Source organism: Streptomyces xanthophaeus (genome assembly GCF_000725805.1).
In the GTDB taxonomy this organism is placed as follows: domain Bacteria; phylum Actinomycetota; class Actinomycetes; order Streptomycetales; family Streptomycetaceae; genus Streptomyces; species Streptomyces xanthophaeus.
The window spans coordinates 1-56,162 of sequence record NZ_JOFT01000040.1; the positions used below are offsets into that span (position 1 = coordinate 1).

Annotated in this window: 52 protein-coding genes (1 of these 52 running past the window's edge); 24 read left to right on the forward strand and 28 right to left on the reverse strand. The window is 73.3% G+C overall.

Going from position 1 to position 56,162, the window contains the following annotated elements:
* Positions 1–122 precede the first annotated feature (122 nt).
* Positions 123–1,400, reverse strand: a complete 1,278-nt coding sequence (locus IO30_RS0124020; RefSeq protein WP_051902545.1) for a diaminobutyrate--2-oxoglutarate transaminase family protein — start codon at positions 1,398–1,400, stop codon at positions 123–125.
* A 396-nt stretch (positions 1,401–1,796) separates the two neighbouring features.
* Between IO30_RS0124020 and IO30_RS0124025 the strand changes: the two genes are divergently transcribed.
* Positions 1,797–2,969: a trypsin-like serine peptidase gene (locus IO30_RS0124025; protein ID WP_031146045.1), complete on the forward strand. Its 1,173-nt coding sequence runs from the start codon at positions 1,797–1,799 to the stop codon at positions 2,967–2,969.
* 89 nt (positions 2,970–3,058) lie between these two features.
* Here IO30_RS0124025 and hflX read toward each other — a convergent pair whose 3' ends face one another.
* From hflX to miaA, 6 genes are all read right to left on the reverse strand, one after another.
* The gene (gene hflX, locus IO30_RS0124030; protein WP_031146047.1) at positions 3,059–4,564 is read right to left on the reverse strand and encodes a GTPase HflX; all 1,506 of its coding nucleotides are present in this window, start codon (positions 4,562–4,564) and stop codon (positions 3,059–3,061) included.
* Between the two features lie 211 nt (positions 4,565–4,775).
* Complete coding sequence (locus IO30_RS0124035) at positions 4,776–6,221, reverse strand: M1 family metallopeptidase (RefSeq protein WP_031146048.1); 1,446 nt, start codon at positions 6,219–6,221, stop codon at positions 4,776–4,778.
* Positions 6,222–6,340: 119 nt separating this feature from the next.
* The gene (locus IO30_RS0124040) at positions 6,341–8,422 is read right to left on the reverse strand and encodes a RelA/SpoT family protein (RefSeq protein ID WP_031146050.1); all 2,082 of its coding nucleotides are present in this window, start codon (positions 8,420–8,422) and stop codon (positions 6,341–6,343) included.
* A 140-nt stretch (positions 8,423–8,562) separates the two neighbouring features.
* Positions 8,563–9,438 (reverse strand): diaminopimelate epimerase, encoded by an 876-nt coding sequence (dapF, locus tag IO30_RS0124045; protein WP_031146052.1) that lies wholly within the window; start codon positions 9,436–9,438, stop codon positions 8,563–8,565.
* Between the two features lie 53 nt (positions 9,439–9,491).
* A complete protein-coding gene (locus tag IO30_RS0124050) occupies positions 9,492–10,049 on the reverse strand; it encodes a hypothetical protein (RefSeq protein ID WP_031146054.1) in 558 nt (185 codons plus the stop codon).
* A 133-nt stretch (positions 10,050–10,182) separates the two neighbouring features.
* Positions 10,183–11,121 carry a tRNA (adenosine(37)-N6)-dimethylallyltransferase MiaA gene (gene miaA, locus IO30_RS0124055; protein WP_031146056.1) on the reverse strand — a complete coding sequence of 313 codons (939 nt, stop codon included), beginning with the start codon at positions 11,119–11,121 and terminating at the stop codon, positions 10,183–10,185.
* Positions 11,122–11,305: 184 nt separating this feature from the next.
* Here miaA and IO30_RS0124060 point away from each other — a divergent pair, with 184 nt between their 5' ends.
* Both IO30_RS0124060 and IO30_RS0124065 read left to right on the forward strand, forming a co-directional pair.
* Positions 11,306–11,521 (forward strand): hypothetical protein, encoded by a 216-nt coding sequence (locus tag IO30_RS0124060; RefSeq protein ID WP_031146058.1) that lies wholly within the window; start codon positions 11,306–11,308, stop codon positions 11,519–11,521.
* A 24-nt stretch (positions 11,522–11,545) separates the two neighbouring features.
* Positions 11,546–11,791 carry an antitoxin gene (locus IO30_RS0124065; protein ID WP_031146060.1) on the forward strand — a complete coding sequence of 82 codons (246 nt, stop codon included), beginning with the start codon at positions 11,546–11,548 and terminating at the stop codon, positions 11,789–11,791.
* 86 nt (positions 11,792–11,877) lie between these two features.
* Here the strand turns inward: IO30_RS0124065 and IO30_RS0124070 are convergent, their stop codons facing one another.
* Both IO30_RS0124070 and miaB read right to left on the reverse strand, forming a co-directional pair.
* A complete protein-coding gene (locus tag IO30_RS0124070; RefSeq protein WP_031146062.1) occupies positions 11,878–12,585 on the reverse strand; it encodes a class III extradiol dioxygenase subunit B-like domain-containing protein in 708 nt (235 codons plus the stop codon).
* Positions 12,586–12,619: 34 nt separating this feature from the next.
* Entirely contained in the window at positions 12,620–14,137 is a 1,518-nt protein-coding gene (gene miaB / locus IO30_RS0124075; protein ID WP_031146063.1) for a tRNA (N6-isopentenyl adenosine(37)-C2)-methylthiotransferase MiaB, read from the reverse strand.
* 82 nt (positions 14,138–14,219) lie between these two features.
* Between miaB and IO30_RS0124080 the strand changes: the two genes are divergently transcribed.
* Positions 14,220–15,215, forward strand: coding sequence for a TAXI family TRAP transporter solute-binding subunit (locus IO30_RS0124080; protein ID WP_031146065.1), 996 nt, complete (start codon positions 14,220–14,222; stop codon positions 15,213–15,215).
* Positions 15,216–15,243: 28 nt separating this feature from the next.
* Here IO30_RS0124080 and IO30_RS0124085 read toward each other — a convergent pair whose 3' ends face one another.
* Both IO30_RS0124085 and IO30_RS0124090 read right to left on the reverse strand, forming a co-directional pair.
* The gene (locus IO30_RS0124085; protein WP_373316463.1) at positions 15,244–16,230 is read right to left on the reverse strand and encodes an ROK family protein; all 987 of its coding nucleotides are present in this window, start codon (positions 16,228–16,230) and stop codon (positions 15,244–15,246) included.
* Between the two features lie 22 nt (positions 16,231–16,252).
* Entirely contained in the window at positions 16,253–17,371 is a 1,119-nt protein-coding gene (locus tag IO30_RS0124090; RefSeq protein WP_031146069.1) for a LacI family DNA-binding transcriptional regulator, read from the reverse strand.
* Between the two features lie 197 nt (positions 17,372–17,568).
* Here IO30_RS0124090 and IO30_RS0124095 point away from each other — a divergent pair, with 197 nt between their 5' ends.
* Together IO30_RS0124095 and IO30_RS0124100 are read left to right on the forward strand one after the other, a co-directional pair.
* Positions 17,569–18,855: a glycoside hydrolase 5 family protein gene (locus tag IO30_RS0124095; RefSeq protein ID WP_237403408.1), complete on the forward strand. Its 1,287-nt coding sequence runs from the start codon at positions 17,569–17,571 to the stop codon at positions 18,853–18,855.
* Positions 18,856–18,869: 14 nt separating this feature from the next.
* Positions 18,870–21,053 (forward strand): endo-beta-N-acetylglucosaminidase, encoded by a 2,184-nt coding sequence (locus IO30_RS0124100; protein ID WP_051902543.1) that lies wholly within the window; start codon positions 18,870–18,872, stop codon positions 21,051–21,053.
* Between the two features lie 19 nt (positions 21,054–21,072).
* Here IO30_RS0124100 and IO30_RS0124105 read toward each other — a convergent pair whose 3' ends face one another.
* Positions 21,073–22,485, reverse strand: coding sequence for a sensor histidine kinase (locus IO30_RS0124105; RefSeq protein WP_031146075.1), 1,413 nt, complete (start codon positions 22,483–22,485; stop codon positions 21,073–21,075).
* 12 nt (positions 22,486–22,497) lie between these two features.
* Positions 22,498–23,202, reverse strand: a complete 705-nt coding sequence (locus IO30_RS0124110) for a response regulator transcription factor (RefSeq protein WP_031146077.1) — start codon at positions 23,200–23,202, stop codon at positions 22,498–22,500.
* Between the two features lie 317 nt (positions 23,203–23,519).
* On the opposite strand from IO30_RS0124110, the gene IO30_RS0124115 reads away from it, so the two are divergent.
* The 8 genes from IO30_RS0124115 to IO30_RS0124145 all read left to right on the forward strand — a co-directional run bounded on the left by IO30_RS0124115 (position 23,520) and on the right by IO30_RS0124145 (position 29,810).
* Complete coding sequence (locus tag IO30_RS0124115; protein WP_031146079.1) at positions 23,520–24,305, forward strand: amino acid ABC transporter ATP-binding protein; 786 nt, start codon at positions 23,520–23,522, stop codon at positions 24,303–24,305.
* Positions 24,306–24,423: 118 nt separating this feature from the next.
* Entirely contained in the window at positions 24,424–25,275 is an 852-nt protein-coding gene (locus IO30_RS0124120; RefSeq protein WP_031146081.1) for a glutamate ABC transporter substrate-binding protein, read from the forward strand.
* Between the two features lie 83 nt (positions 25,276–25,358).
* Positions 25,359–26,033, forward strand: a complete 675-nt coding sequence (locus tag IO30_RS0124125; protein WP_031146082.1) for an amino acid ABC transporter permease — start codon at positions 25,359–25,361, stop codon at positions 26,031–26,033.
* Complete coding sequence (locus IO30_RS0124130) at positions 26,030–26,911, forward strand: amino acid ABC transporter permease (protein WP_031146083.1); 882 nt, start codon at positions 26,030–26,032, stop codon at positions 26,909–26,911. Before IO30_RS0124125 ends, IO30_RS0124130 begins: the two co-directional genes overlap by 4 nt.
* A 192-nt stretch (positions 26,912–27,103) precedes the next feature.
* Positions 27,104–28,684, forward strand: coding sequence for an FAD-dependent monooxygenase (locus tag IO30_RS0124135; RefSeq protein ID WP_031146085.1), 1,581 nt, complete (start codon positions 27,104–27,106; stop codon positions 28,682–28,684).
* Positions 28,685–28,716: 32 nt separating this feature from the next.
* Positions 28,717–28,803, forward strand: coding sequence for a putative leader peptide (locus IO30_RS48155; RefSeq protein WP_311318651.1), 87 nt, complete (start codon positions 28,717–28,719; stop codon positions 28,801–28,803).
* A 78-nt stretch (positions 28,804–28,881) separates the two neighbouring features.
* Positions 28,882–29,415 carry a cupin domain-containing protein gene (locus tag IO30_RS0124140; RefSeq protein WP_031146087.1) on the forward strand — a complete coding sequence of 178 codons (534 nt, stop codon included), beginning with the start codon at positions 28,882–28,884 and terminating at the stop codon, positions 29,413–29,415.
* Entirely contained in the window at positions 29,412–29,810 is a 399-nt protein-coding gene (locus IO30_RS0124145) for a rhodanese-like domain-containing protein (protein ID WP_237403409.1), read from the forward strand. Before IO30_RS0124140 ends, IO30_RS0124145 begins: the two co-directional genes overlap by 4 nt.
* Before the next feature lie 62 nt (positions 29,811–29,872).
* On the opposite strand, the gene IO30_RS0124150 is transcribed toward IO30_RS0124145, so the two are convergent.
* The 3 genes from IO30_RS0124150 to recA all read right to left on the reverse strand — a co-directional run bounded on the left by IO30_RS0124150 (position 29,873) and on the right by recA (position 34,351).
* On the reverse strand, positions 29,873–32,422 hold the full coding sequence (locus IO30_RS0124150; protein WP_031146092.1) for an ABC transporter permease: 2,550 nt from the start codon (positions 32,420–32,422) through the stop codon (positions 29,873–29,875).
* Positions 32,423–32,587: 165 nt separating this feature from the next.
* On the reverse strand, positions 32,588–33,232 hold the full coding sequence (gene recX, locus IO30_RS0124155; RefSeq protein WP_037895002.1) for a recombination regulator RecX: 645 nt from the start codon (positions 33,230–33,232) through the stop codon (positions 32,588–32,590).
* Positions 33,233–33,235: 3 nt separating this feature from the next.
* Complete coding sequence (gene recA / locus IO30_RS0124160; protein WP_031146095.1) at positions 33,236–34,351, reverse strand: recombinase RecA; 1,116 nt, start codon at positions 34,349–34,351, stop codon at positions 33,236–33,238.
* A gap of 174 nt (positions 34,352–34,525) precedes the next feature.
* Here recA and IO30_RS0124165 point away from each other — a divergent pair, with 174 nt between their 5' ends.
* The 5 genes from IO30_RS0124165 (at position 34,526) to IO30_RS0124185 (ending at position 38,265) form a co-directional block, all read left to right on the forward strand.
* Positions 34,526–34,966, forward strand: coding sequence for a helix-turn-helix transcriptional regulator (locus IO30_RS0124165; protein WP_107065100.1), 441 nt, complete (start codon positions 34,526–34,528; stop codon positions 34,964–34,966).
* Positions 34,967–34,976: 10 nt separating this feature from the next.
* Positions 34,977–35,393 (forward strand): VOC family protein, encoded by a 417-nt coding sequence (locus IO30_RS0124170; protein ID WP_031146099.1) that lies wholly within the window; start codon positions 34,977–34,979, stop codon positions 35,391–35,393.
* A 101-nt stretch (positions 35,394–35,494) separates the two neighbouring features.
* The gene (locus IO30_RS0124175) at positions 35,495–36,538 is read left to right on the forward strand and encodes a S66 family peptidase (protein WP_031146101.1); all 1,044 of its coding nucleotides are present in this window, start codon (positions 35,495–35,497) and stop codon (positions 36,536–36,538) included.
* Positions 36,539–36,645: 107 nt separating this feature from the next.
* Entirely contained in the window at positions 36,646–37,407 is a 762-nt protein-coding gene (locus IO30_RS0124180) for a hypothetical protein (protein WP_031146103.1), read from the forward strand.
* Positions 37,408–37,503: 96 nt separating this feature from the next.
* Positions 37,504–38,265, forward strand: a complete 762-nt coding sequence (locus tag IO30_RS0124185; protein WP_031146105.1) for a Clp protease N-terminal domain-containing protein — start codon at positions 37,504–37,506, stop codon at positions 38,263–38,265.
* Here the strand turns inward: IO30_RS0124185 and IO30_RS0124190 are convergent.
* Both IO30_RS0124190 and IO30_RS0124195 read right to left on the reverse strand, forming a co-directional pair.
* Entirely contained in the window at positions 38,213–39,307 is a 1,095-nt protein-coding gene (locus IO30_RS0124190; RefSeq protein ID WP_051859299.1) for an AI-2E family transporter, read from the reverse strand. The genes IO30_RS0124185 and IO30_RS0124190 overlap by 53 nt on opposite strands.
* 221 nt (positions 39,308–39,528) lie before the next feature.
* A complete protein-coding gene (locus IO30_RS0124195; protein WP_031146109.1) occupies positions 39,529–39,723 on the reverse strand; it encodes a DUF3046 domain-containing protein in 195 nt (64 codons plus the stop codon).
* A gap of 81 nt (positions 39,724–39,804) precedes the next feature.
* Between IO30_RS0124195 and IO30_RS0124200 the strand changes: the two genes are divergently transcribed.
* Positions 39,805–40,842 carry a hypothetical protein gene (locus IO30_RS0124200; RefSeq protein ID WP_234321693.1) on the forward strand — a complete coding sequence of 346 codons (1,038 nt, stop codon included), beginning with the start codon at positions 39,805–39,807 and terminating at the stop codon, positions 40,840–40,842.
* Here the strand turns inward: IO30_RS0124200 and IO30_RS0124205 are convergent.
* From IO30_RS0124205 to IO30_RS0124215, 3 genes are all read right to left on the reverse strand, one after another.
* A complete protein-coding gene (locus IO30_RS0124205) occupies positions 40,811–41,119 on the reverse strand; it encodes an AzlD domain-containing protein (RefSeq protein ID WP_031146113.1) in 309 nt (102 codons plus the stop codon). The genes IO30_RS0124200 and IO30_RS0124205 overlap by 32 nt on opposite strands.
* A complete protein-coding gene (locus IO30_RS0124210) occupies positions 41,116–41,817 on the reverse strand; it encodes an AzlC family ABC transporter permease (RefSeq protein ID WP_031146114.1) in 702 nt (233 codons plus the stop codon). Before IO30_RS0124210 ends, IO30_RS0124205 begins: the two co-directional genes overlap by 4 nt.
* A gap of 118 nt (positions 41,818–41,935) precedes the next feature.
* Entirely contained in the window at positions 41,936–42,778 is an 843-nt protein-coding gene (locus IO30_RS0124215) for an AraC family transcriptional regulator (RefSeq protein ID WP_031146116.1), read from the reverse strand.
* 79 nt (positions 42,779–42,857) lie between these two features.
* On the opposite strand from IO30_RS0124215, the gene IO30_RS0124220 reads away from it, so the two are divergent.
* From IO30_RS0124220 to IO30_RS0124235, 4 genes are all read left to right on the forward strand, one after another.
* A complete protein-coding gene (locus tag IO30_RS0124220) occupies positions 42,858–47,447 on the forward strand; it encodes an ATP-dependent helicase (RefSeq protein ID WP_031146118.1) in 4,590 nt (1,529 codons plus the stop codon).
* Positions 47,448–47,614: 167 nt separating this feature from the next.
* Positions 47,615–48,319 (forward strand): PDZ domain-containing protein, encoded by a 705-nt coding sequence (locus IO30_RS0124225; protein WP_157853368.1) that lies wholly within the window; start codon positions 47,615–47,617, stop codon positions 48,317–48,319.
* Between the two features lie 154 nt (positions 48,320–48,473).
* The gene (locus IO30_RS0124230; RefSeq protein WP_031146122.1) at positions 48,474–49,292 is read left to right on the forward strand and encodes an Fpg/Nei family DNA glycosylase; all 819 of its coding nucleotides are present in this window, start codon (positions 48,474–48,476) and stop codon (positions 49,290–49,292) included.
* A 32-nt stretch (positions 49,293–49,324) separates the two neighbouring features.
* Entirely contained in the window at positions 49,325–50,095 is a 771-nt protein-coding gene (locus IO30_RS0124235) for an SDR family NAD(P)-dependent oxidoreductase (protein WP_031146124.1), read from the forward strand.
* Here IO30_RS0124235 and IO30_RS47115 read toward each other — a convergent pair.
* The 7 genes from IO30_RS47115 to IO30_RS0124265 form a co-directional block, all read right to left on the reverse strand.
* On the reverse strand, positions 50,043–50,339 hold the full coding sequence (locus IO30_RS47115; protein ID WP_078904802.1) for a hypothetical protein: 297 nt from the start codon (positions 50,337–50,339) through the stop codon (positions 50,043–50,045). The two genes, IO30_RS0124235 and IO30_RS47115, sit on opposite strands and share 53 nt — an antisense overlap.
* A 143-nt stretch (positions 50,340–50,482) precedes the next feature.
* A complete protein-coding gene (locus IO30_RS0124240; RefSeq protein WP_031146126.1) occupies positions 50,483–50,860 on the reverse strand; it encodes a helix-turn-helix domain-containing protein in 378 nt (125 codons plus the stop codon).
* A gap of 109 nt (positions 50,861–50,969) precedes the next feature.
* Complete coding sequence (locus IO30_RS0124245) at positions 50,970–51,512, reverse strand: CinA family protein (protein WP_051859298.1); 543 nt, start codon at positions 51,510–51,512, stop codon at positions 50,970–50,972.
* Positions 51,513–51,535: 23 nt separating this feature from the next.
* Positions 51,536–52,192, reverse strand: coding sequence for a CDP-diacylglycerol--glycerol-3-phosphate 3-phosphatidyltransferase (pgsA, locus tag IO30_RS0124250; protein ID WP_031146131.1), 657 nt, complete (start codon positions 52,190–52,192; stop codon positions 51,536–51,538).
* Positions 52,189–53,694, reverse strand: a complete 1,506-nt coding sequence (gene rimO, locus IO30_RS0124255; RefSeq protein WP_031146133.1) for a 30S ribosomal protein S12 methylthiotransferase RimO — start codon at positions 53,692–53,694, stop codon at positions 52,189–52,191. The genes pgsA and rimO overlap by 4 nt, the downstream gene beginning before the upstream one ends.
* Before the next feature lie 136 nt (positions 53,695–53,830).
* Positions 53,831–54,727 carry a helix-turn-helix domain-containing protein gene (locus IO30_RS0124260; RefSeq protein ID WP_031146134.1) on the reverse strand — a complete coding sequence of 299 codons (897 nt, stop codon included), beginning with the start codon at positions 54,725–54,727 and terminating at the stop codon, positions 53,831–53,833.
* Positions 54,728–54,950: 223 nt separating this feature from the next.
* On the reverse strand, positions 54,951–56,162 hold the end of the coding sequence (locus tag IO30_RS0124265; protein ID WP_051902547.1) for an FtsK/SpoIIIE family DNA translocase. It continues 1,587 nt past the right edge of the window; 1,212 of the gene's 2,799 nt are visible here — the last part of the coding sequence; its start codon lies beyond the right edge, outside the window; the stop codon is at positions 54,951–54,953.

Consider the following 56,162-nt stretch of genomic DNA (forward strand, 5'->3'; position numbering starts at 1 on the left):
CGGTGAGGGGGCGGGGCGGGGGAGGTGGGTGTGCGCAGCGGGGGTGCGGATTCCCAGGGGCGGGATTCCGGGGCGGGGCTGGACGGGTGCGGGTCGGGCATCGCGGGTCCTCGGGGTGCGGGTCAGTGGAGCCGGCGGGCAGCGGCCGGGACGGCGTCGGCCAGGCGGTCGAGGACCGCCGCGGCCTGCTCGTCCGTCAGGGTCAGCGGGGGCAGCAGGCGGACGACGGCGGCGTGGCGGCCGCCGAGTTCGACGATCAGCCCGCGGTCCAGGCACTCCTGGCGCACAGCCGCCGCCAGGGCGGGAGAGGCGGATCCGGTGTCGGGGTCCACGAGTTCGATGCCGATCATCAGGCCGCGGCCACGGACGTCGCCGATGCAGGGGTGGGCGGAGGCCAGGCCGCGCAGGGCGGCGAGCATCCGTTCGCCCAGCACGGCTGCGCGCTCCGCCAGGCGGTTCTCCCGTACGAAGGCGAGGGTCGCGGTACCGGCTGCCATGGCCAGCTGGTTGCCGCGGAACGTTCCGGCATGGGCTCCGGGAGCCCAGACGTCCAGGCCGGACCGGTACACGATCACCGCCAGCGGCAGGCTGCCGCCGATCGCCTTGGACATGACCATCACGTCGGGCACCACCCCGGCGTGGTCGACCCCCCAGTAGGCTCCGGTCCGCCCGACCCCCGTCTGGACCTCGTCGGCGATCAGCGGGATCCCCCGGGCCTCGGTGATCTCGCGCATCCGCCGCAGCCAGGCGTCCGGGGCCGGGTTGACCCCGCCCTCGCCCTGCACGGGTTCGAGGATCATCCCGGCGGGCAGGGCCACCCCGCTCTTGGGGTCGTCCAGGAGGTTCTCGGTCCAGTGGGCGGCGAGCCGGGCGCCCTCGGCTCCGCCGACTCCGAACGGGCAGTGGTAGTCCCGCGGGTAGGGCAGCCGCGTCACCCGTACGTCCTCGGCGCCGCCCGACGCGTCCAGGGCCCCGGCGGTCATGCCGTGGTAGGCGCCGGTGAAGGCGAGCAGCCCGGGGCGTCCGGTCGCCGTGCGGACCAGTTTGAGCGCGGCCTCCACCGCATCCGTGCCGGCCGGGCCGCAGAACTGGATGCGGGCGTCGGCGGCCAGTGCGGGCGGCAGGTTGGTGAACAGCTCGGTGGTGAAGGCGTCCTTGACGGGGGTGGCGAGGTCGAGGACGTGCAGCGGGGCCCCGGAGTCGAGGACGCCGCGGATGGCTTCGAGCACCACCGGGTGGTTGTGTCCGAGGGCGAGGGTGCCGGCTCCGGAGAGGCAGTCGAGGTAGCGCCGTCCGTCGGCCCCCTCGACCGTCAGCCCGCGGGCGCGCACGGGAACGACGGGAAGGGAGCGGGCGTACGTGCGGGCCGCGGACTCGCGTTGGGACTGCCTGCGCAGGATGCCTTCGGGGGACGGCGCGGCCGGCGGTCCGACGGCCCCGGCGGCCCGGCCGCCCTGGGGCGGAACCTGAGGCCCGGTCAGCGGCGGGATCTGCGCGGCTGCTGCAGCGGCCGCGGCCCGCTCGGTCAAAGCCACGTGTGTCGGTCCTCCCGCACGATTGCTCTTCCGGATTGCGCCTCGAACATGAACGCTGTACTCGAGTCCCCCGTACGTACCAACGACGGTGACGGCGACGGATCACGGGTGGACCCAAGATCCTTGCCCGGCCGGGGCCCCGAGACCGGAACCGAAGCCCCGGCCTGTGTCGTCCTGCGGAGCAGCGGCATAGTGGGGGGCTGCACTCAGCGGGACTCCGACGCACCACCCACTACCGGAACCACCAGGGGGACTGACGACATGCGACCGAACCGACCGGTCACCGCGATCCTGTGCGCGGCCGCGCTCGCGCTGACCGCCGCGGCTTGCGGGCCCGGCGACGGGGAGGCCGGCGGCGACGCCAAGCCGACCGTGGCGGCGAGCCTCCCGTCCGGGGACGGCGGGATCAAGATCCCGGACCAGCTCAAGGAGAAGCTCAAGGAGCACGGCTTCGACCTGGAGAAGTGGAAGGGGGGTGAGTGGAAGAACTGGCAGAAGGACGACTGGCTCCGCGAGGCGGGCGACTACATCAACCCGATCATCGAGGACCTGTGGGACCCGGACCGGATGCGTGACGCCGAGCAGCCGCAGCGCCCGTCCGTCGACCCGGACGCGGGCAAGGACCAGGGCGTCACCGACCCGACCCCGGCGCCGGTGACGGCCAAGCCGGCGAGCCCTCCGTACCACCAGAGCATCCCGGAGTCCGGGAAGGTCTTCTTCGACGGGCCCGAGGGCTCGATGGTCTGCTCGGCGACCGTCGTCAAGGACCCCGCGCACCCCGGCAAGTCCAACATGGTCTGGACGGCGGGCCACTGCGTGCACGCGGGCAAGGCCGGCGGCTGGTACCGCAACATCGCCTTCGTCCCCTCCTACAACAACTCCGGCAAGCCGGCGGCGCAGCTCAAGGGCGCGCCCCGCGAGCAGGTGGCCCCGTACGGCGTGTGGTGGAGCGACTGGGCGCAGACCTCCGACCAGTGGATCTCGACCGGCGGCCCGACGGGCGGCGCGGGTGCCCCGTACGACTTCGCGGTGCTGCACGTGACCCCGGAGAAGGGCAGCGGCAAGTCCCTGGAGGAGACGGTCGGTTCGGCTCTCCCGGTGGAGTTCAACGCTCCGGCCGTGCCCAAGGTCGCGGGCATCACCGCCACCGGCTACCCGGCGGCGGCTCCCTTCGACGGTCAGAAGGCGTACCAGTGCGCGGACCGGCCGGGCCGGCTGTCGCTGGCCGCGGCCGATCCGGTGATGTACCGCATCGGCTGCACCATGACCGGCGGGTCCTCCGGCGGCGGCTGGGTCGCGGCGGGCGCCGACGGCAAGCCGGCCCTGGTGTCGAACACCTCGATCGGCCCGGCCAAGGCCGGCTGGCTGGCCGGACCGCGGCTCGGTCCGGAGGCGAAGGGGATCTTCGACGCCGTGAGCCGCAAGTTCAAGTAGCAGTCCCGCTGCGGCGGTGAACGACCGAGGGCCCCCTGCGGTGCAGGGGGCCCTCGGTTCTTTCGTTCAGCAGCCCTTCGGGCAGCCGGTCAGTGCTTCGCGAGCGCGTACGGAGCCAGGTCCGCCGCGAGCTCCTGGTGGACCCGTGCCTTGAGCAGGGTGCCCTCCGCGGTGTGCTCCTCGGAGATCACCTCGCCCTCGGCGTGGGCCTTGGCCACGAGCGAGCCGCGCGTGTACGGCACCAGGGCCTCCACCTCGACCTCGGGCCGGGGCAGCTCGGAGTCGATGAGCGCGAGGAGCTCCTCGATGCCCATGCCCGTGCGGGCCGAGACGGCGATGGAGTGCCGCTCGATCCGCAGCAGCCGCTGCAGGACGAGCGGATCCGCGGCGTCCGCCTTGTTGATCACCACGATCTCGGGCACGTTCACCGCACCGACCTCGCGGATCACCTCGCGCACCGCCGCCAGCTGCTCCTCCGGCGCCGGGTGCGAGCCGTCCACGATGTGCAGGATGAGGTCGGAGTCGCCGACCTCCTCCATCGTGGAGCGGAACGCCTCGACGAGGTGGTGGGGCAGGTGCCGGACGAAGCCGACCGTGTCGGCCAGGGTGTAGACCCGGCCGCTCGGCGTCTCGGCCCGGCGCACGGTCGGGTCGAGGGTGGCGAACAGTGCGTTCTCCACCAGCACGCCGGCGCCCGTGAGGCGGTTGAGCAGAGAGGACTTCCCGGCGTTGGTGTAGCCGGCGATGGCGACCGAGGGCACCTTGTTGCGGCGCCGTTCCTGCCGCTTGATGTCACGGCCGGTCTTCATGTCCGCGATCTCCCGGCGCATCTTCGCCATCTTCTCGCGAATCCGCCGCCGGTCGGTCTCGATCTTGGTCTCACCGGGGCCTCGGGTGGCCATGCCGCCACCGCCGCCGCCACCCATCTGACGGGACAGCGAGGCACCCCATCCGCGCAGGCGCGGCAGCATGTACTGCATCTGCGCGAGCGCGACCTGCGCCTTGCCCTCTCGGGACTTGGCGTGCTGGGCGAAGATGTCGAGGATGAGGGCGGTCCGGTCGACCACCTTCACCTTGACGACGTCTTCGAGGGCGATGAGCTGGCCGGGGCTGAGCTCGCCGTCGCAGACGACGGTGTCGGCGCCGCTCTCCATGACGATGTCGCGCAGTTCCCGGGCCTTGCCCGAGCCGATGAAGGTGGCCGGGTCGGGCTTGTCACGACGCTGGATCACGCCGTCGAGGACGAGGGCGCCGGCCGTCTCGGCGAGGGCGGCGAGCTCCGCGAGGGAGTTCTCCGCGTCGTTCACCGTGCCGGAGGTCCAGACGCCGACCAGCACGACGCGCTCCAGGCGCAGCTGCCGGTACTCGACCTCGGTGACGTCTTCGAGTTCGGTGGAGAGCCCGGCCACGCGGCGCAGGGCCGCGCGCTCGGAGCGTTCGAACTGCTCGCCGTCGCGGTCTCCGTCGATCTTGTGGCTCCAGGCGACGTCCTCTTCCATCAGGGCATCGGCCCGAAGGCTCTCGGTGAAGCTCTGCGGGTCCGGCACGTCCTGTGCGTCCCGCGCGTCCTGGGAAGGGGAAGAAGAGGAGGTCATTGGATCCTTACGTCGATTCGAATGCGTCCGCGGTGACCGGAGGACCGTGTACAGGAACCCTGCGCACCGCGAGTGACATAACACTGTCACGTCCAACGTGTCACACCGCCGGGGGATTCCCCGAACGGGCCCGTCGATGGTGACATGCCCGTTCCTCGGCCGTCACACCCTTTTCGGGCGCCGCTTCCCGTGCCGGGCGGCCCTGCGCCGCTCAGGCCTTCTTCGGACCGCCCCACTCCGGGTGCCCCGGCATCGCCGGCGTGGTCTTCCCGTACAGCCAGGGGTTCAGGAAGGCCGTCAGGTCCCGGCCCGCCTCCTGCGAGGCCAGGCGTACGAAGTCCTCCGTACCCGCGACGGAGTCCTTGTGCTCCGTCACCCAGCGCCGCTCGATCCGGTCGAAGGCCGCGGCGCCGATCTCCTGGCGCAGCGCGTACAGGATCAGCGCGGACCCGTCGTAGACCACCGGCCGGAACAGCCCGATCTTCTCGCCCGGAGGGGAGGCCTTCGGCGCGGCCGGCGGGCCGCCCGCCGCCCGCCACTGGTCGGAGCGCTGGTACGCCTCGCGCATGCGCCGCTCCAGGGAGTACTTGCCGAGTCCGTCCGCGTACAGGGCCTCGTACCAGGTGGCGTGCCCCTCGTTCAGCCACAGGTCGGACCAGGTACGGGGAGAGACGCTGTCACCGAACCACTGGTGGGCCAGCTCGTGGACCATGACGGCCTCGACGTACCACTGCGGGTAGCTCCCGTCCGAGAACAGGCTGTGCTCGAAGAGCGAGAGGGTCTGGGTCTCCAGCTCGAATCCGGTCGTCGCGCGTGCGATCAGCACCCCGTAGTTCTCGAAGGGGTAGCGGCCGACCCTCTCCTCCATCCACGCGATGTGCCCCGCGGTCTTCTTCAGCCAGGGATCCAGCCGCTGGCGGTCCGCGGCCGGCACCACGTCGCGCAGGGGCAGGCCGTGCGGGCCCGTGCCGTGGACGACGGCGGACCGGCCGATCGAGACCTGGGCCAGCTCGGTGGCCATCGGGTGCAGGGTCCGGTACGTCCAGGACGTCGTGCTGCCCGTCCTGAGCGCGGGCAGCGCGCCCGGCACCCCGTTGGCGACGACCGTGAGCCCGGCCGGGGCGGTGACGCGGAAGGTGAAGAGCGCCTTGTCGGCCGGGTGGTCGTTGCAGGGGAAGACGCGGTGGGCGGCGTCCGCCTGGTTCGCCATGGCCAGGCCGTCCTCGGTGGGTACCCAGCCTCCGTCCCCGGATCCGCGCGGATCGCTGGTGTGGCGGACCGTGATGCGCAGCGGGGCGCCCTCCCCCACGGGTCGCGCGGGGGTCAGCACCAGGTCCTCGCCCGCGCTCTCGAACTGCGCCGGCACCCCGTTGACCTCGGCGGACGCCACCGTTCCGTGGCTGAAGTCCAGATTGATCCGGTCCAGCGCCTGCAGGGTCCGGGCGTTGATCACGGTGACCGCGTCGAGCGGGGTGCGGTTGTCCTTGTACGCGAAGGAGAGGTCGTACGAGAGCACGTCGTACCCGGGGTTGCCCAGTTCAGGGAACAGGCGGTCGCCGATGCCCAGCGCCTGCGGCGGGGGCAGCACGGCGGCGACGAGGGTGAGGGAGGCCGCGGCGAGCAGGGCGGCGCGCAGGCGGGGGGAGGTGAGCTGCATCCACCACCGCTTACCAGTGCCCGTCCCCCGGCCGTGCACGACGCGCGACGGCGCCACCCGAACGGGTCCCTCCGCTGCTGCACCCCCCGGATGCCCCGCCCCTCAGGCCCTGGCACGGCCTAGGCGCGGCTGACGTCGTACACGCCTGGTACGTCGCGCATGGCCCGCATCAGGGCGGGCAGTCCGGCCGCGTCGGGCAGCAGCAGGGTGTAGGAGTGCCGGACCCGCTGCTCGACCGGCGGTTCCACGGTCGCGGAGACGACCTCGACGCCCTCGCGGGCGATGGCTTCCGTGAGATCGGCCAGCAGATGCGGGCGGCCGAACGATTCGGCGAGCAGCGTGACCCGGCAGTCGGCGGTCGCCCGCCAGTGCACGGCGACGGAGGTCCGCCCCACCGCCCGCATCTGGGCCACCGCCGCGCAGTGGATGCGGTGCACGGTGACGGCCCCGCCCCGTACGAGGAATCCGGCGACCGCGTCGGGCGGTACCGGCGTGCAGCAGCCGGCCAGCCGTACGGTGGCGTCGGGCAGATCGGCGACCGCGTTGCCGCCGCCGCCGCGGGCCCCGATCACGGACAGCGGTGCCCGTGCGGCCGAGGTGGTGGCCAGGGCCCGGTCGGGATGGGCCTCCAGCCAGCTGCTGATGGCGAACCGGGCGGCAGGGGTCCGCGCGTGGTCCAGCCATTCGGCGGCCGGCCCGGAGGAGGCGTCCTGCGCGAGCAGCAGCTGCACGGTGTCGCCGTCGGACAGCCGGGAGGCCAGGGAGGTGAGGCGCCCGTTGACCCGGGCGCCGATACAGCCGTGGGCGGCCTCGCCGTGCTGCGCGTAGGCCGCGTCGATGCAGCTGGCCCCGGCCGGCAGGCCCAGCGTCCCGCCGTCCGCCCGGAACACGGTGATCTCCCGGTCCTGTGCCAGCTCCGCGCGCAGCACGCTCCAGAAGGTGTCGGGGTCGGGCGCGGACTGCTGCCAGTCGAGCAGCCGGGAGAGCCAGCCGGGCCGGGTCGGGTCGACGCGCTCCTCGTCGGGGTCGGCCGCCGTTTCGGAGGCCCCGGTGGCGTACGGACTGCCGAGCGCGACCACGCCCGCCTCGGCGACGCGGTGCATCTGCCGGGTCCGCACGATGACCTCGGCGACGTACCCCTCGGGCACGGCGACGGCGGTGTGCAGGGATTGGTAGAGGTTGAACTTCGGGACGGCGATGAAGTCCTTGAACTCCGAGACCACCGGGGTGAAGCAGGTGTGCAGCTCGCCCAGGACCGCGTAGCAGTCGGCGTTCTCGGCGACCAGGACAAGGATGCGGCCGAAGTCGGAGCCGCGCAGTTCGCCGCGCCCCAGGGCGATCCGGTGGACGGAGACGAAGTGCCGGGGCCGGACCTGCACTTCGGCGGCGATGCCCGCGTCGCGCAGGACGGCCCGTACGGAGTCGGCGATGCCGGGCAGCGGATCGCTCTCCCCCGCGTGGGCGGCGATGAGCGCGCGGGTGCGCTCGTACTCCTCCGGGTGCAGGATCGCGAAGACGAGGTCTTCCAGCTCGGTCTTGAGGGCCTGTACGCCGAGCCGTTCGGCCAGCGGGATGAGGACGTCGCGGGTGACCTTGGCGATGCGGGCCTGTTTCTCGGGCCGCATCACGCCGAGGGTGCGCATGTTGTGCAGCCGGTCGGCGAGTTTGATGGACATCACGCGGACGTCGTTGCCGGTGGCGACGAGCATCTTGCGGAAGGTCTCGGGCTCGGCGGCGGCGCCGTAGTCGATCTTCTCCACCTTGGTGACGCCGTCGACGATGAAGCAGACCTCGTCGCCGAACTCCTCGCGGACCTGATCGAGGGTCACCTCGGTGTCCTCGACGGTGTCGTGGAGCAGCGAGGCCGTCAAGGTGACCGTTTCGGCGCCGAGTTCGGCCAGGATCAGGGTGACGGCGAGCGGATGTGTGATGTACGGCTCACCGCTTTTGCGCATCTGTCCGCGGTGGGAGGTCTCCGCGAGGAGGTACGCGCGCCGCAGGACGGACAGGTCGGCGTCCGGATGGTGGGCCCGGTGCGCCTCGGCGACATGGCCGATCGCGTCCGGGAGGCGGTCCCGGGACGTGGGCCCGAGCAGGGCCGCGCGCCCGAGCCGGCGCAGATCGAGCCTGGTCCGGCCCCGTCTGCGGCTCTCAGGGCGCGCTTCGGGGTGTGCTTCGGGGTTCGTGGCCTCTGCACTCATGGGCACCTCCGGCGGCTTCGACCGGCGGTGGCGGGCATGGGGTGAGCCCTCAGGGCCGGTGCCTGATGTTACCGACCCCACCACGTGGCGCAGTCCACCTCTCGCTCAGCGTGAAACGGATCACCCATTAGAGGGAAGCTTCAGCCGAAAGCCGTTTCGGTGAGCCAGTCCGCATCGAAGTCGCCGCGGGCCACGATGACGGCCGGTCCGGTCATCTCGATCTGCCCGTCGGGGCGCTCGGTGATGACCAGGGTGCCGCCGGGGAGGTCGACGGTGTAGGTGACGGGTTCGCCGGTGACGGCCGGGTCCGCGCCGTCGCGGCGGATGGCGGCCACGGCGACGGCGCAGGCGCCGGTGCCGCAGGAGCGGGTCTCGCCGGAGCCGCGCTCGTGGACGCGCATGGCGACGTGCCGGGGGCCGCGGTCGACGACGAACTCGACGTTGACTCCGGTCGGGTACGCGGAAGCCGGGCTGAAGGGCGGGGCGGTGAACAGGTTCCCCGCGTCGTCGAGGCTCTCGACGAAGGCGACGGCGTGCGGGTTGCCCATGTTCACGTTGCGCGCGGGCCAGCTGCGGGCCCCCACGGAGACGGTGACCTCGCCCGCGGGGAGCTCGGCGCGGCCCATGGAGACGGTGACGTTGCCGCTCTTGTCGAGGTGGACCCGCTTGACGCCGCCCCGGGTGGCGACGGCGAGGTCGCCGGGCTCGACGTGGCCCGCGTACTGGAGGTAGCGGGCGAAGACGCGCACGCCGTTGCCGCACATCTCGGCGACGGAGCCGTCGCTGTTGCGGTAGTCCATGAACCACTCGGCCTCGTCGGCCAGGTGGGCCGCCTCGGGGTGGGCGGCGGACCGGACCACGTGCAGGACCCCGTCCGCGCCGATCCCGGCGCGCCGGTCGCACAGCTTGGCGACGGCCGACGGGGGCAGCTCGACGGTGTTGTCCGGGTCCGGGACGATCACGAAGTCGTTCTCGGTGCCGTGGCCCTTGAGGAAGGAGAGGGTGCTCTGCGTCACCCGCCCATCGTACCGAGCCCCAGCTCAGCGGCGTCGCGGTGTCCGAGGCGCGGTCAGCGCAGCCGGGCGACCCGGTAGACGGCGAGGGCTACGACGGCCAGCGCGGCCACCGCGTACAGCGCGGCCATCCGCCAGTCGGGGCGCAGTCCGCTGCCGCGGGCCGGGAGCCCGGGCCAGGTGTGGCCCACGCGGCGGGCGGCCATCATGCCCCAGCCGCCCGCGCAGCAGCTGATGAGGAAGCCGAGCATGGCGACCACGGCTCCGCCGTCGCCGAACTCGAAGGCGAGGGGGAAGGCGAACATCAGGGAGCCGGAGGCGGCGAGCATCACGATGGGGGCGATCTGCCACAGGCGCAGGCGGCGCTGCGGACGCAGTTCCACCTCGAATTCCGGACCTGAGGCGGCCGCGGCCTCGGCGGGGTCCGGTGCGTCCGGTCCGTCGGGGGTCAGGCGGGCGGGGTCCGCGGGCAGCCCGAGCCCGTCGGCCGCGCCGAGCACCTCGGCTCCGGCGGGCGTGCCGGAACCACCGGCGCCGCCCGGACCGTCGTGAAGCGTCGGGTCCGTTTGCCGCCGGGTGTCGTCCTGCCCGGTGTCGCGAGGGCCGGCCTCCATCGCCACGCGCCCTCCCCACTCGGACTTAGAACGCCGCATTCCTACTGCCGGTGACCGCACCGGCCGGAGTTTGATGATGGCACGGTCGCGGACCCCGGACGGGCGCCCGGAGCTTCCCGATGCCATCACGTGATCAGGCTGTGACCGGTCGTTCGACCAACGACTGCGCGAGCCCGGGGAGTTCCCTCCGGTCGGCGGCCGCCCCGCTGAGCCAGTGGACCCGCGGGTCGCGGCGGAACCAGGAGTCCTGGCGGCGGGCGAACCGCTTGGTCGCGCGGACCGTCTCGGCCCGGGCCTCGTCCTCGGTGCACTGTCCGGCGAGGGCGGCCAGCACCTGCTGGTACCCCAGCGCCCTGGAGGCGGTGACTCCGTCGCGCAGTCCCCGGGCCTCCAGCGCGCGGACCTCGTCGACCAGCCCTTCGTCCCACATCCGGTCCACGCGCAGCGCGATCCGCTCGTCGAGCTCGGGGCGGGCCACGTCGACGCCGATCTGCACGGTGTCGTAGACGGACTCGTGGCCGGGCAGGTTGGCGGTGAAGGGGCGGCCTGTGATCTCGATGACCTCCAGCGCGCGGACGATGCGCCGGCCGTTGCTGGGCAGGATCGCCTGGGCCGCGGCCGGGTCGGCGGCGGCGAGGCGGGCGTGCAGGGCGCCGGGGCCGCGGAGCGTGACCTCCTCCTCCAGCCGCGCCCGGACCTCGGGGTCGGTGCCGGGGAACTCCATGGCGTCCAGGGCGCCGCGCACGTAGAGCCCGGACCCGCCGACGAGGACGGGGGTGCGGCCCTGCGCGAGCAGGGCGTCGATCTCGGCGCGGGCCAGGCGCTGGTACTCGGCGACGCTCGCGGTCTCGGTCACGTCCCAGATGTCGAGGAGGTGGTGCGGGACGCCGCCCCGCTCCCCCGCCGTCAGCTTGGCGGTGCCGATGTCCATCCCCCGGTACAGCTGCATGGAGTCGGCGTTGACGACTTCACCGCCGAAATGACGGGCCAGGGCGACGCCCAGATCGGACTTTCCGGCTGCCGTGGGACCGACGACGGCGATGACCCGCGGGGCGGGAGCTGCTTTCCTCACCGACCCAGTCTCTCAGCCCCCGGTCAAGACACGGGCACGTACCCGATCGGGTTACGTGACGGGTCCCGGTCGAGGTCGTTGCCCTGGCGGGGTTCCGCCGGGCGCACGCCCGGCGGGGACCCGGCGGAGGCCGGTCCGGCCAAGGCGGAACTTCACTCACACGAGTAGCGTTATGGGAGTAGACATGGGCGTTTTTGATCGGTTTTTTCGTCGTAAGGACGAGGTTGCGACCGAGGAGGTCGCCGCCGAGGACCTGACGGCGGAGTCCGCAGCGGCCGAAGCGGCCGAGGCCGAGCCGGTTGCCGCGGAAGCTGCCCCGGTGGAAGCCGTGGAGATCCCGAAGCAGCAGTCGGCCGAGGTGGCGGCGGACAGCGAGACCGGCGAGGGCGCCCGTACGTAGCTACCCGCCAAGGGAAGGTGGCCCATGGGCCTGCTGGACAATCTGAAGGCCAAGCTCGCTCCGGCGAAGGGCAAGGTCGGTGACCTCGCCCAGCAGCACGAGGGCAGGATCGGCGAGGGTCTGGACAAGGTCGCCAAGGCCGTGGATTCCAAGACCAAGGGCAAGTACAGCGGCCAGATCACGAGCGGAACGGGCAAGGCGAAGGACGCCCTGGGGAAGATCGCGCACAAGGACACTCCCGGCGGGCCGACGCCGCCGGCGGCTCCCTGACGCGGTACCGGAAGGGGCGCGGGACCAGGTGGTCCCGCGCCCCTTCCGCGTGCCCGGGCGGGGTCCTGAGAGGCCCGGCCCCGCCCTCAGGACCAGGCGGCGACGAAGTAGCCCACGCCGTACGGTGCGTCCTCGTAGAGCAGCCGGCCGTCCAGCCCGGCGCCCTCGGCCGCCCCGGCCAGCACCTGCCAGGGCGCCCGGCCGGCGGCCTGGAGCTCCGCGGCGAGCCCGGCGTCCAGCCCGGCGAGCGCGGCCGTGTCGGCCGCGCCCAGGGCGCGGGCGGCGCCCGCGTCGAAGGCGGCGGCGCGTTCGTCGAGGTAGCCGGGGGCCTTCAGCGTCCGGCAGGCACTGCCGTCGCCCATCACGAGCAGCGCCACGCGCCCGTCGCGCCCGGCGAGCTCGCGCCCGGCCGCCAGACAGCGGGGGGTGTCCAGCGACTCCCCCACGCCGAGCCCCTCGACGGGGGCGGCGCCCCAGCTTGCGTGCCGCAGCAGCCAGGCGCCGACCGCCAGCGGGGCGGGCAGCAGGCGCGGGCCCTCCTCGCCGTCCCCGAGCTGGACGTCGGCATCGACACCGAAGCCGCGGAAGGTGCCGCGGGCACCCGGCGGGTAGGCCCCCTCGTGCTCCGGGCCGGCGGAGCCGACGACCACGAGCAGGTCGGGCCGGGAGGCGGCGAGCACTGCGAGCGCGTCGGAGCACGCGGTGCGGGCGTCGCCGAGTTCGGCGGCGGCCCCCGCGGCGACCTCCGGCACGAGCAGCGGCGGGGCGGGACAGACTGCGGCGGCTACGAGCATGATCCGCAGCCTAGCCGCCCCCGGTGGACGGCGGTCAGTCGATCGCGCAGCCGGAGGTGACGGCCGGCAGGGGCGCCGGGACGCCCAGGGTCGGGATGCCCAGCATGACGCCCGCGGGTCCGGCCGGGGCGGCGTTGCGCTTCTCCCAGGCGTCTCCGGCCCGGGTGCGGCGCACGGACAGGGTCGGGCCCTCGGCCAGCAGGTGGTGGGGGGCCGCGTAGGTGATGTCCACCGTGACCACGTCGCCCGGGCGCACCTCCGCCTCCGGCTTGGTGAAGTGCACCAGGCGGTTGTCGGGGGCGCGGCCGGAGAGGCGGTGCGTGGCGCCGTCCTTGCGGCCCTCGCCCTCGGCGACCATGACCTCCAGGGTGCGGCCGACCTGCTTCTTGTTCTCCTCCCAGGAGATCTCCTCCTGGAGGGCGACCAGGCGCATGTAGCGGTCCTGCACGACCTCCTTGGGGATCTGCCCGTCCATGTCCGCGGCGGGGGTGCCGGGGCGCTTGGAGTACTGGAAGGTGAAGGCGTTCGCGAAGCGGGCCTCGCGGACGGTGTGCATCGTCTGCTGGAAGTCCTCCTCCGTCTCACCGGGGAAGCCCACGATGATGTCGGTGGAGATCGCCGCGTGCGGGATCGCGGCGCGGACCTTCTCGATGATGCCGAGGAAGCGCTCCTGGCGGTACGAGCGGCGCATCGCCTTCAGGATCGGGTCCGAGCCCGACTGGAGCGGCATGTGCAGCTGCGGCATCACGTTCGGGGTCTCGGCCATGGCCGCGATCACGTCGTCGGTGAAGTCGCGCGGGTGCGGGGAGGTGAAGCGGACCCGCTCCAGGCCCTCGATCTGGCCGCAGGCGCGCAGCAGCTTGCTGAAGGCCTCGCGGTCGCCGAGGTCGGAGCCGTAGGCGTTCACGTTCTGGCCGAGCAGGGTGATCTCCGAGACGCCCTCGGCGACCAGCGCCTCCACCTCGGCGAGGATGTCGCCGGGACGGCGGTCCTCCTCCTTGCCGCGCAGCGCGGGCACGATGCAGAAGGTGCAGGTGTTGTTGCAGCCGACGGAGATCGAGACCCAGGCGGCGTACGCGGACTCGCGGCGGGTCGGGAGCGTGGAGGGGAAGGCCTCCAGCGACTCGGCGATCTCGACCTGCGCCTCTTCCTGGATCCGGGCGCGCTCCAGCAGCACGGGGAGCTTGCCGATGTTGTGCGTGCCGAAGACGACGTCGACCCAGGGGGCCCGCTTGACGATCGTGTCGCGGTCCTTCTGGGCGAGGCAGCCGCCGACGGCGATCTGCATGCCGGGACGCTTGGTCTTCATCGGGGCGAGGCGGCCGAGGTTGCCGTACAGCTTGTTGTCGGCGTTCTCACGGACGGCGCAGGTGTTGAAGACCACGACGTCGGCGTCCCCGTCGGAGCCCTCGGGCGCGCGGACGTAGCCCGCGTCCTCCAGCAGACCGGAGAGTCGCTCGGAGTCGTGCACGTTCATCTGGCACCCGTAGGTGCGCACCTCGTAAGTTCCCTTAAGGTCCACTGCAAGGCTCCGGTCGCTGCTGCTGGTCATGCAACAAGGGTAGGTGCTGCCGTGGCGGCCTCCGGTCCCCCGGCCCGTGACAGGAGTGCGGCCGGGTGGCAGGATCGCGGACATGCCTCTCGTACCGCCCCGGATCAGCAGGCGCCGCGCCCTGCAGGGGATCGTGGCGGCGCTGACGGTCCTGGCTGCCCTGGTGTGGTGGCTGCGGCCCTTCGGGGAGCCGGAGCTCACGGGTGAGCTGACCTTCAGTACGGGCGTGCGGACCGGGGTGTACCACCGGTACGGGCAGCTGCTGGAGGAGGAGCTGGGGCAGAACATGCCCGGGGTCTCGGTCCGGCTGGAGACCAGCGAGGGCTCGCAGCAGAACCTCCAGCGGGTGGCCGCAGGTGAGGCCGACTTCACGGTGGCGACGGCCGACGCGGTCGCCAAGTACCGGCTCGACGGGAAGCCCGGGGCCCAGCAGCTGCGCGGTCTCGCGCGGCTCTACGACGACTACGTGCAGCTGGTGGTGCCCGCCGGGTCCCCGGTGCAGTCGGCCCGCGACCTGCGGGGCAAGCGGGTCGCCGTCGGCCAGCCGGGGTCCGGGGTGCGGCTCATCTCGGAGCGGCTGCTGACGGCGGCGAAGCTGGACCCGGCGAAGGACCTCACCGCGGTGTCCATAGGGATCGACACCATGCCGGCCGAGCTGGAGGCCGGGCGGATCGACGCGTTCTTCTGGTCCGGCGGCCTGCCGACCAATGCGGTCCGCGAGCTGTCGGAGCGGTTCGACATCCGGCTGGTGCAGCTCGGGGACCTGGTGGAGCAGCTCCAGGACAGCGGGAGCCCGGCACGGTACTACCGGGCCGCGGTGATGCCCCAGGACGCGTACGCGCTGGCGCGCAACACGAGCGCGGTGGCGACGGTGGCCGTTCCGAACCTGCTGGTGACCACGGAGGGCACCGACCCCGAGCTCACGGAGCAGTTCACCCGGACCGTGCTCCTCAGCCGCGACCGCATCGGGCACCAGGTGCACGCGGCGCAGCTGGTGGACCTGCGGACGGCCATCTACACGGACCCGCTTGACCTGCACGAGGGCGCGGGCCGGTACTACCGCTCGGTCAAGCCCTGACGGGCGCTTCCCGCCCGCCGCACCGGCTTCAGGACGGCAGCAGCATCAGCGCCGCCGCGGCCGCACCGATCAGTCCGGCGTGGGTGCCCAGGGCCGCCGGGACCACCTGGAGGTCCCGGACGAAGGAGAGCGTCGCGTAGGACGCGAGGTGGCTGCGGATCGGCGCGAAGAGGGTGTCGCCCGAGGCGGCGACGCCGCCGCCGATGACCGCGATGTCCGTCTCGACGAGGGTCGCCGTCGCCGCGATGGCGGCGGCCAGGGCGCGGCCCGCCCGGTCGAAGGCGGCCAGGGCGACCGGGTCCCCGGCCGCGGCCGCGGCGGCCACGCCCGCCGCCGTGGCGTCGTCGGCCGGGATCCAGCCCTGGGCCAGGGCCCAGGCCGCGATGGCGGTGCCCGAGGCGATGGACTCGACGCAGCCGTGGCCGCCGCAGACGCAGGGGTCGCCGTCGAAGGCCACGCTCATGTGACCGATGTGGCCCGCGTTGCCGGTGGGGCCGGGGTGGAGCTGGTTGTTCAGGACGAGGCCGCCGCCCACACCGGTGGAGACGACCATGCAGAGCGCGTTCGCGTGGCCCCGGGCGGCGCCGAGCCAGTGCTCGGCGGCGGTCATCGCCACCCCGTCCCCGGCCAGTACGGCGGGGACGTCGGCGCCGTGGGCCGCCAGCTGCTCCGAGACGCGGGCCAGGAGCGGGAACTCCCGCCAGGCCCCGATGTTGACGGGGCTCACGGTGCCCCGGGAGGCGTCCACCGGCCCCGCGCTGCCGATCCCGCAGCGGACCGCCGAGGACCACAGGGGCGAGCCGGACAGGTCCGCGACGACCTCGGTCACCGCCGCCATGACCGCCTCCGCGTCCCCGCCGCGGGGGGTCGGGGTGCGGGTGGTGGCCGTCATCGTCCCGTCGGGGTGCACCAGCGCCCCGGCGATCTTCGTACCGCCGATGTCGATCGCCACCGTGGGGCCGGTGGCCGAGGCCGCGGCACGCGGTGCGGGGAAGGGGGCGGTGGGGGTGATCACGGTGGCGGCTCCAGGAATGGGGTCAGGATTCAGTATGCGCCGGGGGCGGCGCCGTGCTCTCGCGGGGCTCGAGCCGGGGCCGCTCGCTCGCGCGGACCCGGGGCGGGTTCCCGGCGAGCAGCGCGAGGAGCTCCTGCGCGGCGAGCCGCCCGAATCCCGCGGTGTCGCGCACCAGGGCGGTGAGCCGGGGGTGGGTGACCCGGCAGAGCGCGGAATCGTCCCAGGCCACGATCGAGAGCCTGGCCGGTACGGGTACGCCCAGCTCGGCGGCGACCGCGCTGCCCGCGACGGCCATCACGTCGTTGTCGTAGATCAGGGCGGTGGGGGGCGCGGGCTCGGCGAGGACCCGGCGGGTGGCCGCCGCGCCCTCGGCGTCGGAGTAGTCGGTGACCACCGAGCGCACCCGGTCCGGGCCGAGCCCGCGCCGCGCCGCCTCCGTGCGCAGGGACTCCATCCGGCGGGCCGTGTGGGCCAGGTCCGGCAGCCCGGCGACATGCACGATCCGGCGGTGGCCGAGCCCGTACAGGTGGCCGAGGACCTCGGCCATGGCCCCGGCGTCGTCCGCGCCGACCGAGGAGACGGCGACGGCTGCGGCGACGGGTGCGACGCCGGCAGCGGGGCCCGTCTGCGGGGCCGTCGCCGGGGAGGCAGCAGCCGGGGGCGGCCCGGCGGGCCCGGCCTCGCCGACGGTGACCGCGGGCAGGCCCAGCTCCTCCAGAAGCGCCGGGCGGGGGTCGTGCGTACGCGGGTCGACGACGAGTACGCCGTCCACGCGCCGTTCGGCCCACCAGCGGCGGTAGAGGACGCATTCCGCCTCGACGTCGTCCACCACCTGGAACAGCAAGGCGGTCCGGGAGGCGGAGAGCACCTCCTGGATGCCCGAGACGAGCTGGAGGAAGAAGGATTCGACGCCGAGGGTGTGCGCGGGCCGGGGCAGGACCAGGCCCACCGCGCCGGAGCGTTCACCGGACAGGGCGCGGGCCGCGCTGTTGGGCTGCCAGCCGAGCTCCTCGGCGACCCGGCGGATCCGGGCGCGGGTGTCCGGGGAGACGCCCGGGCGGCCGTTGAGCGCGAAGGAGACGGCGCTCTGCGACACCCCGGCCCGGCGGGCTATGTCCTTGATGGTGGGTCTGCGGGCCATGACCTGCCTCGTCGTCCTCGGGGAGCTGCTGAACCGCATTAGCTCACCCCGGGCCGCGCCGCCGCTACCCCCCGCCATCGGGACTGAAGCGGATAAGTGGCCGGGGAAACTGCCCTGTTGACTTCCGCACCGGCGGGGCGTCAGGTTGTGGGGCACGCGGTGACTGCCCCAGGACCCCCAGGACCCCAGGACTCCCCATGCGATTCCCCATGCCCGCAACGGGCGCCCTTCCAGGGCCCGCCCGCACCCTCAGGTTCGGCGCCAACTACACCCCGTCCCGCGGCTGGTTCCACCACTGGCTGGACTTCGACCTCGACGAGGTCCGCGCCGACCTCGACTCGATCGCCTCGCTCGGGCTGGACCACGTCCGGGTGTTCCCGCTGTGGCCGGTGTTCCAGCCGAACCGGACGCTGATCCGGCCGCGCGCCGTCGAGCAGCTCGTCGCGCTCGCCGACGCGGCCGCCGAGCGCGGGCTCGACGTCAACGTGGACGGTCTGCAGGGGCACTTGTCCAGCTTCGACTTCCTGCCGGCCTGGACCCGTACCTGGCACCGGCGGAACATCTTCACCGATCCCGAGGTGGTCGCCGCGCAGCAGGAGTACCTGCGCACGCTGGCCGCGGCCCTCGCCGACCGGCCGAACTTCCTCGGCATGACCGTCGGCAACGAGATCAACCAGTTCTCCGGCGCCCCGCACCCCGACCCCGACCGGATCACCCCCGACCAGGCGGCCCGCTGGCTGGAGCGGATGCTCGCGGCCTGCGAGGCGGGCGCGGCGGGGCGGTTCCACCTGCACGCCGAGTACGACGCCGCCTGGTACCAGGACGGCCACCCCTTCACCGTCGCCCAGGCCGCCCGCCTCGGGGCGGCGACGGCCGTGCACTCCTGGGTGTTCAACGGCACGGCGCAGCGCCACGGTCCGGCTGGCACGGCCACCGAGCAGCACGCCGCGTACCTGATCGAGCTGTCCAAGGCCTGGGCGCTCGACCCGCACCGCCCGGTGTGGCTCCAGGAGGTCGGCGCCCCCGCGCCGCTGGTCCCGCCGGAGCGGGCGGCGCGGTTCACCGGGGCCACCCTCGCGAACGCGCTCGACTGCCCGGACCTGTGGGGCGTGACCTGGTGGTGCTCGCACGACGTGTCCCGGGACCTCGCCGACTTCCCGGAGCTCGAGTACGGCCTCGGCCTGCTCACCAACGACCGCCGGATCAAGCCCGCCGGGGCCGTCGTCGCCGAGGTCGCCGGGCAGTGGCGGGGCCGGGAGCACCGTCCCGCGCCCCGGACCACCGCGCTGGCCGTCGACGTCGGCGGGGCCCTGGAGGCGCCCCGGCGCTCGGTGTGCGCCCCGGGCGGCGCCTTCTTCGAGGCCTGGGCCGCTCTGGCCGCCGACGGGGTCCGTCCCGCGGTGGTGCTGGCCGAACGCGCCGGGGACCCGGCCCATCTGTCCGCGCGCGGCATCACCGAGGTGCTGCGCGTCCCCGAGGTCTGAGAGGGAGTGTCCGCATGTCCGAGAACGGCCCCCGCATCGACCCCCGCACCACTGCCCGCCCCGGTCCGCCCCCGGCCCGGCGGGGCGTGCTCGCCGCCGGGGCCGGGGCGGGGGCCCTCGCCCTGCTGGGCGTGCCCGCCCGCGCCGCTGCCGCCGGGTCCGCACCGGCGACCGCACCGGCGACCGCACCGCCCGACGGGTCCGCGGCCCCGGCCGACCTGGCCCCCTACGCCTCCTACTGGTATCCGGACTCGCTGCCGGAGGGCGTCCCCGGCCCCGGGATCGTGTGGCGCTCCCTGAAGGACTGGCGTCCCGGGGCGGATCCCGATCTGGCCCACAACACCGCGACGGTGCCGCTCGCGCCGCGCTTCACCCCCGTACCGCCCCACCCCGGCGCCCGGGCCGGCCAGGCCCGGATCTCCTCGCTCGTCTCCTTCGGTCCCACCGCCGGGAACCCGTCCCAGGGCTCCGCGACCGCCGATTCCTACGCGCTGACGCACTGGGCGTACATCGACGAGCTGGTCTTCTGGGGCGGCTCCTCCGGCGAGGGGATCGTGCTGGCCCCGAACGCGCCCGTGACCGACGCCGCGCACCGCAACGGGGTCCGGGTGATGGGCAACGTGTTCCTGCCGCCCGTCCCGTACGGCGGCGACCTGCGCTGGACCCGGGACCTGGTCCAGAAGGACGCAGCCGGCCGCTTCCCGATCGCCGACAAGCTGGTGCAGGTGGCCCGGACGTACGGGTTCGACGGCTGGTTCGTCAATGCCGAGACGGACGGCGGCGACAGCGTCCTGGCCGGCCGGATGCGGGAGTTCCTGCGGGCGCTGCGGGCGGCGGGCGAGCCGCACCGGCTGCGGACCACCTGGTACGACGCCATGAACACCACCGGCCGGGTCGGCTGGCAGGGCGCGCTCAACGCACTGAACCAGGAGTTCTTCGAGGACCGGGCCGGTCCGGTCACGGACACCATGTTCGTGGACTTCCGCTGGACCCCGCGGACCCTCGCCGACTCCGGTGCGCTCGCGGACCGCCTGGGCCGCTCCCGCCACGAGCTGTGGGCCGCCGTGGACACCGAGTCGCACGGCTGGGACTCGGTGGTCCAGTGGGACGCGATCGTCCCGCGCGGCCGGGACCACGTGGTCAGCTACGGCTTCTACCGGCCCGAGTGGACCCGCAACCACCTCACCGACCGTTCCCCGGGCGCCTTCCACCGCGCCGACGACCGGTTCTGGACGGGCGAGTCCCTCGACCCCTCGCGCCCGGCGCCCGAGGGCGCCTGGAGGGCTCCCGCCACTGTCGTCGCGGACCGTTCCACGGTCGCCTCGCTGCCCTTCGCCTGCGCCTTCAACACCGGGCACGGGGAGCGCTGGTACGAGGAGGGCCGGGTCACCTCCGGCACCCCCTGGAGCCACCTCGGGCTCCAGGACCGGCTGCCGGGCCGCCGCTGGGTCGTGGAGACCTCCGGCGAACGGCCCGGCGTCACCCTGGACTTCGCCCGCGCCTGGCGCGGCGGCTCCAGCCTGCTGGTCTCGGGTCCGCTGACCGCGCCCGCCGTGGTCGGGCTGCACGCCACGCGGCTGCCGCTGACCCGGTCCACGGTGCTGGAGCTCGTGCACGCCACCGAATCGGGCGGCCCCGTCACGGTGGAGGTCGGCGTGGCGGTCCGCGAACCGGCCGCCCCCGGCGAGCCGGTCCCGTACACCTGGAGGGCGGTGCGGACGGTGCGCACGCGGCGGGGCTGGCGCACCTCGCGGGCCGCGCTGGGACGGCTGGCCGGGCGGACGGCGTACGGGCTGGCGGTACGGATCTGCGCGCGCGGCGGCGGCCCGGTGGCCTGGCGGCTCGGCGCCCTGTCCCTCCGCGAGGCCCCGGCCGGGGGGCCGCCGGGGAGACCCGCCGGGCCCACCCGGCTCACGGTGGACGCCGCTGCGGTCGGGGACGGCACGGCCGCGGTACGGCTGTCCTGGCGCCGGGGGGCGGCCGGGGAGGCCGGAGGGCTGCGGCACCACGAGGTGTCCCGGGTCCTGCCCGACGGCACCCGCCGCTTCCTCGGCGGCACCTGCGGCACCGCGCTCTACCTGCCCGCCGTCCCCCGCGCGGGCCGGGAGCGGGCGGTCACCTTCGAGGTGCGGGCCGTGGACGAGCTGTACGCGGCCTCGGAGCCGGCCCGCGCGCGCCTCGCCTGGGGGCCTGCGTAGGGGGTCAGGAGGTACGGGGTCAGGGGTTGTGGGGTTCGGTGCGGGGCACGGCCACCGTCACCCGCAGTCCGTGCGGCGGGTTCGTCTCGTAGGAGAGGGACCCGCCGCCCGCGGCGAGCAGGATGCGGGAGATCGACAGGCCTAGCCCGGAGCCCTTGATGTTCTGGTGCCGGCCGCTGCGCCAGAACCGGTCGCCCACCCGCAGCAGCTCCTCCTCGGTGAGGCCGGGGCCGCGGTCGGCGACGACCACGTGCACGAAACGCCCGGCGGCGGAGACGGACACCTCGACCTCCTCCCCCTCGGGGGTGAACTTCAGGGCGTTGTCGATGACGGCGTCGAGGGCGCTGGACAGGGCGATGGGGTCGGCCCAGCCGGTGACGGCGCTGCGTCCCGTCCCGCCGAGCCGCACGCCCTTCTCCTCGGCGTACGGGCGCCAGGCCGCGACCCGCTCGGTGGTCAGCGCCCCGATGTCGGTGAGGCTGATCTCGGCGGAGGCGTGCTCGGCCAGCGCCAGGTCCAGCAGGTCGTCGAGGACCTGCGTCAGGCGCTTGCCCTCGGTGCGTACGGAGGCGATCTCCGCATTCCCCTCGGGCAGTTCGAGGGCGAGCAGCTCGATCCGCAGGAGCAGCGCGGCGAGCGGATTGCGCAGCTGGTGGGAGGCGTCCGCGACGAACGCCCGCTGCTGCTCCAGTACCTCTTCGACGTTGTCGGCCATCTCGTTGAACGACCTGGCCAGGCGCTGGAGTTCCGGCGGTCCGCCGGCCGCCGCTACGCGTGAGTTCATCCGGCCGGTGGCGATGCCGTGCGCTGCCGCGTCCAGGGTCCGTACGGGCTTGAGCACCCAGCTGGTGAGCCGCAGGGCGGCGCCGAAGGCGACCAGCATCGCGGCGGCGAGCCCGGCCGCGATGAGCAGCCATCCCCGCAGGATGCGGCCGCGCATCAGGTCGGTGGGCGATTCGGTGGCGACGACGGCGACCACGTCCCCGTCGAGGACGACCGGGGAGGCGACGAGCAGTTTGCCGTGCGTCTGCCAGGGCCACACCTGCGGCGGATCGTGGCTGCGCCGTCCGGCGAGCGCCTCCTCGAAGGCGCGGCGCCCCTCACCGGCCCGCGGGAGCTCCCACCAGCCGGGGGAACGGGCCATGGCGTTGTCGTCGCGCAGGAAGATGCCGACGCGGATGCCGTACAGCTCCTGGTAGCGGGTCAGCTCGGTCCGCAGGGCGTCCCGGCGTTCGTCGGCCCCGGTGGATCCGGAGCCCTCGGCGTCGATGACGAACTGGGCCAGGGCGGCGAAGCGGGCGCTGTCGTCGATCCGGTCGACCACCACGCGCTGCTGCTGTCCGGCGGCCAGGCTCACGGCGAGCGGGAAACCGAGGGCGAGGAGCACGCCGGCCATCAGGACGACGAGCAGGGGAAGGAGCCTGGCGCGCACGGCAGCGGCCCGTCAGGGGGCGGTGGGGGCGACGAGCCGGTAGCCCACCCCGCGGACGGTCTCGATGAGGGCGGGCATCGCGAGCTTGGAGCGCAGCGAGGCGACGTGCACCTCCAGGGTCCGGCCGGTCCCCTCCCAGCTGGTCCGCCAGACCTCGCTGATGATCTGTTCGCGGCGGAAGACCACCCCGGGGCGCTGCGCGAGCAGGGCCAGCAGGTCGAATTCCTTGCGGGTGAGGGGTACGTCGGTGCCGTCCACGCTGACGCGGCGGGTGGGCAGCTCGATGCTGACCGGGCCGAGCCGGACCACGGAGGGCGTACCGGTCCCGGTGGCGGAGGCCTCCTCGGAGACCCCGGTGCGCCGGGCGACGGCGTGGATGCGGGCCAGCAGCTCGCCGGTGTCGTAGGGCTTGGTGACGTAGTCGTCGGCGCCCATGTTGAGCCCGTGGATGCGCGAGCGGACGTCGGCCCGTGCGGTGACCATGATGACGGGCGTGGAGGTGCGCTTGCGGATCTTGCCGCACACCTCGTAGCCGTCCTGGTCGGGCAGGCCCAGATCGAGGAGGACGACGCCGAAGGGCGGGGCGCCGGCGGGCAGCAGTGCCTGCAGGGCCTCCTCGCCGTTGCGGGCATGGGTCACCCGGAAGCCGTGCCGGGCGAGGACCGCGGACAGGGCGGCGGCGACGTGGTCGTCGTCCTCGACGAGCAGCAGTCTCATGGCGTCCCCCTCTCCTCTTCTTCAGCTGGGAGCTTGTTCTTCGGTCGTTCTTCGGTGGTTCTTCGCTTCTTCTTCAGCCCGGGTACAGGCCACCCTGCATCCACGCCGATGCAGACTCCCACGTCAAGGGGGTTCCGGTCCGGCGCGCCTTCTGTTATCCACCCGGTACGCGTACCGGGAGCGCCTCGGGCCGAGGCGTACGGAGCGTATCCGGGCGAGGCCGGATCGTTATGCTCAATTCTCCCTCAGATGTGATGACGCTGTGCGCGAGACGTCACTACTGTCCTCCCAACCGAGGAGGACGGAGCAAGAAGCCGATGAGCGGAGTATCAGTGACCAAGGACGTACAGGACGCGGCCGGTGCCGCGGACGACCTGGTCGTACTGAGCAACGTCAACAAGCACTTCGGCGCGCTGCACGTGCTTCAGGACATCAATCTGAGCATTGCCCGCGGTGAGGTCGTCGTCGTGATCGGTCCTTCGGGATCGGGCAAGTCCACGCTGTGCCGGACCATCAACCGTCTGGAGACCATCGACTCGGGCGCCATCACGCTCGACGGCAAGGAACTGCCCTCCGAGGGCAGGGAACTGGCCCGGCTGCGTGCCGATGTCGGCATGGTCTTCCAGTCGTTCAACCTCTTCGCGCACAAGACGGTGCTGGAGAACGTCATGCTCGGCCAGGTCAAGGTCCGCAAGACCGGCCAGGCCGCGGCGCGCGAGAAGGCGCAGTCCCTGCTGGACCGGGTGGGCGTCGGCTCCCAGGCCGACAAGTACCCGGCGCAGCTCTCCGGCGGCCAGCAGCAGCGCGTGGCGATCGCCCGCGCGCTGGCCATGGAGCCGAAGGTGATGCTCTTCGACGAGCCGACGTCGGCGCTCGACCCGGAAATGATCAACGAGGTGCTGGAGGTCATGCAGCAGCTCGCCCGGGAGGGGATGACGATGGTGGTCGTCACGCACGAGATGGGCTTCGCCCGCTCCGCTGCCAACCGCGTCGTCTTCATGGCCGACGGAAAGATCGTCGAAGAAGCCACGCCCGAGGCCTTCTTCAGCAACCCGCGCAGTGACCGGGCGAAGGACTTCCTGTCGAAGATCCTGCACCACTGACGGCCGGGTCTGGTAGTCATCCGGTGGGCGGAACACCGCCGCGGCCGCTCAGGCCCGCGGCGTGTCCGCCGCACTGTCGCCCGTCGTTCAACACCGTCTCATCCGAGGGAAGTTCATCATGAACGTTTTCAAGACCGGTGCGGCCGCGGCCATCGCCGTCACCCTGGCCCTGACCGCGACCGCCTGTGGCGGCAGCAGCGACAAGAGCTCGGGCAGCACCGAGAGCGGTGGCGCCAAGAAGGACAAGGTCGTCATCGGCATCAAGTTCGACCAGCCGGGTGTGGGCCTCAAGACCCCTGACGGCAAGTACACGGGCTTCGACGTCGACGTCGCGACCTACGTCGCCAAGGAGCTCGGCTACCAGCCCGACCAGATCGAGTGGAAGCAGGCCATCAGCGCCGAGCGCGAGAACCTGATCGCCAACGGCGACGTCAAGTTCGTCGTCGCGAGCTACTCGATCAACGACAAGCGCAAGGAGAAGGTCGACTTCGCCGGCCCGTACCTCCTCGCGCACCAGGACCTGCTGGTCCGCGCCGACGACTCGTCCATCACCAAGGCCGAGGACCTGAACAAGAAGAAGCTCTGCTCGGTCACCGGCTCGACCTCGGCGCAGAACGTCAAGACCAAGCTGGCCCCCGAGGCCGACCTGCTGGAGCAGGGTGGCTACTCCGAGTGCCTCACCGGCCTGGAGAACAAGGCCGTCGACGCACTGACCACGGACAACTCGATCCTGGCGGGCTACGCGGCGCAGGACAAGAACAAGGGCAAGTTCAAGCTGGTCGGGCTGAGCCTGAGCAACGAGAACTACGGCATCGGTCTGAAGAAGGGCGACAAGGACCTTCAGACCAAGATCAACGCCGCGCTCAAGAAGATGGTCGCGGACGGCGCCTGGGACGAGGCCGTGAAGAAGAACTTCGGTCCGGCCAACTACAAGAACGAGCCGGCCCCGCAGATCACCGAAGGCAGCTGATTCACCGGTGAGGAGCGTCGCCGCCCGCCTGCCAAGGGCGGCGGCGCACCTCGCCGGCCATCCTGGGGAGAGCGCAGGGCATCGTGTTCGATTTTCTTGATTCCGGGCAGTACGACCTGCTCGGAGCCTTCTGGGTGACGGTTCAGCTCACCCTCTACTCGGCGGTCGGGTCCCTCATATGGGGAACCATGCTGGCCGGGATGCGGGTCAGCCCGGTCCCGCTGATGCGGGGCTTCGGTACCGCGTACGTCAACCTCGTGCGCAACACTCCGCTGACCGTGCTGATCATCGCCTGTTCGCTGGGTCTCAGCCAGACCCTCGGCATCTCGTTGGGCGGCGGCACGTTCAAGGAGACCGGTTTCCGGCTCGCGGTCCTCGGACTGACCGCCTACACCGGCACCTTCGTCTGCGAAGCGCTGCGGTCGGGCATCAACACGGTCCCCGTCGGCCAGGCAGAGGCGGCACGCGCCCTGGGCCTGAGCTTCGTCCAGGTGCTCACGCTGATCGTGCTCCCCCAGGCCTTCCGGGCGGTCGTCGCACCGCTCACGAACGTACTGATCGCACTCACCAAGAACACCACGGTGGCGGCGGCCATCGGCGTGGCCGAGGCGGCCCTGCTGATGAAGGAAATGGTCGAGAACGAGGCGGACGCGCTCTTCGCCGTCTTCGGGGTCTTCGCCCTGGGCTTCGTCCTCCTGACCCTGCCCACCGGCCTGCTCCTGGGCTGGGTGGCCAAACGAGTGGCGGTGAAGCGATGACCTCCGTGCTGTACGACGCCCCCGGCCCCAAGGCCAAGGCGCGCAACTGGATCTACAGCGGCATCTTCGTCGTCCTGCTCGGGCTCGCCCTGTGGTGGATCCTGTCCGTGATGGCGGACAAGAACCAGCTCGACGCCGCCAAGTGGACCCCCTTCGTCACCGAGACCGAGATCTGGACGACCTTCCTGATCCCCGGCCTGCTGGAGACCCTCAAGGCCGGCGTGATCGCCATGGTGATCGCGATCCCGCTGGGCGCCCTGCTCGGCATCGGCCGCCTCTCCGACCACGCCTGGGTCCGTGTGCCGGTCGGTGCGGTCGTCGAGTTCTTCCGCGCCATCCCGGTGCTGATGCTGATGCTGTTCGGCTTCGCCCTGTACGCGAAGTTCAGCGAGGTCTCCTCGGACATCCGCCCGCTGTACGCGGCGGTGACCGGCCTGGTCCTGTACAACGCCGCGGTCATCGCCGAGATCGTCCGGGCGGGCGTGCTCTCCCTGCCCTCCGGCCAGACCGACGCGGCCAAGGCGATCGGCATGCGCAAGGGCCAGACCATGGCCTACGTGCTGATCCCGCAGGCCGTCACGGCGATGCTGCCGGCTCTGGTCAGCCAGCTCGTGGTGATCCTGAAGGACACCGCGCTGGCCGGCGCGGTGCTCGGTTACGGCGAACTGCTGTCGATGAACCGGCAGATCTCGGCGAACTACAGCAACACCATCGCCTCCCTCGTCGTGATCGCGCTGATCTTCATCGCGGTCAATTTCGCCCTCACCACCTTCGCCTCCTGGCTCGAACGCCGACTGCGTCAGTCGAAGAAGAGCACCGGAGTCCTGGTCCCCAAGGTCGACGACATGGCGACCGGGGCGAACAGCGGTGGCGTCTAGGCCCCGTCGCCCTCCCGGTTCGGGGCCCCCGACCGCCTGACATAGAGTCAGTCATATTGCGTAGCCCGCGTGGTGCGGCGGAACTCTTCCGCCGCACCACGCGGCGTTCGCGGACAGGTGTCACTTGACGCAGGCACCTCCAGTGGGTTGCATACGTTCTGTGATCACATACCGGACATCGGGAGCCGCGCCATGGACCCGGTGATCGTCGTCGGCGCGGGGCCCGTCGGGCTGTCCCTGTCCCTCGCCCTGGCCGGCCAGGGCGTCCCTTCCGTCGTGCTCGACGAAGGCCCCGGCAAGGAGGAACCGCGCCCGGCCCGCACCGTCGTCCTGCACGCCGACACCGCCGCCATGGCGAACCGGCTGGGCTGTTCGACGCTGCGCGACGAAGGGGCGTACTTCGCCGCCTGGCGCACCATGCGGCGCAGGCAGCACGCCCAGCGGATCACCTTCGACGACGGGCCCGCGCCCCTGCATCTGCCCCAGCACGCCCTGACGCGCGGCCTGCGCGACGCCGCCGCCGCGCACCCCCTCGTCCAGCTGGTCACCGAAACCCGGCTCGACTCCCTGGAGCAGGACGCCCACGGGGTCACCGCCCACACCCGCGGCGCCGAGACCACGTGGTGGCGCGGGAGTTACCTGGTCGGCTGCGACGGCGCCCGCTCCACCGTGCGCAAGCTGCTCGGCATCCGCTTCCCGGGCCGCACCGCCGTGGAACGCCACGCCGTGGCCGCCCTGCGCACCGAACTCCCCTGGCCCGGTGAGGCCTTGCTGCACCGCGGCCACAACGACCGGCTCGCCGAGGTCACCGCGCGGCCGCTGCCCGACGGGGTGTGGCGGCTGGACTGGCTGCTCCCGGCCCGCGGCGACCTGGTCACCCCCGACACCCTGGTGACCCTCATCCGGGACACCCTCGCGGCCTGGTGCTCGGGCAAGACGCCCCCCTACGACCTGATCGACACCGGGGTCCACACGCTGCACCACCGCCTGGCCCGGCGCTGGCGCGACGGCCGCGGCTTCCTCGCCGGGGACGCCGCGCACCTGCTGGGCGCGCTCGGCACCCAGGGGGTCGAGGAGGGGCTCCGCGACGCCGAGAACCTGGCGTGGAAGCTGGCCCTCGCCTGGCACCAGGGAGCCTCCGAGGCCCTGCTCGACAGCTACGAGGGCGAGCGGCGCACCGCGGTCGCCTCCCGGCTGCGCGCCGCCGACCAGGCGATGCCGGTACTGCGCTCCGGGGGCGGCCTGCGCACCTACCTCCCGGGGGCCTCCCGGTCCGCCGAAGCACTCCTCACCGACGGCCACCTGGGCCGTGGGCCGCTGGGCGCGGAGCCGACGTACGCACCTCCGGTCGCCGTGCGCGAGGTCCCGACGGCCACGCAGCCGGGCGGTCCGGTGGCGAACGTTCCGGTGACGGCGCCCGACGGGTCCACCGTCCCGCTGCGCGACCTGCTGGGGCGGGGGCGGCTGCTGGTGCTCCTGGTCGCCCCGGGCACCGGGGTCTGGGACCGCCGCCACTGGCTCGGCGCCGGGCTGATGCCCCGGCTCGCGGCGGCGGTGAGCGCCCTGCCCGTGCGCACCGACCTGCTGGTCGCGGACGCCTACCCGGGGGCCCCGGCGCACACGGTGCTCCTGGTCCGGCCGGACGGGCACCTGGCGGCCACCTTCGCGGGGGTCCACCCGGCGGAACTGTACGAGGCGGCGGACACGGTCCGGGCGGGCGCTCCGGCGGCGCTGCCCGCGCCCTCCACGGCACCGAGCGCCGTGGCCGATTGACCGTCCCGTCGGCTCGTGATTCACTCGCGGGCATGACCGGCAACGACGTACGCCTGTGGCGGAGGGTCCATATGGACCTGCTCCGCTACGCGGGCTGCGTGTGTCGCCCTTCCTGCTGATTCGCCTCCTTCCCTGCGCGCCCCGTGCCGTCACCGGCCCGCGCGCACTTCCGCGAACCCCAGGAATGGTCCCGTTACATGTCTGCACCCGCGTACACCCCCGAGCCCGTGCTGGCCGGGGGGCCCACGGCCGCCGCCCTCCTCGACTTCGCCCTGCGCACCGCTGCCGATCCCGAGGTCGTCGCCTCCCTGCCGCTCGACCCGCAGGGCCGCACCTGGATCCGGCTGGACGGCCCCGGCGGCAGTGAGGCCTGGCTGATCGGCTGGCCACCCGGCACCGGCACCGGCTGGCACGACCACGCCGAGTCGCGGGGCGCGTTCGCCACCGCCCGGGGCGCCCTCACCGAGCACTCGCTGACCGTACGGCTGCCCTCGGAGGGCTGGCAGTCGCTGCACCTGGCCCCCGGCGTGGACCGCAGCCGCAGCCTGGGCGCGGGCACCGGGCGGGCCTTCGGCGAGCACCACGTGCACGAGGTCCTCAACGAGTCCACGGCCGAGCACGCGATCTCGGTGCACGCGTACTACCCGCCGCTGCCGCTGATCCGCCGGTTCAGCCGCACCGGGCCGCTGCTGAAGCTGGAGCAGGTCGAGCGTCCGGCGGACTGGCAGTGAGCGCCACCGATCCGGTCGGGATCGACGAGCTGCTGGAGCGGGTCCGTACCGGCTACACGCGCGTCTCGCCGCAGGAGGCCTACGAGGCCTCCCTGGAGGGGGCCCTGCTGGTGGACATCCGCTACCAGGCCCTGCGGGAGCGGGACGGCCTGATCCCGGGCGCGCTGGTGGTCGAGCGCAACGAACTGGAATGGCGCCTGGACCCCCAGGGCAGTCACCGCGCCGCCGAGGCCACGGACCACGGCCTGCAGGTCGTGGTGATCTGCAACGAGGGCTACGCCTCCAGCCTGGCCGCGGTCTCCCTGCACGCCCTCGGCCTGCACCGGGCCACGGACCTGACCGGCGGTTTCCAGGCCTGGAAGGCGGCGGGCCTCCCGGTGACGCCCGCCGCCTGACGGAGACGGCCGCCCGGGACCGCACCGCCCGGGCGGCCCTGCCGGGCGGGCCGGGCGGCGGCTCATCCCTTGGCCGTGGCCACGTCCACCGGCGCCACCCGCAGCGCGGCCCGGCCCGGCAGGGCCGTGGCCGCCAGGGCGAGCAGCCCGGCCGCTCCCACCACCCCCGCGTACACGACCGGCAGCACCGACGGCGCGGCCGCCCCGGTCATGCCCACGCTGAACGCGGTCAGCACGGCCAGCGCGATCAGCGACCCCAGCACCACCCCGATCAGGACCACCGCCAGGGCTTCGGTCCGGATCATCCGGAGCACCTGCCGCCGCTTCGCCCCGGCGAGCCGCAGCATCGCGAACTCCCGGACCCGCTCGGCGGTCGACATGGCCAGCGTGTTCACCACCGCGATGGCCGTGAAGGCGAGGACCAGCCCCATCGCCAGCAGGTTGACCTCGGCCCCGGCGTCCTGCCGTTCGGCCCTTGCCCGGTCGGCGTCCCGCGCGGACAGCACCGTCACCCCGGGGAAGTCCGCCAGCGCCGCGGCCAGTTGTTCCCAGCCGGTGCCCGGCTCCGTCGCCACCAGCACGTCCGAGGCCAGCGGGTTGTCCACGTGCGCCGCCACCAGGCCGTGCGGCAGCGTCAGGTCGCCGGAGCCGAGCCCGCGGGCGTAGACCGCGCAGACCGTGAGGGTGACCGGGGTGCCGTCGCCCAGCGTCAGTTCCAGCGGGCTCCCCGGCTTCAGCCCCAGCCGGTCCGCGGCGACCTCGCTCACCGCTGCGCTGTGCTCCCCGAACCCCTCCAGGCTCCCGCTCGTCACCGCCGGGTCCCAGGTCCCCCCGAGGCCGGCCGGGGTGACCCCCTGCGCGGCGTACTTCGCCAGGCCCACGCGTACGGAGGTCCGTACGAGCTCGGTGGCCGCCGTCACCCCGGGGGTGCTGCGGATCCGCTCGGCGGCCCCGGCCGTGACGCCGGGGCCCTGCGCGGCCAGCACCCAGCCGGCCCGGATCCCGTCACGGGCCTGCGCCCGGGCCGCGTCCCCGAGGGTGGGGGTGACGAAGAGCACGGTGCAGGTCATGCCGGTGAGCAGGGCGAGCGGGGTCACGGCGGACGCCATCCGGGTGGCGTTGCCGCGCAGGTTCGCGGTGGCCAGGTGGCCGCCCGTACCGGCGAGCCGGAGCGGGCCGGCGAGCAGCGCCGCGGCCCCGCGGACGAGCAGCGGGCCGAGCAGCGAGACCGCCCCGGCCAGCACCACCACGGCCAGGAAGGTGACCGGGGTCGAGGCCGGCTCGGTGCGCAGCGAGGCGAGTACGGCGACCAGTACCGCCCCGGCGGCCAGCAGCAGCGCTCCGGCCGCGATCCGGGCCGGGGCGGGCCGGCGCCGTTCGAGCGCGGCTTCGGCGAGCGCTTCGGCCGGGCGGATCCGGGCGGTCCGCCGCCCCGCGATCCGCGCGGCGGCCCAGGCTCCGAGCAGGCTCGCGGCGACGGCGGCGAGCATCGGCAGGATGCCGGCGGTGCGTTCCAGGGCGGCGGGGACGATCCCGGCGGCGACGAACCGGCCGTACAGCCAGGAGGCGAGCGGGAGTCCGGCGACCGCTCCGGTCAGCCCGGCGGTCAGGCCGACGAGGAGGGCTTCCCTGCCGATCATCCGCCGCAGCTGGCGGGGGGTGGCGGCGACGGCCCGCAGCAGGGCGAGTTCGCGGTGGCGCTGCTGGACGCAGAGGGCGAAGGTGCCGACGACGACGAGGACCGCCACCAGCAGGGCGGTGCCGCCCATCGCACCGCCCATGGACACCAGCTTGATCCGTGCTCCGGCGGCGCCGGGGAACTCCACCGGCCCGCGCTCGTCGCCGACGGAGACCTGCGCGGTGCTTCCCGCGAGGGCGAGGGCCTGGCGGATCCGTCCGGCCAGCTCGCGGGGGTCCACCCCGGGTTCCGGAAGTACGCCGACGGCGCTGATCCTGCTGTCGCGGGCGGCGAGCCGGCGGGCCTCGGCGTCGCTGAAGAAGAGGGCGCTCTGCTGGAGGAGGTCTCCGCGGGCGGTGTTCGCGATCCCGCTGACCCGGTAGGTCCTCGGCTCGGCGGTGGCCTGCACGGTGAGCTCGGAGCCGGGTGCCAGTGCGGCGCGGGCGGCCAGGGCCCGGTCGACCACGATCTCGTCGCCGCCCCGGGGCGCACGGCCTTCGGTGAGGGCGAAGGGGGTCAGGGCGGCGGAGGACCAGGCGTGTCCGTACGAGGCCTGCGGCCCGCCGGGCGCCTTGACCAGGGGCAGGGCCTGGAAGGTGAGTTCGGGCACCGCCTGCGCGACGCCGGGGACGGCCCGGACCGTGTCGGCGGTGGCGGCGGGGAGCCAGGCCCGTTCGGCGACGGGCTTGGCCTTGTGCTTCGTCTTGGTCTTGCCCTTCTTCTCCTTGACCGTGGTCTCGTGGACGTTCTGGTCGGCGGAGACGAGGACCGGTGCGGCCGCGTAGCGCTCGGTGGCGATCCTGCCGGTCAGGCCCGTCTCCAGGAGCGTGCCGCAGGCCGTGACGAGGGCGGCGGCGCACACGAGGGCGACGAAGGCGCCGAGGAACCCGGCTTTGCGGTCCCGGAGGGTCTGGAGGGCGTAACGCAGCATCATGCGGGCAACTCTGCCGCCGGACATGGCCGTTGACACGGGAGCGCCCCGGCGTCCGGGGCCGGGGGCTAGCCCCACCCCCGCCCGGCGAGCGGCTCCGTCAGCGGGCGCGCTCCGGCCCTGGACTGCACCCGGGGGCCACAGGGGCGCCGGAGGCGGCAGCCGCTGTCACTGCCCCGGGTAGCCCAGGTCGTCTGCCTCGTCGCCCTCCGCCTCCAGCGCACGGCGGACCACCCGCAGGGCCATGCCCTCCGGGTACCCCTTGCGGGCGAGCATCCCGGCGAGGCGCCGGATCCGCTTGTCCCGCTCCAGGCCCCGGGTGGAGCGGAGCTTGCGCTCGACGAGCTCCCGGGCGGTCTGCTCCTCCTGCTCGGAGTCCAGCTGTTCCAGGGCCTCTTCCACGAGGGTGGCGTGCACCCCCTTGGTCCTCAGCTCCTGGGCGAGCGCCCGGCGGGCCAGGCCCCGGCCGCGGTGCCGGGACTCGACCCAGGCCCCGGCGAAGGCGGCGTCGTCGATCAGGCCCACCTCCTCGTACCGGGAGAGGACCTGCTGCGACACCTCCTCGGGGATGCCCCGCTTCTCCAGCGCGTCCGCGAGCTGGCGACGGGTGCGCGGGCTCCCGGTGAGCAGGCGCAGGCAGATCGCCCGCGCCTGCTCCTCGGGACTCTGGGGCGGCAGTTCCTGGCGGTCCTCCCGCCCCTCACGGCCCTCCGCACGACGGCCTCCCCGGCTGCCGCTCTCGCGGCGGCCCCGGCGACTGCCCTCGCGGCGGTCCTCAGCGCCGTCCGCGCCGCCCCTCTCCTGCTCCCGCACGGGTCAGCTCTTGGCCACGGCGGCCTTGGCCGTCGTCTTGGCCTTCGACGCCGGGGCGGGCACTGCGGCGGCAGCGGCGTCAGCCGTGTCGGCAGCGGCCTCGGGGGTGGCCGCGGCGTCCTTGCGGATGCCCACGCCCAGCTTCTCCTTGATCTTCCGCTCGATCTCGTCGGACAGGGCGGGGTTGTCGCAGAGGAACTTCCGCGCGTTCTCCTTGCCCTGGCCGAGCTGGTCGCCCTCGTACGTGTACCAGGCGCCGGCCTTGCGCACGAAGCCGTGCTCCACGCCCATGTCGATCAGGCCGCCCTCGCGGCTGATGCCGTGGCCGTAGAGGATGTCGAACTCGGCCTGCTTGAACGGCGGCGCGACCTTGTTCTTGACGACCTTGACGCGGGTGCGGTTGCCGACCGCGTCCGTACCGTCCTTGAGGGTCTCGATACGGCGGATGTCGAGGCGGACGGAGGCGTAGAACTTCAGCGCGCGGCCACCGGTGGTGGTCTCGGGCGAGCCGAACATCACGCCGATCTTCTCGCGGAGCTGGTTGATGAAGATCGCGGTGGTCTTGGACTGGTTGAGCGCACCGGTGATCTTCCGCAGCGCCTGGCTCATCAGACGGGCCTGGAGACCCACGTGCGAGTCGCCCATCTCGCCCTCGATCTCCGCACGCGGCACCAGGGCCGCCACGGAGTCGATGACGATCAGGTCGAGGGCGCCGGAGCGGACCAGCATGTCCACGATCTCCAGCGCCTGCTCACCCGTGTCCGGCTGGGACAGGATGAGGTTGTCGGTGTCGACGCCGAGGGCCTTCGCGTACTCGGGGTCGAGCGCGTGCTCGGCGTCCACGAAGGCGACGGTGCCGCCGGCCTTCTGCGCGTTGGCCACCGCGTGCAGGGTCAGGGTCGTCTTACCGGAGGACTCCGGTCCGTACACCTCGATGACACGGCCGCGGGGCAGCCCGCCGACGCCGAGGGCGATGTCCAGCGCGGTCGACCCGGTGGGGATGACCTCGATGGGGTCGTTCGGCTTGTCGCCGAGGCGCATGACCGCACCCTTGCCGAATTGCCGTTCAATCTGTGCGAGCGCGGCGTCGAGAGCCTTCTCGCGGTCGGTGCCTGCCATGGGTTCCACCCGGTTTGCTTGAGTCGATCGCTTCACGCCATTGACGCTAATGCCTGCCACTGACAATGCGCCTCCACGACCGGTTCGGCTGTGGATAACCAATCAGAATGGATGTTCGATTTCCCTGTCAAGCGCGCCACGCCCGGCCCGGGACGCCGTGCGATGCTGGGAGGCGTGACGACACTCGAGGACCTCGCCAGGCTGCGCCGCGCGCGGGACACGATGGACCGCGACTACGCGAGCCCGTTGGACGTGCCGGCGCTGGCCGCCGTCGCCCTCATGTCGGCCGGGCACTTCTCGCGCAGCTTCCGCGCCGCCTACGGCGAGACCCCGTACAGCTACCTGATGACCCGCCGCGTCGAGCGGGCCAAGGCGCTGCTGCGGCGGGGCGACCTCAGTGTGACGGAGGTCTGCTTCGAGGTGGGCTGTACCTCGCTGGGGTCCTTCAGCTCCCGCTTCACCGAGCTGGTCGGCGAGACCCCGAGCGCGTACCGGGCCCGGCGGCACGAGGAGGGCGCCGCGATCCCGGCGTGCGTGGCCAAGGTCTTCACGCGCCCGCGCAGGAACGGCGAAGCGGTCAGGATCGGAGAAGCGGGATCCGACGCCGCCTCGTAACGTCGGGGGCATGGACATCAACCTCTCGCAGTGCTTCATCGCCGTCGACGACCACGACAAGGCGCTCGCCTTCTACCGCGACGTGCTCGGCCTCGAAGTGCGCAACGACGTCGGCTTCGAAGGGATGCGCTGGGTGACCGTCGGGTCCCCTTCGCAGCCGGACGTGGAGATCGTCCTGGAGCCCCCGCTCGCCGACCCCAACGCCTCGCCCGCCGACCGGCAGGCGATGGCGGAACTGCTGGCCAAGGGCATGCTGCGCGGTGTCATCTTCACCACCGACGACGTAGACGCCACCTTCGAGCGGATCCGGGCGGCCGGCGGCGAGGTCCTCCAGGAGCCGGTCGACCAGCCCTACGGCGTCCGCGACTGCGCCTTCCGCGACCCCGCCGGCAACATGCTCCGCTTCAACCAGCCCCGCACCCGCTGACCGGCCCGGCCCCGCCCGCGGCGCCGCCGGAGGTCCGCCGACCCGCGGGCGCCTGAAGAAACCGTTCGGCAGCGGCGCCCACCGGCTCCTACGATCACCGGATGACCGACCCCCGCCACCCCGCCAAGCCCCGCCCCGGAGACCGGATCGCGGTCCTGTCCCCCTCGTCCGGTCTGCCCGGGCTCTTCCCCCTGCCCTACGAGCTGGGGCTGCGCAGGCTCCGGGACGAGTTCGGGCTGACGGTCGTGGAGTACCCGACGACCCGGAAGATGGGCGCGACGCCCGAGGAGCGCGCCGCCGACATCCACGCGGCCTTCGCCGACCCGGAGATCAAGGCGGTCGTCGCCAGCATCGGCGGCGACGACCAGATCACCGTCCTGCCCCACCTCGACCGCGAGCTGCTCCGGGCCTGCCCCAAGCCGTTCTTCGGCTACAGCGACAACACCCCCCTCCTGCTGTTCCTGCGGGACCTCGGCATCGTCGGCTACCACGGCGGCTCGGTCATGGTCCAGCTCGGACGCCCGGGCGCGATGCACCCGGCGACCGCGGACTCCCTGCGGGCGGCCTTGTTCACCCCGGGCCCGTACGAACTGCTGCCGTCGAGCACCTACGGGGACGTGGACGGCCCCTGGGACGATCCGCGGACCTTCGACGCCGAACCGGGGGCGGAGCCCTGCGCGGGCTGGTCCTGGCACCAGGGCGACAAGGTGGTCGAAGGGATCGGCTGGGGCGGGAACCTGGAGATCCTCTCCTGGCTGCTGATGGCCGACCGGGCCGTGCAGCCGGCCGGTTCGTACGCGGGCAACGTGCTGTTCCTGGAGACCTCGGAGGAGATGCCCCGCGCCGAGGAGGTCTACCGGATCCTGCGGAACATGGGCGAGCGCGGACTGCTGCGGCAGTTCCCGGCGCTGCTGATGGGCAGGGCGAAGAGCTGGTCCTTCGACAACCGCTTCGACGCCGCGCAGAAGGCGCGCTACCGCGAGCAGCAGCGGGAGGCCGTCCTGCGGGCCCTGGGCGAGTACGCCCCCGCCACGATGGCCGTGTTCGACGTCGAACTCGGCCACACCGACCCGCAGTACGTGATCCCCGTCGGGGGCCGCATCCGGGTGGACGGCCCGGCCCGCCGGATCTTCGTCACCTACTGACCGGGCGGGCGTCCTCGCAGCGCCCGCCGAGGGCCCCCACCTGCGGCGCCCCGTCCGGCGGACCGCACAATCATGGCTTCGGCACCATCCACGGGGGGACACAGGACATGAACAGGCGTACGGCGACGGCCGCGCTCATCGGTGCGGCGCTGCTCGCGTGCACCACCGCGTGCGGGGGCGGCTCGGGCACCGCGGAGAAGGCCGCGCCCTCCGCGAGCGGCAGCGCGGGCAGCAGCGCCGCCGGCAGCCCGAGCGCGGCCGCGAGCCCGTCCGGCGCTCCGGGGCCCACCCTGGAGCAGCTCAAGACCTACGCACTGGCCCCGGGCGACCGGGCGGGGCGGTACGAGGCCGAGGAGCCGTTGCTCGACGAGCCGATGAGCGACATGTACGAGGCCGACCGGGAGGCGTGCACGCCGCTCAGCACCCTCTCCTCGGCGGGCCACACGGCGCAGGCGTACGTCAAGGCGCAGGTGCCGGGCGAGTGGCAGGCCGTGGACACGGAGATTCTGCTGCGCTCCTACGCGGGCGACGGCGCGGCCGGGGCGATGAAGGCCCTGGCCGAGGCGGGCAGGCAGTGCGCCGGCGGCTACACCGAGGACCGGGCCCTGGTGGAGGCGAAGGTGCTCAAGGTGGAGCCGGTGAAGGCTCCCGCGCTCGGCGACGAGGCGCAGGCCTACCGGATCGTCGTGCAGGACGTGAAGGACAAGGAGATCTCGCTGTACAAGTACCTCACGGTGATCCGCTCCGGGTCGGTGACGGTCTCCTTCCGCTCGGACGTCATCGACACCAAGGACTTCGGCGGGGTGCCGGCCGAGGTGGTCACGGCCCAGTGGGAGAAGTTCGCGAAGGCGTCCGGCACGGCGGCGTAGCGGCCGGAGACCGATCCGCCCGGTCCGCCCGGCCCGCGCACCGGAGTGACAACCCATGGTTGACAGCCAAACGACTGTCAACCTAGGGTTGCACCCATGACGAACCCTTCCGTGGAACCCGTTCGCATGACCAACCCGGTGCGCCTCGACGACCTCATCGAGGCCATCAAGAAGGCCCACACCGACAGCCTTGAGCAGCTCAGCGGCGCCGTCGTCGTCGCGGAGTCCCTCGGTGACGTGGCCGACCACCTCATCGGCCACTTCGTCGACCAGGCCCGCCGCTCCGGCGCCTCCTGGACCGACATCGGCCGCAGCATGGGCGTCACCCGCCAGGCCGCCCAGAAGCGCTTCGTCCCCAAGGCCGACAAAGAGGGCGACCCCGGCCTCGACCCGAACCAGGGCTTCGGCCGCTTCACCCCCCGCGCCCGCAACGTGGTCGTGACCTCGCAGAACGAGGCCCGCGCGGCCGGGAACACCGAGATCCGCACCGAGCACCTGGTCCTGGGCCTGCTGGCCGAGACCGAGGGCCTCGCGGTCCTCGCCCTCACCGCCCAGGGGGTGCGGCCGGACGACGTGCGCGCCGCCGCGGCCGCCGCCCTGCCCCCGGCCGAGGGAGAGGTCCCCGACCTGGTGCCCTTCGACGCCTCCGCCAAGAAGGTCCTGGAGCTCACCTTCCGCGAGGCCCTGCGGCTGGGCCACGGCTACGTCGGCACCGAGCACCTCCTGCTCGCCCTGCTGGAGCTGGAGAACGGCTCGGGCGTGCTCAGCGGCCTGGGCGTGGACAAGGCGGCCGTCGAGTCCACCGTCAGCGACGCCTTGGCAGCCGTACTCGGTTCCACGGACGCTGAGCCGCAGTAGAGGCGTCCGCGCCCTCCGTCAGGGCGTACCGCTTCACGTACGCGCCGAGGAAGGCCTGCAGCGTGGCGACGGCCGGGATCGCGATCAGCGCCCCGACCGCGCCGAGCAGGGCGGTGCCCGCGATGACCGATCCGAAGGCCACCGCGGGATGGATGTCCACGGTCTTCGAGGTCAGCTTGGGCTGCAGGACGTAGTTCTCGAACTGCTGGTAGACCACCACGAAGCCGAGCACGTACAGCGCATACCAGGGATTGACCGTGAAGGCGATCAGCATCGGCAGCGCACCCGCGAGATAGGTGCCGATGGTGGGGATGAACTGGGAGACCAGGCCCACCCACACCGCGAGCGCGGGTGCGTACGGCACGCCGAGGACCGCCAGCAGGATGTAGTGCGCGATCCCGGAGATCAGGGCCATCAGCCCGCGCGAGTAGAGGTAGCCGCCCGTCTTGGTGACGGCGATCTCCCAGGCCCGCAGCACCTCGGCCTGCTTCGCCGGCGGCAGCACGGAGCACAGCGCCCGGCGCAGCCGCGGCCCGTCGGCGGCGAAGTAGAAGGAGAACAGCCCGATCGTCAGCAGCTTGAACAGCCCGCCGAGGACGGTGGCGGACACGTCGAGCACGCCCGTCGCACCGTTCTGCACGTACTTCTGCAGCCAGTCGGAGTGCAGCAGGCTGTCCTGGATCTCCAGCCGGGACAGCTCGGTGCGGAAGGTCGCGTTGATCGAGTTGATCACCGAGTCGAGGTAGCGCGGGAAGCCCTCCACCATGTCGATGATCTGTCCGGCGAGCATCGAGCCCAGCAGGGTGAGGAATCCGGCCGCGAAGACGAACACCCCGAGGAACACCAGGAAGGTCGCGAGCCCGCGGCGCATGCCCCGGGCCGCCATCCTGGCCACCGCGGGCTCGATCGCCAGCGCGAGGAAGAACGCGATCAGGATGTTGACCAGCAGTCCGATCAGCTGGTGGAAGGCCCAGCTGCCGAGCTGGAAACAGGCGACGAGGGCCAGTACGAGGACCACGGCCTTCGGCAGCCAGCGCGGCATCCGCGCCCCGTTCGCCGCCTCGGCGCCCCCGGCGGGCGGGCTCCCGGAGCGGTCCGGTTCGGCCGGCCAGGGCGGCGTCGCCTGGGCGTCTTCGGTCCGGTCGGTCGTCTCTTCAGTGGCTGCCACGCGGCCAAGTCTGGCTCACCGACGGACCTGCCGACGAAGCCGCCTCCGGCACGGGGGGCCGCCGGGGCCCCCGCGCACCGCCGCTGCGCGGGGGGTCAGCGCAGCGGAGCCGGCACGTCCATCGCCGAACACACCGCACGCCAGACGTCCTTGGCCTCCCAGCCCGCGTCCAGGGCCTGGTGGACGGTGCGCCCGCCGAGCTCCGTCATGACGTGGTCCCGCGCGAAGGAGTCCGCGTAGCCCGCACCGAAGTGCTCGGCCATCCGTTCCCAGAAATTCGTCAACCGCATGCCTCCAGTATCCCGCCCCGGAGAGTGCACCCGCCCCGTTCCGCCTCCGGCGGCGCACCACGGCGTCCTACGGTTTCTCGCATGCCTGGAGACGAAGCTCCCCCGCAGACCCCACCGGCACCACTCGCACCACTCGCGCCACCGGCTCCGCCCGCGCCGCCCGCACCGCCCGCATCGCCCTCGCCGCCCGCGCCGCTGGCCCGCGCGGAACAGTTCATCTGGCTCACGGCCCGCGTGCTGGAGCAGCGCCGGTTCGCCTTCCACTTCCTCGACGGGGACGCCGACGCGGTGGACACCGCCCTCGGCTCGTACCTCAACGAGGACGGCGGCTACGGACACGCGCTCGACCCGGACCTGCGCGGCCCGCTCAGCCAGCCCCTGCACACCGCGCACGCGCTGCGCGTACTGGACGCCCTGGGCCGCTGCACCGGCCAGCGCATCGAGCGGCTCTGCCGGCACCTGACCCGGGTCTCCACCCCGGACGGCGCGCTCCCGGTGCTCTTCCCGGCCCCGCGCGGCTACCCCTCGGCCCCGTACCACCCGGTCCACGACGACCCTCCGGGCGAGCTGCTGACCACCGGCCCGGTCGTCGGGCTGCTGCACCGCAACCGGGTCTGGCACGCCTGGCTCTTCCGGGCCACGGACTTCTGCTGGGAGCGCGTCGAAACGCTGCGCCACTCCCATCCGTACGAGGTCCAGAGCGCGGTGGCCTTCCTCGACGGCGCCCCCGACCGGTCCCGTGCGGCGGCGGCCGCGGACCGGCTGGGACGCCTGGTGCGCGAGCGGCAGCTCGTGCTGCTGGACCCCGCGCAGCGGGACTCCGCTGCGCCCCACCCCGGCTACGCACCCGGCGAGCACCTGTTCCCCCACGACTTCGCGCGGCGGCCGCAATCGCTGGCCCGCAGCTGGTTCACCGACGAGGAGCTGGAGCGTTCGCTCGACTGCCTCTCCGCCCAGCAGGAGCCGGACGGCGGCTGGCCGGTGCAGCGCCGTGCCTGGGCTCCCGGCAGCTTCCTGGAGCGGCGGCCCATCGCCACCGTGGAGGCCCTGCTGACCCTGCGGGCCTACGGGCGGCTGCCCGGCCAGATCAGCCCGCCAGGGCCCGCACGCCCGCGGTGACCAGCACGGCCGCGGCCACGACCACCAGGAACGGGGCGCGCAGCAGCAGGGCGAGCCCGGCGGCGGCCAGCCCGGCGGCGCGGGCGTCCAGCACGAGGTCCTGCCCGGTGCTGAAGGTCTGCTGCGCGGTGAGCGCGGCGAGCAGGGCGACGGGCAGCAGCGCGGCGAGCCTGCGCACCGTCGGCCGCTCCAGGACCCCGGCGGGGACGAGCAGCCCGGCGAGCTTGACGGCGTAGCAGCCGACGACGGTGAGCCCGATGGCGATCCAGACGTTCACGAGCGGCGTCCCTTCATCCACAGCACGGCGGGCGCGGCCAGCGCGGCGACCAGTACGGGCACCCCGGCGGGCAGCACGGGCAGCAGGCCCAGCCCCAGGACCAGCGCGAGCGCGGCGACGGCCCGCTCCGTGGAGGTCTTCAGCATGGGCGCGAGCAGGGCCAGGAACACGGCCGGCCCGGCGGCGTCCAGCCCCCACGCCCGGGTGTCCCCGATGGCCTCGGCCCCGAGGGCGCCCAGCAGCGTGGTGAGGTTCCACAGCACGTACAGGCTCAGCCCGGTCACGGCGAACCCGAGGCGGGCCGTCTTGCGGCCGGGCTGGGCCAGCGCCACGGCGGTGGTCTCGTCGATCACCCAGTGCGCGGCGAAGGGCCGTACGGCGCGGGGCAGGGCGAGCAGCTGGGACAGCCGCAGCCCGTAGAAGGCGTTGCGGGTCCCGAGGAAGAACGCCCCGGCGGCGGCGGTGAACGGGTTCCCGCCCGCGGCCAGCGCTCCTACCAGGGCGAACTGCGAGGCCCCGGTGAAGACGAGCAGGCTCAGCACGCAGGCCTGGAGGGTGCTGATCCCGGCCCCGGCCGCGGTCACCCCGAAGGCGAACCCGGACAGCCCGACGGCCACCCCGACCCCCAGCGCGTCCCGCACCACGGCGGCCCGCGGCCTCTCCTCGGCGACCCCCTCGGGGGTCTCCTGCGTCACCATCCGTTGTTCTCCCACGCCCCGAACGTACGCAGGGCGGGGCGGCCGGGTCTTGTACGTTCTTGCACGCCGGAGCCCTCGCCGGCCCTCCCAGGGAGCCGGGCCGGACGCCGCAGCCCGGTCAGCCGGCCGCCCGCTCCCGCCGGTACGCGCCGGGCGGCACTCCCACGATCCGGGTGAAGTGCCGGTTCAGGTGAGGCTGGTCGGTGAAGCCGACGCCGACCGCGGCCTCCGCCGGAGGGGTACCCGCGTCCAGCAGCTGCCGGGCCCGCCGGACCCGGGCGTCGGTGAGCCAGGTGTGCGGGGGCATCCCGTACCGCTCCCGGAAGGCGCGCAGCAGCGCGAACGGGCCGGTGCCCAGTTCCGCCGCAAGCTGTTCCAGGGACGGCGGGTCGGCCATCCGCTCCTCCAGCACGGCCCGGGCCCGTTCGGCGTCGGCGGCCCCGGCCGAGCCCACCGGCCGGGCGGGCAGCGGGGCAGCGTGCCGGCTGAGCATCCGGGCGACCACGCCCCGCAGCAGGGTGTCGGCGGCCAGCGCGTTCCCGGCCTCGGCGGCCCGGTGCACCTCGGTGATCACCCGCGCGGCCTGCGGATCGGTGACCAGCTCGGTGGTGAAACCGGGGGTCCCGCACAGGGTGCCGATCTCGGCGGCGACCTCGGTGATCAGCTCCCGCGAGGGGTAGAGCGTGGCGTACGCCCAGCCCTCGGGCACCCCGGCCCGGGCACTGTGCGGTACCTCGGGGTTGATCAGGACCACGCTGCCCGGTCCGGCGCGCAGGGTGCCGCCGGGCAGGCCGACCTCCTCTATCCCGCCGGTGACGGCCGCGAGGACGTACCCGTCGTGCGCGTGGCGCGGGAAGGTGTGGCGGACGTAGTGGGCGCGCAGCAGATCGAGGCCGGGCAGCTCCGCGTACCGCCAGTGCCGCGCCCATTCCCCGCTCCGGCTCCTGCCGTCCGCACCCATCCCCCCATTCTGCGCCCCGGCCGGAGCGGTGTCCGCCCAGGTCCGGCCCGTTGTCAGAGCCGGGGTGCACGATGGGGGCATGGCCGGCTCCGCGCTCGAATCGTTCTCCCCCGCGACCCGCTCCTGGTTCACGGGGGCCTTCCACATGCCCACCGCCGCGCAGGAGGGCGCCTGGCGGGCCATCGGGGAGGGCTCGGACGTGCTCGTGGTGGCGCCCACCGGTTCCGGCAAGACCCTGGCCGCCTTCCTCGCCGCCCTCGACGCGCTGGCCTCCACCCCGCCGCCCGCCGATCCGAAGAAGCGCTGCCGGGTGCTGTACGTGTCCCCGCTGAAGGCCCTCGCGGTGGACGTGGAGCGCAATCTGCGCAGCCCGCTGACCGGGATCCGGCAGGAGTCGGTCCGCCTGGGGCTGCCCGAGCCGGAGATCCGGGTCGGGATCCGCTCCGGGGACACCCCGCCCGCGGAGCGCAGGGCGCTGGCCACCCGGCCGCCGGACATCCTGATCACGACCCCCGAGTCCCTGTTCCTGATGCTGACCTCGGCGGCCCGGGAAGCCCTGACCGGGATCGAGACGGTGATCCTCGACGAGGTGCACGCGGTCGCCGGGACCAAGCGCGGCGCGCACCTGGCCCTGTCCCTGGAGCGGCTGGACGAGCTGCTGCCCCGCCCCGCGCGCCGGATCGGCCTGTCGGCGACGGTGCGGCCGGTGGACGAGGTCGCCCGGTACCTGGCGCCGCGCGGGCGGGTGGAGATCGTGCAGCCGCCCTCGGCCAAGGAGTTCGACCTGTCGGTGGTCGTCCCGGTGCAGGACATGGGCGAGCTGGGCGGCTCGCCCGCGAGCGAGGGCAAGGACGGCGGGGACAGGCCGTCGATCTGGCCGCATGTGGAGGAGCGGATCGCCGATCTCGTGCAGGCCCACCGGTCCACGATCGTGTTCGCCAACTCCCGGCGCCTCGCGGAGCGGCTCTGCAACCGGCTCAACGAGATCGCGTACGAGCGCGCCATGGGCGAGAAGCTGCCCGAGGGCGGGTCCCCGGCCGAGGTCATGGCCCAGTCGGGCGCCGCGCTGGGCGCCCCGCCTCTGCTGGCCCGGGCGCACCACGGCTCGGTGTCCAAGGAGCAGCGGGCGCTGGTGGAGGAGGACCTGAAGGCGGGCCGGCTGCCCGCGGTGGTCGCCACCTCCAGTCTGGAGCTGGGCATCGACATGGGTGCCGTGGACCTGGTGGTGCAGGTGGAGTCCCCGCCCTCGGTCGCCTCCGGGCTCCAGCGGGTGGGCCGGGCCGGGCACCAGGTGGGCGCGGTGTCCCGGGGCGTGGTCTTCCCGAAGTACCGCGGGGACCTGGTGCAGGCGGCCGTGGTCACCGAACGGATGCGGACGGGGTCGATCGAGTCCCTGCGGATCCCCTCGAACCCGCTGGACGTCCTCGCGCAGCAGCTGGTCGCCATGGTGGCGATGGACACCTGGCAGCTGGACGACCTCCTCGCGCTGGTCCGCCGGGCCGCGCCCTTCGCCGCGTTGCCGGAGTCGGCGTTCACGGCGGTCCTGGACATGCTGGCGGGCCGCTATCCGTCGGACGCCTTCGCCGAGCTCAGACCGCGCGTCGTCTGGGACCGCGTCGCCGGTACGGTCACCGGCCGGCCCGGGGCGCAGCGCCTGGCGGTCACCTCCGGCGGCACCATCCCGGACCGCGGGCTCTTCGGGGTCTTCCTGGCGGGCGCGGACCCGAAGAAGGGCGGCGGCCGGGTCGGCGAACTGGACGAGGAGATGGTCTACGAGTCCCGCGTCGGGGACGTGTTCACCCTCGGCACCACCTCCTGGCGCATCGAGGACATCACCCGCGACCGGGTCCTGGTCACCCCGGCTCCGGGGGTGCCGGGGCGGCTGCCGTTCTGGAAGGGCGACCAGCTGGGGCGGCCCCTGGAGCTGGGCCGCGCGGTCGGCGCGTTCCTGCGCGAGCTCGGCGGCCTGAGCGGCGAGGACGCCCGCCTGCGCCTCCTGGCGGCCGGGCTGGACGCCTGGGCCGCGGAGAACGTGCTGGCGTACCTGTCCGAGCAGCGCGAGGCCTGCGGCCACGTGCCGGACGACCGGACGGTCGTGGTCGAGCGGTTCCGCGACGAGCTCGGCGACTGGCGGGTCGTCATCCACTCCCCGTTCGGCGCGCAGGTGCACGCCCCGTGGGCGCTGGCGCTGGGGGCCCGCCTCGCCGAGAAGTACGGGATGGACGCGCAGGTGATGCATGCCGACGACGGCATCGTGCTGCGCCTGCCGGATGCGGACCTGCTGTCGATGGACCTCCTGGACCACGACCCGGCCCGCCCGGCGCAGTTCGAGTTCGACGACGAGCAGGCCCCGCTGGGCGCGGCCGATGTGACCTTCGACCACGGCGACGTCCAGCAGCTGGTCACCGAGCAGGTCGGCGGCTCCGCCCTGTTCGCCTCCCGCTTCCGCGAGTGCGCGGCCCGGGCGCTGCTGCTGCCGCGCCGCAGCCCGGGCAAGCGCACCCCGCTGTGGCAGCAGCGCCAGCGGGCCTCCCAGCTGCTCCAGGTGGCCTCGGAGTTCGGCTCGTTCCCGATCGTGCTGGAAGCCGTGCGCGAATGCCTCCAGGACGTCTTCGACGTGCCCGGCCTGACCGAGCTCATGGGCGACATCGAGGCGCGCCGCGTCCGCCTGGTCGAGGTGACCACCCCGGAACCCTCGCCCTTCGCCCGGTCCCTGCTCTTCGGGTACGTCGCCCAGTTCCTCTACGAGGGCGACTCGCCGCTGGCCGAGCGCAGGGCGGCCGCGCTGTCGCTGGACTCCCGGCTGCTGGCCGAGCTGCTGGGCCAGGCGGAGCTGCGCGAACTGCTCGACGCCCAGGTCCTGGAGGAGCTTGAGCGGGAGCTCCAGTGGCTCACCGAGGACCGGCGGGCCAAGGACGCCGAGTCGGTGGCCGACCTGCTGCGCATGCTGGGCCCCCTCACCGATGCCGAGCTGACGGCGCGCGGGGCGGAGCCGGCCTGGGCGCCGGAGCTCGGCGCGGCTCGCCGGGCCCTGCGGGTCCGCATCGCCGGGACGGACCACTGGGCGGCGATCGAGGACGCGGGCCGGCTGCGGGACGCGCTGGGCACGGCCCTGCCGGTCGGTGTCCCGGAGGCGTTCACCGAGCCGGTGAAGGACCCGCTGGGCGATCTCCTGGCCCGGTACGCCCGCACCCACGGGCCGTTCACCACGGCTGCCGTCGCCACCCGCTTCGGCCTGGGCACGGCGGTCACCGAAGGCGCCCTGCACCGGCTCGCGGCGGCCGGGCGGGTGGTCCAGGGCGAGTTCCATCCCTCGGGCATCGGCCAGGAGTGGTGCGACGCGCAGGTGCTGCGCAGGCTCCGGCGCCGTTCCCTGGCCGCGCTGCGCCAGGAGCTGGAACCGGTGCCGCCGGCCGCCCTGGCCACGTTCCTGCCGCAGTGGCAGCACCTGGGCGGCGCCCTGCGCGGGATCGACGGCCTGGCCCGGGCGGTGGAGCAGCTCCAGGGCGCTCCGGTCCCGGCCTCGGCGCTGGAGCGGCTGATCCTGCCGTCCCGCGTGAGCGGATACTCCCCCGCCCTGCTGGACGAGCTGACGACGAGCGGCGAGGTGGTGTGGGCGGGCGCCGGAGCCCTCCCGGGCAAGGACGGCTGGGTCTCCCTCTACCTGGCGGACGCCGCCCCCCTGCTGCTGCCCCCGCCGCACCCCCTGGAGCTCGGCCCCCTGCACCAGGCGGTCCTGGACGCGCTGGCAGGCGGTTACGGCCTGTTCTTCCGGCAGATCACCGGATCGGTGCGCGCCCAGCACCCGGAGGCGAGCGATCTGGACCTGTCCTCGGTCCTGTGGGACCTCGCCTGGTCGGGGCGGCTGACCAACGACACCCTGGCCCCGCTGCGCTCCCTGCTCGGCTCGGGCCGCACCGCGGGGGCGACCGCGCACCGGGCCCGGCGCACCGTCCCCCGCGGCAGGTACGGCACGCTCGGCGCGAGCGTGTCCCGTACCGGCCCGCCCACGGTCTCGGGCCGCTGGTCGCTGCTGCCGGCCGCGGCGCCCGACCCGACCCACCGGGCCCACGCCCTGGCCCGCACCCTGCTGGACCGGCACGGGGTGGTCACCCGGGGCGCGGTCGCCGCGGAGGGCGTCGAGGGCGGCTTCAGCGCGGTGTACCGGATCCTGTCCGCGTTCGAGGACAGCGGCCAGGCCCGGCGCGGGTACGTGGTCGAGGGCCTGGGAGCGGCCCAGTTCGCGATGGACGGAGCCGTGGACCGGCTCCGGGCCGCCGAGCGGACCCCGCCCCCGCTGGCGGCGGTGGTGCTGGCCGCCGCCGATCCGGCGAACGCGTACGGCGCGGCCCTGCCCTGGCCCGAGCCGCCGGAGGGAGCCACCCACAAGCCGGGCCGCAAGGCGGGCTCGCTGGTGGTCCTGGTGGACGGGGAACTCACGGTGTACCTGGAGCGGGGCGGGAAGACCCTCCTCGCCTGGCCGCCGCCGGAGGACCCGCGCCTGGGCGCGGCCGTCGCGGCCCTGGCGGCCGCCTCGCGTGCGGGCACGCTGCCCGCCCTCACCGTGGAACGGATCAACACCGCCGCCGCCCTGACCTCGCCCCTGGGCCCGGCGCTGGAGGCGGCCGGTTTCCACGCCACCCCGAGGGGCCTGCGACTGCGTACCTGAGGCACCGGTCCTGTCGCGAACGTGCCACCCCTGTGCCACCCGTGTTCTGGCCATGTCACGAAACTGCTGCCGGACGCCCCTGAGCTGGCACTCCCCCTTATCCCTGCCTTATCAAGATGATCACAGGCACCGCACGCGGCGGTGCACCACCATGGGGGACGAGAAGAATGAGCAGCACCAGCATGCGCGGAACCACCCTGGGCGCGATCGGCGTGGCGGTCGCCGCAGCCCTGGCCCTCACGGGCTGCAAGAGCGGCAACGAGGAGCTCCCCGTGGAGCAGCCGAGCGGTTCGGCCGGCCAGCCCTCGGCGTCGGCCGCCCCCTCCAGCAGTCCCAGCGCCCCGGCGGACCCGAGCTCCGGCGCCCCGGCCCCCGGCGGCGAGGCGGTCGCCCCCGGCACCGGCGGCACGGCGAAGTCCGGCCAGGTGTTCAAGATAGGCGAGGCCGCCCGGGTCCCGTTCAGCTACGGAAGCAACAAGGGCGGCCAGATCGACATCACGGTCACCGCGATCGAGCAGGGCAACCCGGCCGACCTCGACGCCCTCAAGCTCGGCGACAAGGTGAAGGGGATGATCCCCTACTACATCCGTTACACGGTCAAGAACACCGGCACGACGGACCTGTCACACTCCTCCGTGGGCCACATCAAGGGCCTCCTCACGGACGGCAGCGAGGCCCAGAAGGTCTCGGTCATCGGCAAGTTCGAGAAGTGCCCCAACGATGCGCTGCCGAAGGGCTTCACCAACGGCCAGACGCAGACCAGCTGCGTCCTGGCCCTCGCCCCGTCGGACCAGACGAAGGTCACCGCGGCCCAGTACTGGGGCGAGCCCTACAACATCCTCAGCAAGAACAAGGAACTCGTCTGGAAGTAGGCGGCGGCCAAAAGCAGGCGGCGGCCCGGCGGGCCCGCCCCTCCCGGGCCCCCGGTCACGGACCCCCCGCGGCAGCCGCCCGCGGGGGGTCCCGGCGTCCGCACCGCCCGCGGGGGTCCCGCCGTCCGCAGCGCCCCGGCGCGACAATGGCCCCATGCCCGAAGGAGACAGCGTCCACCGCGCGGCCAGCCGCCTCCACGCCGCCCTCGCCGGCGAGCCGCTGACCCTCAGCGACCTGCGCGTCCCCCGGTTCGCCACCGCGGACCTCACGGGCCGCACCACCCTGGAGGTCGTCCCCCGCGGCAAGCACCTCCTGGCCCGCTTCGAGGGCGGCCTCACCCTGCACAGCCACCTGCGCATGGACGGCGCCTGGCACGTCTTCCCCGCAGGGGCGCCCTGGCGCGGCGGCCCCGCCTACGAGATCCGGGCCCTCCTCGGCACCGCCGCGCACACCGCAGTCGGCTACCGCCTGCCCGTCCTGGAGCTGCTGCGCACCGCCGACGAGGAGCGGGCCGTGGGCCATCTCGGCCCCGACCTGCTCGGTCCGGACTGGGATCCCGCCCGCGCGGCCGCCAACCTCCTCGCCGTGCCCGGGCGCCCGCTGGGAGAGGCCCTGCTCGACCAGCGCAACCTCGCCGGGATCGGCAACATCTACAAGTCCGAGCTCTGCTTCCTGGCCCAGGTCACCCCCTGGACCCCCGTCGGCGCCCTCCCCGACCCGGAGGCCACCCTCCCCCGGATCGCTGCCGCCGCCCAGCGCCTGCTGGCCGCCAACACCGGGGAGCACGGACGCCGCAACACCACCGGCAGCCGCCGCCCCGGTCAGGAGCTGTTCGTCTACGGCCGCGCCCGCCGCCCCTGCCTGCGCTGCGGCACCCCGGTCCGCGAGGCCCCGCAGGACGACCGCCCCACGTACTGGTGCCCCAGCTGCCAGCAGGGCCCGACCGGACCGGGCCCGGCCACCACCGGTTGACGGTCCGTCAGATACGGCCGTACCGTCCCGGCATGCCCACAACAACAGCCCCGTACGACCTGACCGGCCGGACCGCCCTGGTCACCGGCGCCGCCAGCGGCATCGGCCGCGCCACCGCCGTGCTCCTCGCCGAGGCGGGCGCGGCCGTGCACTGCGCCGACCGCGACGAGAAGGGCCTCGCCCGGACCGCCGAGCTCGTCGCCGAGGCCGGCGGCGCCGCCACGCTCCACCCCCTCGACGTGACCGACCGCGGCGCGCTGCGGGCCGCGGTCGCCGCCGCGGGCCCCCTCGACATCGCCGCCGCCGTCGCCGGGGTCATGCACACCAGCAGCGTGCTGGAGACGGCCGACGAGGACCTCGACCGGGTCCTGGACATCAATTTCAAGGGGGTCCTGCGCACCTGCCAGGAAGCCGCCCGCTCCATGATGGCGGCGGGCCGCCCCGGCTCCATCGTCACCATGGCCTCCGGCGCCGTTGACGCCGCCCAGGCGGGCCTGCTCTGCTACAGCGCCGCCAAGGCCGCCGTCGTGCAGCTCACCAAGACCCTCGCCACCGAGGCCGGCCCGCACGGCATCCGGGTCAACGCCGTCGCGCCGGGCTGGATCCGCACCCCGATGACCGGGCGCCACGGCGCCGAGGTCCAGGAGCGCACCGAGGCGATGATGGTCCGCATGTCGCCGCTGGGCCGGGTCGGCGAGCCCGAGGACATCGCCCGGGCCGTGCTCTACCTGGCCTCGGACGCCTCGTCCTTCATGACGGGTCAGATCCTTCGCCCGAATGGCGGAGTGTCGATGCCCTGGTAGTCCCCGCATCGGCCGCCTGCGCCCCGGACAGCTCCCCCGCACCGGCAGCAGCGTCCGCAGGCCTGCGGGCCCGGCGTACGGGGCCCGGCACGCAGTGCACCGGCAGCAGGCCCAGTCCCCATCCGCCGACGGCGACCGCGCCCTCCACGGCCCCGGACTCCGCGGGCGCCAGGACCAGCCGCAGCACGGCCCACCACCACAGCACTCCCACGGCCAGGGCTACAGGTATCAGTAACCGCCGCACGGCTACCTCCCAGGGGCCGGGACCCGACCTGGCCCATCCTCCCGCACAGGTCCCCACCCCGCACCCAGAACAGCACGGAGCCCCGGCCGGTGCTGCACGCACCGGCCGGGGCTCCGGCCACACTCATACGCTCACGTACTCGCTCACGCGGCTACGACATTCACCGCTTCCGCAGGCGCCTTGATGGTCACCCGCTCCGGTCCCGCGACCGAAGCCATGGAGACCGAATTGAGCATCGGGCGGACCGGCGCAGTCACCGGTTCGCTTGCCGCGGCCGACTGTGCCAGCTCGGCCAGCGACAGTTCGTCACTGACTTCGCGCATCAGCTCGGACATCCGTACGTCCAACGCGTCGCAGATCGCGGAGAGCAACTCGGAGGATGCCTCCTTCTGCCCCCGCTCCACCTCGGAGAGATAGCCGAGCGAGACTCGGGCCGACGAGGAGACTTCGCGCAGAGTACGGCCCTGGCGCTGGCGCTGCCGACGCAGCACGTCACCCAGCAGGCGACGGAGCAGAATCATCGGTGGCTCCCTCCTCTGACCGTGTAGCCGCATCCTTCACGCCCCACCGTACCGCCTCGCGCCGCGGCCGTGCGGGGAGCGATGTCGTGTTCACTCAGGGCTGCAAACATCAAATCCCCCCGTGTTGTTCCGTATCCTGCCTCCGCGCATTCTCGCGCAGTTGGCTTGAGAGAAGTTCGAGCACGGTCTGTGCACTCTCCCTACGAATTTCCGCACGGGAGCCGTTCAACCTCAGCCGGGCCGTTTTCCTGCCCGCCGGACCCGCCACGGCGACGAAAACGGTGCCCACCGGCTGCCCGTCCTGCGGGTCCGGACCGGCCACTCCGGTGGTCGCGATCCCCCACGAGGCCCCCATCACGCGCCGCACCCCCGCCGCCATCTCCTCCGCGACCTGGGCGTTCACCGCGCCCTCGGCCGCCAGCAGGCCGGCGTCCACGCCCAGGACCAGGTGCTTGAGCTCCGTCGCGTACGCCGTGACCGAGCCGCGGAAGGACCGGGAGGCTCCGGGAACCGCCGTGAGCTCGGCGGCCACCAGGCCGCCGGTCAGCGACTCCGCGACCGCAAGGGTCTCGTCACGCTCCGCAAGCAGGCGCAGGATCTCACCGGCGGCACCGGCGGCCCCATCGGCACCTTCCGCCGCACCACCGGCCACCGGCGCACCCCCCGCCCCGTCCGTCACTGCCCGGCCCGCTCCGCGGCGAGGCCCGCACGGCGCAGGACGACGGCCTGCCGGATGTAATCCAAACCGGTGACGACGGTCAGCACGACGGCGACCGCCATCACCCAGAAGCGCAAGGTCGCCAGCGGCCCGGTCAGCGCGAGCACGTACATGCCGACCGCCGTGCCCTGGGCCAGGGTCTTCAGCTTGCCGCCCCGGCTGGCCGGAATCACGCCGTAGCGGATCACCCAGAAGCGCATCAGCGTGATCCCGAGTTCACGCCCGAGGATCACCCCGGTGACCCACCAGGGCAGGTCTCCGAGCCAGGAGAGGCAGATCAGCGCGGACCCCATGATCGCCTTGTCGGCGATCGGGTCGGCAATCTTGCCGAAGTCGGTGACCAGGTTGTACGTACGGGCCAGGTGCCCGTCGAAGATGTCCGTGATCATGGCGACGGCGAACGCCGCCCACGCCCAGGCCCGCCAGGCGGGGTCGTAGCCGCCGTCGGCCAGCAGCAGCAAGACGAATCCCGGCACCAGCACGAGCCTGATCATCGTCAGGATGTTCGCGATGTTCCACAGGCTGGCCTGATTGACCGCCGCGGCCCCCAGCTTCGCGCCGGGCGCGGGCCGACGGCCGGTCCCGCCCGCCGCAGATGCCGGGACTCCGGTCATCCGGCCGCCTCCTCAAGATCCAGGCCCAGGGGCTCGGCCACCAGGTCCACACCGAGGGTGCCGACCACCTTGGCCGTGACGATACGCCCCGGGACCAGGCCCGCGCCGTCCGTGAAGACGACCTGCCCGTCGGTCTCGGGGGCCTGGTGCGCGGCCCGCCCGTAGGCACCCTCGCCCTCGTCGGCCTCGTCCAGCGGGACGACGGTCTCGACGAGCACCTCCAGGGTCTCCCCGATCCGCTCCTCCGCGCGCTGCGAGGTGAGCTCCTCGGCGAGCCGCTGCATGTGCGCGAGCCGCTCGGCGATGGTGTCCTCGTCCAGCTTGTGGTCGTAGGTGACGGCCTCGGTGCCGTCCTCGTCGGAGTAGCCGAAGACGCCGATCGCGTCGAGCCTCGCGTTCGTGAGGAAACGCTCCAGCTCCGCGAAGTCGGATTCCTTCTCGCCGGGGAAGCCGACGATGAAGTTGGACCGTACGCCCGCCAGGGGGGCCTTGCTGCGGATGGTGTCCAGCAGCTCCAGGAAGCGGTCGGTGTCACCGAAGCGGCGCATGGAGCGCAGCACGTCGGGCGCCGAGTGCTGGAAGGACAGGTCGAAGTACGGCACGACCTTGGGCGTGGAGGTGAGCACGTCGATCAGGCCGGGGCGCATCTCGGCGGGCTGGAGGTAGCTGACGCGCACGCGCTCGATGCCGTCCACCGCGGCCAGCTCGGGCAGCAGGGTCTCCAGCAGCCGGATGTCGCCGAGGTCCTTGCCGTACGAGGTGTTGTTCTCGGAGACCAGCATGACCTCCTTGACGCCCTGCTCGGCGAGCCAGCGCGTCTCGCCCAGCACGTCGCTGGGACGGCGGGAGATGAACGAGCCGCGGAAGGACGGGATGGCGCAGAAGGAGCAGCGCCGGTCGCAGCCGGAGGCCAGCTTCACGGAGGCGACGGGGCTCTTGTCCAGGCGGCGGCGCAGCGGAGCACGGGGCCCGGAGGCGGGCGCGAGCCCGTCCGGCAGGTCGGCGGGGGCCTCGGCCGGCTCCTCGGCGGGTGCCTGCGCGTGGCCGGGCAGGGCCACCGCGGTGTCCTGGCGCTCCGCGGGGCTGATCGGCAGCAGCTTGCGCCGGTCGCGCGGGGTGTGGGAGGCGTGGATGCCGCCGTTGAGGATGGTCTGCAGGCGGTCGGAGATGTCGGCGTAGTCGTCGAAGCCGAGCACGCCGTCCGCCTCGGGGAGCGCTTCGGCGAGTTCCTTGCCGTAGCGCTCGGCCATACAGCCGACGGCGACGACGGCCTGGGTCTTGCCGTGATCCTTGAGATCGTTGGCTTCCAGCAGGGCGTCTACGGAGTCCTTCTTGGCGGCTTCGACGAAGCCGCAGGTGTTGACGACGGCTACGTCCGCATCGGCGGCGTCCTCGACGAGCTCCCAGCCATCCGCCGCCAAGCGGCCTGCGAGCTCCTCCGAGTCCACCTCGTTACGGGCGCAGCCAAGAGTGACAAGGGCGACGGTACGGCGTTCGGGCATGGACTCAAGACTACTTCGTCCCGGCGCGGGCCCCCGCCGCCCGTCCCCCCGACAGCAGGATCCCCGGGGGCCTGCGGCAGTCGCCGCTCGGCACCCGGGGATCCGGATTCATGCCTTCCGCCCTAGGGCGGCCTGCTCAGCCCGCCTGGGGCTCGCCGGGCAGGGGATCTTCCTTGGTGTATGTGAGGCGTTCCACCTGACCCGGCTGGAAGTCGTCCTTGATCTCCTTGCCGTTCACGAACAGCTTCACGGCCCCGGCGTCGCCGAGCACGAGGTCGACGGACTCCTTGTCCGTGAAGGTCTTGGACTCACCCTGGGTGAGGGTGCCGTCGAAGAGCAGCCGCCCGTTGTGGTCCTTGGCCGAGATCCAGCTCTCGCCCGTGTCGGCCGTCAGGACGACCGTGACGAGGTCCTTGGGCGCGGCGGCGATGGCGCTGTCCGAAGGCTCCGGCTTGGGCGCCTGCGGGGCCTGGGGGGTCTGCGCGGGCGGCTGCCCGGCGGACTGCTTGGGTGCGGGCTTCGGGGAGGCGGAACCTTCCGCCACCGGACGCTTGGTCTGTTCGTCGCCGCCGCTGAAGGCGGTGAAGCCCACGAAGCCGATCACGGCGACGATGGCGGCGACCATGGCGGCGGTCCAGTTGGGCCGCTGCCTCTCGGGGCGGATCCGCTCGGCTTCGAACATGGGCGCGGCGGGGGTGGGTGCCGGCCGGCCGCCGTGGGCCGCGTCGTAGGCCTCGACCAGGGGTTCCGGATCGAGGTGCACGGCGCGGGCGAGCGTACGGATGTGACCGCGGGCGTAGACGTCGCCGCCGCAGCGTGTGAAGTCGTCCTCCTCGATCGCGTGCACGATCGGGATGCGCACGCGGGTGGTGGAACTGACCTCGTCGACAGTGAGCCCGGCGGCGATCCGGGCCTTCTTGAGGGCCGTCCCGATGGACGGGCCCTCGACGGAACGTTCGACGAGACGGTCCTCGGACCGGTCGTCGGTCGAAGGACGCTCATCTTCGGGGGAGTTGGCGTTGCCGATGGACACGAGGGCGCCTTTCGAGCGTGTAGCCACCTGCTGGATGTCCAGTCTAGGGGGGTGACGAAAGGGTGGAGCAACCGGAGGGTGCACTTCCTACGCCATCCGAATGGCGAGGGGTGCTCCCGGCCGGTGCGGCGGTCCTGCACGGGTACGGGGCCACCGTCTCCCTCAACTGGACGCGAGCCCAAGGGAAACGGTTGCTCCCCACATCTCGTGAACCCGGACCGCCCTACGGCTGGACCTCGCCCCGGATGACGGCGAGCACCCCGTCCAGCTCGTCGGCCTTCAGCAGCACGTCACGCGCCTTCGATCCCTCGCTCGGGCCGACGATCCCGCGCGACTCCATCAGGTCCATGAGCCGGCCCGCCTTGGCGAAGCCCACGCGGAGCTTGCGCTGGAGCATCGAGGTGGAGCCGAACTGGGTGGTGACCACCAGCTCCGCCGCCTGGCAGAGCAGGTCCAGGTCGTCGCCGATGTCCTCGTCGATCTCCTTCTTCTGCTTCTGCCCGACGGTCACGTCGTCCCGGAAGACGGGCGCCATCTGGTCCTTGCAGTGCTGGACGATCCCGGCGATCTCGTCCTCGGTGACGAAGGCGCCCTGGAGCCGGACCGGCTTGTTCGCCCCCATCGGGAGGAACAGCCCGTCGCCCTTGCCGATCAGCTTCTCGGCGCCCGGCTGGTCCAGGATGACCCGGCTGTCGGCGAGCGAGGAGGTGGCGAACGCGAGCCGCGAGGGCACGTTCGCCTTGATCAGGCCGGTGACCACGTCCACCGACGGCCGCTGGGTGGCGAGCACCAGGTGGATGCCGGCCGCACGGGCCAGCTGCGTGATGCGGACGATCGAGTCCTCCACGTCGCGCGGGGCCACCATCATCAGGTCCGCGAGCTCGTCGACGATCACCAGCAGGTACGGGTACGGGCTGAGCTCCCGCTCGCTGCCCGGCGGCAGTTTGATCTTGCCGTCCCGGATCGCCTGGTTGAAGTCGTCGATGTGCCGGTAGCCGAAGGCCGCGAGGTCGTCGTAGCGCAGGTCCATCTCGCGCACGACCCACTGGAGGGCCTCGGCGGCCCGCTTCGGGTTGGTGATGATCGGCGTGATCAGGTGCGGGATGCCTTCGTACGCCGTCAGCTCGACCCGCTTGGGGTCGACCAGCACCATCCGGACGTCCTCCGGGGTGGCCCGGACCATGACCGAGGTGATCAGGCAGTTGATGCACGAGGACTTGCCGGAGCCGGTGGCCCCGGCCACCAGCACGTGCGGCATCTTGGCGAGGTTGGCCATGACGTAGCCGCCCTCGACGTCCTTGCCGAGCGCGACCAGCATCGGGTGGTCGTCCTCGGCCGCGTCCGCGAGGCGCAGGACGTCGCCCAGGTTGACCATCTCGCGGTCGGTGTTCGGGATCTCGATGCCGACCGCCGACTTGCCCGGGATGGGGCTGAT

What these genes read in the sequence shown, in the direction of transcription:
- miaB (WP_031146063.1), bottom strand. Translation starts at nt 14,137, where the DNA reads ATGACCAGCAGCAGCGACCGGAGCCTTGCAGTGGACCTTAAGGGAACT.
- IO30_RS0124150 (WP_031146092.1), bottom strand. Translation starts at nt 32,422, where the DNA reads ATGATGCTGCGTTACGCCCTCCAGACCCTCCGGGACCGCAAAGCCGGG.
- hflX (WP_031146047.1), bottom strand. Translation starts at nt 4,564, where the DNA reads ATGACCTCCTCTTCTTCCCCTTCCCAGGACGCGCGGGACGCACAGGAC.
- IO30_RS0124100 (WP_051902543.1), top strand. Translation starts at nt 18,870, where the DNA reads ATGTCCGAGAACGGCCCCCGCATCGACCCCCGCACCACTGCCCGCCCC.
- IO30_RS0124060 (WP_031146058.1), top strand. Translation starts at nt 11,306, where the DNA reads ATGGGCGTTTTTGATCGGTTTTTTCGTCGTAAGGACGAGGTTGCGACC.
- IO30_RS0124180 (WP_031146103.1), top strand. Translation starts at nt 36,646, where the DNA reads ATGAACAGGCGTACGGCGACGGCCGCGCTCATCGGTGCGGCGCTGCTC.
- IO30_RS0124025 (WP_031146045.1), top strand. Translation starts at nt 1,797, where the DNA reads ATGCGACCGAACCGACCGGTCACCGCGATCCTGTGCGCGGCCGCGCTC.
- IO30_RS0124065 (WP_031146060.1), top strand. Translation starts at nt 11,546, where the DNA reads ATGGGCCTGCTGGACAATCTGAAGGCCAAGCTCGCTCCGGCGAAGGGC.
- recA (WP_031146095.1), bottom strand. Translation starts at nt 34,351, where the DNA reads ATGGCAGGCACCGACCGCGAGAAGGCTCTCGACGCCGCGCTCGCACAG.
- IO30_RS0124170 (WP_031146099.1), top strand. Translation starts at nt 34,977, where the DNA reads ATGGACATCAACCTCTCGCAGTGCTTCATCGCCGTCGACGACCACGAC.
- IO30_RS0124235 (WP_031146124.1), top strand. Translation starts at nt 49,325, where the DNA reads ATGCCCACAACAACAGCCCCGTACGACCTGACCGGCCGGACCGCCCTG.
- IO30_RS0124110 (WP_031146077.1), bottom strand. Translation starts at nt 23,202, where the DNA reads ATGAGACTGCTGCTCGTCGAGGACGACGACCACGTCGCCGCCGCCCTG.
- IO30_RS0124090 (WP_031146069.1), bottom strand. Translation starts at nt 17,371, where the DNA reads ATGGCCCGCAGACCCACCATCAAGGACATAGCCCGCCGGGCCGGGGTG.
- IO30_RS0124115 (WP_031146079.1), top strand. Translation starts at nt 23,520, where the DNA reads ATGAGCGGAGTATCAGTGACCAAGGACGTACAGGACGCGGCCGGTGCC.
- IO30_RS0124195 (WP_031146109.1), bottom strand. Translation starts at nt 39,723, where the DNA reads ATGCGGTTGACGAATTTCTGGGAACGGATGGCCGAGCACTTCGGTGCG.
- IO30_RS0124140 (WP_031146087.1), top strand. Translation starts at nt 28,882, where the DNA reads ATGTCTGCACCCGCGTACACCCCCGAGCCCGTGCTGGCCGGGGGGCCC.
- IO30_RS0124225 (WP_157853368.1), top strand. Translation starts at nt 47,615, where the DNA reads ATGAGCAGCACCAGCATGCGCGGAACCACCCTGGGCGCGATCGGCGTG.
- IO30_RS0124190 (WP_051859299.1), bottom strand. Translation starts at nt 39,307, where the DNA reads ATGCCGCGCTGGCTGCCGAAGGCCGTGGTCCTCGTACTGGCCCTCGTC.
- pgsA (WP_031146131.1), bottom strand. Translation starts at nt 52,192, where the DNA reads ATGACCGGAGTCCCGGCATCTGCGGCGGGCGGGACCGGCCGTCGGCCC.
- IO30_RS0124135 (WP_031146085.1), top strand. Translation starts at nt 27,104, where the DNA reads ATGGACCCGGTGATCGTCGTCGGCGCGGGGCCCGTCGGGCTGTCCCTG.
- IO30_RS0124230 (WP_031146122.1), top strand. Translation starts at nt 48,474, where the DNA reads ATGCCCGAAGGAGACAGCGTCCACCGCGCGGCCAGCCGCCTCCACGCC.
- IO30_RS0124220 (WP_031146118.1), top strand. Translation starts at nt 42,858, where the DNA reads ATGGCCGGCTCCGCGCTCGAATCGTTCTCCCCCGCGACCCGCTCCTGG.
- IO30_RS0124080 (WP_031146065.1), top strand. Translation starts at nt 14,220, where the DNA reads ATGCCTCTCGTACCGCCCCGGATCAGCAGGCGCCGCGCCCTGCAGGGG.
- IO30_RS0124040 (WP_031146050.1), bottom strand. Translation starts at nt 8,422, where the DNA reads ATGAGTGCAGAGGCCACGAACCCCGAAGCACACCCCGAAGCGCGCCCT.
- IO30_RS0124185 (WP_031146105.1), top strand. Translation starts at nt 37,504, where the DNA reads ATGACGAACCCTTCCGTGGAACCCGTTCGCATGACCAACCCGGTGCGC.
- IO30_RS0124120 (WP_031146081.1), top strand. Translation starts at nt 24,424, where the DNA reads ATGAACGTTTTCAAGACCGGTGCGGCCGCGGCCATCGCCGTCACCCTG.
- rimO (WP_031146133.1), bottom strand. Translation starts at nt 53,694, where the DNA reads ATGCCCGAACGCCGTACCGTCGCCCTTGTCACTCTTGGCTGCGCCCGT.
- IO30_RS0124210 (WP_031146114.1), bottom strand. Translation starts at nt 41,817, where the DNA reads ATGGTGACGCAGGAGACCCCCGAGGGGGTCGCCGAGGAGAGGCCGCGG.
- IO30_RS0124095 (WP_237403408.1), top strand. Translation starts at nt 17,569, where the DNA reads ATGCGATTCCCCATGCCCGCAACGGGCGCCCTTCCAGGGCCCGCCCGC.
- IO30_RS48155 (WP_311318651.1), top strand. Translation starts at nt 28,717, where the DNA reads ATGACCGGCAACGACGTACGCCTGTGGCGGAGGGTCCATATGGACCTG.
- IO30_RS0124050 (WP_031146054.1), bottom strand. Translation starts at nt 10,049, where the DNA reads ATGGAGGCCGGCCCTCGCGACACCGGGCAGGACGACACCCGGCGGCAA.
- IO30_RS0124070 (WP_031146062.1), bottom strand. Translation starts at nt 12,585, where the DNA reads ATGCTCGTAGCCGCCGCAGTCTGTCCCGCCCCGCCGCTGCTCGTGCCG.
- IO30_RS0124200 (WP_234321693.1), top strand. Translation starts at nt 39,805, where the DNA reads ATGCCTGGAGACGAAGCTCCCCCGCAGACCCCACCGGCACCACTCGCA.
- IO30_RS0124130 (WP_031146083.1), top strand. Translation starts at nt 26,030, where the DNA reads ATGACCTCCGTGCTGTACGACGCCCCCGGCCCCAAGGCCAAGGCGCGC.
- IO30_RS0124175 (WP_031146101.1), top strand. Translation starts at nt 35,495, where the DNA reads ATGACCGACCCCCGCCACCCCGCCAAGCCCCGCCCCGGAGACCGGATC.
- IO30_RS0124215 (WP_031146116.1), bottom strand. Translation starts at nt 42,778, where the DNA reads ATGGGTGCGGACGGCAGGAGCCGGAGCGGGGAATGGGCGCGGCACTGG.
- IO30_RS0124240 (WP_031146126.1), bottom strand. Translation starts at nt 50,860, where the DNA reads ATGATTCTGCTCCGTCGCCTGCTGGGTGACGTGCTGCGTCGGCAGCGC.
- IO30_RS0124035 (WP_031146048.1), bottom strand. Translation starts at nt 6,221, where the DNA reads ATGCAGCTCACCTCCCCCCGCCTGCGCGCCGCCCTGCTCGCCGCGGCC.